At 55.9% G+C, this 49,336-nt stretch carries 42 protein-coding genes (1 of these 42 only partly in view); 18 read left to right on the top strand and 24 right to left on the bottom strand.

What is annotated here, in order from left to right; translation table 11 throughout:
- Window positions 1-1,411 precede the first annotated feature (1,411 nt).
- From NF676_RS00585 to NF676_RS00560, 6 genes are all read left to right on the top strand, one after another.
- Window positions 1,412-2,554: a DNA cytosine methyltransferase gene (locus NF676_RS00585; RefSeq protein ID WP_252886117.1), complete on the top strand. Its 1,143-nt coding sequence runs from the start codon at window positions 1,412-1,414 to the stop codon at window positions 2,552-2,554.
- Between the two features lie 245 nt (window positions 2,555-2,799).
- Complete coding sequence (locus tag NF676_RS00580) at window positions 2,800-3,003, top strand: hypothetical protein (RefSeq protein WP_252886116.1); 204 nt, start codon at window positions 2,800-2,802, stop codon at window positions 3,001-3,003.
- Between the two features lie 57 nt (window positions 3,004-3,060).
- Window positions 3,061-3,471: a hypothetical protein gene (locus NF676_RS00575; protein WP_252886115.1), complete on the top strand. Its 411-nt coding sequence runs from the start codon at window positions 3,061-3,063 to the stop codon at window positions 3,469-3,471.
- A complete protein-coding gene (locus NF676_RS00570; protein ID WP_252886114.1) occupies window positions 3,468-5,246 on the top strand; it encodes an SNF2-related protein in 1,779 nt (592 codons plus the stop codon). Before NF676_RS00575 ends, NF676_RS00570 begins: the two co-directional genes overlap by 4 nt.
- Window positions 5,247-5,660: 414 nt before the next feature.
- On the top strand, window positions 5,661-6,104 hold the full coding sequence (locus tag NF676_RS00565; protein ID WP_252886113.1) for a hypothetical protein: 444 nt from the start codon (window positions 5,661-5,663) through the stop codon (window positions 6,102-6,104).
- Window positions 6,094-6,858, top strand: coding sequence for a prepilin peptidase (locus tag NF676_RS00560; protein WP_252886112.1), 765 nt, complete (start codon window positions 6,094-6,096; stop codon window positions 6,856-6,858). Before NF676_RS00565 ends, NF676_RS00560 begins: the two co-directional genes overlap by 11 nt.
- Window positions 6,859-7,008: 150 nt before the next feature.
- On the opposite strand, the gene NF676_RS00555 is transcribed toward NF676_RS00560, so the two are convergent.
- From NF676_RS00555 to NF676_RS00525, 7 genes are read right to left on the bottom strand one after another with little or no spacing between them, the layout of a single operon-like run.
- Window positions 7,009-7,338 (bottom strand): hypothetical protein, encoded by a 330-nt coding sequence (locus NF676_RS00555; protein WP_252886111.1) that lies wholly within the window; start codon window positions 7,336-7,338, stop codon window positions 7,009-7,011.
- A 31-nt stretch (window positions 7,339-7,369) separates the two neighbouring features.
- On the bottom strand, window positions 7,370-8,752 hold the full coding sequence (locus NF676_RS00550) for an ATP-binding protein (protein WP_252886110.1): 1,383 nt from the start codon (window positions 8,750-8,752) through the stop codon (window positions 7,370-7,372).
- 11 nt (window positions 8,753-8,763) lie between these two features.
- Window positions 8,764-10,989, bottom strand: coding sequence for a TraG/TraD/VirD4 family protein (locus tag NF676_RS00545; protein WP_252886109.1), 2,226 nt, complete (start codon window positions 10,987-10,989; stop codon window positions 8,764-8,766).
- Window positions 10,990-10,999: 10 nt separating this feature from the next.
- Window positions 11,000-12,274: a DNA primase gene (gene dnaG, locus NF676_RS00540; RefSeq protein WP_252886108.1), complete on the bottom strand. Its 1,275-nt coding sequence runs from the start codon at window positions 12,272-12,274 to the stop codon at window positions 11,000-11,002.
- Between the two features lie 51 nt (window positions 12,275-12,325).
- Window positions 12,326-13,273 carry a DsbC family protein gene (locus NF676_RS00535; protein WP_252886107.1) on the bottom strand — a complete coding sequence of 316 codons (948 nt, stop codon included), beginning with the start codon at window positions 13,271-13,273 and terminating at the stop codon, window positions 12,326-12,328.
- A 4-nt stretch (window positions 13,274-13,277) separates the two neighbouring features.
- Window positions 13,278-14,396: a secretion/conjugation apparatus DotM-related subunit gene (locus NF676_RS00530; RefSeq protein ID WP_252886106.1), complete on the bottom strand. Its 1,119-nt coding sequence runs from the start codon at window positions 14,394-14,396 to the stop codon at window positions 13,278-13,280.
- Between the two features lie 10 nt (window positions 14,397-14,406).
- Window positions 14,407-14,805, bottom strand: a complete 399-nt coding sequence (locus NF676_RS00525) for a hypothetical protein (RefSeq protein ID WP_252886105.1) — start codon at window positions 14,803-14,805, stop codon at window positions 14,407-14,409.
- A gap of 141 nt (window positions 14,806-14,946) precedes the next feature.
- Here NF676_RS00525 and NF676_RS00520 point away from each other — a divergent pair, with 141 nt between their 5' ends.
- The 6 genes from NF676_RS00520 (at window position 14,947) to NF676_RS00495 (ending at window position 25,296) form a co-directional block, all read left to right on the top strand.
- On the top strand, window positions 14,947-17,469 hold the full coding sequence (locus tag NF676_RS00520) for a type IA DNA topoisomerase (RefSeq protein ID WP_252886104.1): 2,523 nt from the start codon (window positions 14,947-14,949) through the stop codon (window positions 17,467-17,469).
- A gap of 105 nt (window positions 17,470-17,574) precedes the next feature.
- The gene (locus tag NF676_RS00515; RefSeq protein ID WP_252886103.1) at window positions 17,575-17,964 is read left to right on the top strand and encodes a hypothetical protein; all 390 of its coding nucleotides are present in this window, start codon (window positions 17,575-17,577) and stop codon (window positions 17,962-17,964) included.
- 290 nt (window positions 17,965-18,254) lie between these two features.
- A complete protein-coding gene (locus tag NF676_RS00510; protein WP_252886102.1) occupies window positions 18,255-18,452 on the top strand; it encodes a hypothetical protein in 198 nt (65 codons plus the stop codon).
- Between the two features lie 224 nt (window positions 18,453-18,676).
- Window positions 18,677-18,982 (top strand): hypothetical protein, encoded by a 306-nt coding sequence (locus tag NF676_RS00505; protein ID WP_252886101.1) that lies wholly within the window; start codon window positions 18,677-18,679, stop codon window positions 18,980-18,982.
- A 134-nt stretch (window positions 18,983-19,116) separates the two neighbouring features.
- Entirely contained in the window at window positions 19,117-24,108 is a 4,992-nt protein-coding gene (locus NF676_RS00500) for a helicase-like domain-containing protein (protein ID WP_252886100.1), read from the top strand.
- Window positions 24,109-24,396: 288 nt separating this feature from the next.
- On the top strand, window positions 24,397-25,296 hold the full coding sequence (locus tag NF676_RS00495; RefSeq protein ID WP_252886099.1) for a SprT-like domain-containing protein: 900 nt from the start codon (window positions 24,397-24,399) through the stop codon (window positions 25,294-25,296).
- A 206-nt stretch (window positions 25,297-25,502) separates the two neighbouring features.
- On the opposite strand, the gene NF676_RS00490 is transcribed toward NF676_RS00495, so the two are convergent.
- Genes NF676_RS00490 through NF676_RS00480 form a run of 3 tightly spaced genes read right to left on the bottom strand, consistent with a single transcriptional unit; the run spans window position 25,503 to window position 27,413 of the window.
- A complete protein-coding gene (locus NF676_RS00490; protein ID WP_252886098.1) occupies window positions 25,503-26,480 on the bottom strand; it encodes a tyrosine-type recombinase/integrase in 978 nt (325 codons plus the stop codon).
- On the bottom strand, window positions 26,477-27,025 hold the full coding sequence (locus NF676_RS00485) for a GNAT family N-acetyltransferase (protein ID WP_252886097.1): 549 nt from the start codon (window positions 27,023-27,025) through the stop codon (window positions 26,477-26,479). The genes NF676_RS00490 and NF676_RS00485 overlap by 4 nt, the downstream gene beginning before the upstream one ends.
- 25 nt (window positions 27,026-27,050) lie before the next feature.
- Window positions 27,051-27,413 (bottom strand): hypothetical protein, encoded by a 363-nt coding sequence (locus tag NF676_RS00480; protein WP_252886096.1) that lies wholly within the window; start codon window positions 27,411-27,413, stop codon window positions 27,051-27,053.
- 130 nt (window positions 27,414-27,543) lie between these two features.
- Here NF676_RS00480 and NF676_RS00475 point away from each other — a divergent pair, with 130 nt between their 5' ends.
- Together NF676_RS00475 and NF676_RS00470 are read left to right on the top strand one after the other, a co-directional pair.
- A complete protein-coding gene (locus NF676_RS00475; protein ID WP_252886095.1) occupies window positions 27,544-27,960 on the top strand; it encodes a hypothetical protein in 417 nt (138 codons plus the stop codon).
- A gap of 122 nt (window positions 27,961-28,082) precedes the next feature.
- Window positions 28,083-30,041, top strand: coding sequence for a P-loop NTPase family protein (locus NF676_RS00470; RefSeq protein WP_252886094.1), 1,959 nt, complete (start codon window positions 28,083-28,085; stop codon window positions 30,039-30,041).
- A 1,806-nt stretch (window positions 30,042-31,847) separates the two neighbouring features.
- Here the strand turns inward: NF676_RS00470 and icmT are convergent.
- Genes icmT through NF676_RS00440 form a run of 6 tightly spaced genes read right to left on the bottom strand, consistent with a single transcriptional unit; the run spans window position 31,848 to window position 37,156 of the window.
- The gene (icmT, locus tag NF676_RS00465) at window positions 31,848-32,117 is read right to left on the bottom strand and encodes an IcmT/TraK family protein (RefSeq protein WP_252886093.1); all 270 of its coding nucleotides are present in this window, start codon (window positions 32,115-32,117) and stop codon (window positions 31,848-31,850) included.
- Window positions 32,114-33,295 carry a plasmid transfer ATPase TraJ gene (gene traJ / locus NF676_RS00460; protein ID WP_252886190.1) on the bottom strand — a complete coding sequence of 394 codons (1,182 nt, stop codon included), beginning with the start codon at window positions 33,293-33,295 and terminating at the stop codon, window positions 32,114-32,116. Before traJ ends, icmT begins: the two co-directional genes overlap by 4 nt.
- 28 nt (window positions 33,296-33,323) lie before the next feature.
- Window positions 33,324-33,890, bottom strand: coding sequence for a lysozyme family protein (locus NF676_RS00455; RefSeq protein WP_252886092.1), 567 nt, complete (start codon window positions 33,888-33,890; stop codon window positions 33,324-33,326).
- On the bottom strand, window positions 33,887-34,321 hold the full coding sequence (gene pilM / locus NF676_RS00450; RefSeq protein ID WP_252886091.1) for a type IV pilus biogenesis protein PilM: 435 nt from the start codon (window positions 34,319-34,321) through the stop codon (window positions 33,887-33,889). The genes NF676_RS00455 and pilM overlap by 4 nt, the downstream gene beginning before the upstream one ends.
- A 4-nt stretch (window positions 34,322-34,325) precedes the next feature.
- Complete coding sequence (locus NF676_RS00445; protein WP_252886090.1) at window positions 34,326-34,877, bottom strand: hypothetical protein; 552 nt, start codon at window positions 34,875-34,877, stop codon at window positions 34,326-34,328.
- A 29-nt stretch (window positions 34,878-34,906) separates the two neighbouring features.
- Window positions 34,907-37,156 (bottom strand): LPD7 domain-containing protein, encoded by a 2,250-nt coding sequence (locus tag NF676_RS00440; RefSeq protein ID WP_252886089.1) that lies wholly within the window; start codon window positions 37,154-37,156, stop codon window positions 34,907-34,909.
- Between the two features lie 260 nt (window positions 37,157-37,416).
- On the opposite strand from NF676_RS00440, the gene NF676_RS00435 reads away from it, so the two are divergent.
- The 4 genes from NF676_RS00435 to NF676_RS00420 all read left to right on the top strand — a co-directional run bounded on the left by NF676_RS00435 (window position 37,417) and on the right by NF676_RS00420 (window position 40,089).
- The gene (locus tag NF676_RS00435; protein ID WP_252886088.1) at window positions 37,417-37,947 is read left to right on the top strand and encodes a hypothetical protein; all 531 of its coding nucleotides are present in this window, start codon (window positions 37,417-37,419) and stop codon (window positions 37,945-37,947) included.
- Window positions 37,922-38,632 carry a hypothetical protein gene (locus tag NF676_RS00430; protein WP_252886087.1) on the top strand — a complete coding sequence of 237 codons (711 nt, stop codon included), beginning with the start codon at window positions 37,922-37,924 and terminating at the stop codon, window positions 38,630-38,632. Before NF676_RS00435 ends, NF676_RS00430 begins: the two co-directional genes overlap by 26 nt.
- Window positions 38,633-39,052: 420 nt before the next feature.
- The gene (locus NF676_RS00425; RefSeq protein WP_252886086.1) at window positions 39,053-39,469 is read left to right on the top strand and encodes a hypothetical protein; all 417 of its coding nucleotides are present in this window, start codon (window positions 39,053-39,055) and stop codon (window positions 39,467-39,469) included.
- A 374-nt stretch (window positions 39,470-39,843) separates the two neighbouring features.
- Window positions 39,844-40,089, top strand: a complete 246-nt coding sequence (locus NF676_RS00420) for a hypothetical protein (RefSeq protein WP_252886085.1) — start codon at window positions 39,844-39,846, stop codon at window positions 40,087-40,089.
- A 4-nt stretch (window positions 40,090-40,093) separates the two neighbouring features.
- Here NF676_RS00420 and NF676_RS00415 read toward each other — a convergent pair whose 3' ends face one another.
- The 8 genes from NF676_RS00415 to NF676_RS00380 all read right to left on the bottom strand — a co-directional run.
- Window positions 40,094-40,414: a hypothetical protein gene (locus NF676_RS00415; RefSeq protein WP_252886084.1), complete on the bottom strand. Its 321-nt coding sequence runs from the start codon at window positions 40,412-40,414 to the stop codon at window positions 40,094-40,096.
- Window positions 40,404-40,979 carry a hypothetical protein gene (locus NF676_RS00410; RefSeq protein WP_252886083.1) on the bottom strand — a complete coding sequence of 192 codons (576 nt, stop codon included), beginning with the start codon at window positions 40,977-40,979 and terminating at the stop codon, window positions 40,404-40,406. Before NF676_RS00410 ends, NF676_RS00415 begins: the two co-directional genes overlap by 11 nt.
- 314 nt (window positions 40,980-41,293) lie before the next feature.
- Window positions 41,294-42,046, bottom strand: a complete 753-nt coding sequence (locus tag NF676_RS00405; RefSeq protein WP_252886082.1) for a hypothetical protein — start codon at window positions 42,044-42,046, stop codon at window positions 41,294-41,296.
- A 32-nt stretch (window positions 42,047-42,078) separates the two neighbouring features.
- Window positions 42,079-42,582, bottom strand: a complete 504-nt coding sequence (locus tag NF676_RS00400) for a hypothetical protein (protein ID WP_252886081.1) — start codon at window positions 42,580-42,582, stop codon at window positions 42,079-42,081.
- A gap of 137 nt (window positions 42,583-42,719) precedes the next feature.
- The gene (locus NF676_RS00395) at window positions 42,720-44,900 is read right to left on the bottom strand and encodes a DotA/TraY family protein (RefSeq protein WP_252886080.1); all 2,181 of its coding nucleotides are present in this window, start codon (window positions 44,898-44,900) and stop codon (window positions 42,720-42,722) included.
- Entirely contained in the window at window positions 44,897-45,541 is a 645-nt protein-coding gene (locus tag NF676_RS00390) for a hypothetical protein (RefSeq protein WP_252886079.1), read from the bottom strand. The genes NF676_RS00395 and NF676_RS00390 overlap by 4 nt, the downstream gene beginning before the upstream one ends.
- A complete protein-coding gene (gene traW, locus NF676_RS00385; protein ID WP_252886078.1) occupies window positions 45,541-46,794 on the bottom strand; it encodes a conjugal transfer protein TraW in 1,254 nt (417 codons plus the stop codon). The genes NF676_RS00390 and traW overlap by 1 nt, the downstream gene beginning before the upstream one ends.
- Window positions 46,791-49,336, bottom strand: partial view of a putative type IV secretion/conjugal transfer ATPase gene (locus tag NF676_RS00380; protein WP_252886077.1) — the 3' portion only. Its footprint extends 529 nt past the window's final position; only the last 2,546 of its 3,075 coding nucleotides appear in the window; its start codon lies beyond the right edge, outside the window — the gene reads right to left on this strand; the stop codon is at window positions 46,791-46,793. Before NF676_RS00380 ends, traW begins: the two co-directional genes overlap by 4 nt.

Here is a 49,336-nt window from a genome sequence, read left to right as displayed (position 1 = left end):
TTAGCAGGCATGACAGTGTTCCGTCGCAGTAGCCTCACGTCCCCTAAGTACGCACCTTCCTTACCGAGAGTACGTGTTGATCACGCAGATCTGCCGTGCAAACCGGTAGCGGATCCGGTTTAGCCTCGGCGGCGCCGATCGGCGCCGGCCTCGAGCACGACCACCTGCAGCTCGTTACCGTCGCCGGCGGCGGCTGATCAGCTGCTGGATCTGCATCACCAGGTGCATGCGACAACGTCGAACTGGGCGGGAGGGCTTGACCGGCGCGCGGGCACCTTCGTTGCCGGCAATTCGCGCCGATCGCGCAGATCTGCCGTACACCCCGGGAGCGGATCGCAACCAGTCCCGGCCGCGCCTATCGGCGCCGGCCTCGAGCACCACCAGCAGCAGCTCGTCGACGTCGCCGGGGACGGCCGATCAGCTGCTGGATCTGCAGCACCAGGTGCATGCGGGAAGGTCGAGCTGGGCGGGGAGGGCCGGACCGCCGCGCGGGCACCTTCGTTGCCGGCAATTCGCGCCGGTCGAGCAGATCTGCGATACACCCCAGGAGCGGATCCCGACCAGTCCCGGCCGCGCCGATCGGCGCCGGCCTCGAGCACGACCAGCTGCAGCGCGTCGACGTCGTCGGCGACGGTTGAGCAGCTGCTGGATCTGCAGCACCAGGTGCATGCGGCGTCATCGAGCTGGGCGGGGAGGGCCGGACCGCCGTGCGCTCGCTACCGGCGCCGCCGGCGGAAACCCTGGCCCGCCGCGCGGGCACCATCGTTGCCGGCATTTCCTGCCGATCGCGCAGATCTGCCGTATACCCCGGGAGCGGATCTCAACCAGTCCCGGCCGCGCCGATCGGCGTCGGCCTTGAGCACGATCACCTGCAGATCGTTGACGTCGCCGGCGACGGTTGACCAGCTGCTGGATGTGCACCACCAGGTGCACGCGGCACCGTCGCGTTGACAGGGTAGGGCAGGACCATCAAGCGCTGGCCACCAGCACGCTCGACCAACGACCGAGCGGCTCGAAACTTCGTTTCGCTGAAGTCCACAGCGCCGCCGGCGGCGGCAACACCCATCCCCCCGCCCTTCCCTCCAGGAAGGGAGCGAGTCGGCCTCTGACCCCATCGGCCATGGGGGAGAAGCAACCCCATGACCGCCGGGGGAGCCTTATTCAGAAGCAATCTGGTAAAGGGACGCTGCGCTTCAGTCCTCACCCGTTCGGTGCTCACCTGCAAGCAGGCTCCGCTCCGCGTGCGGCTTCCGGGCTAACCCTTGACCAAAAACAGGGCGAATCAAAGAAAATAAATCACGCAAATACGTAATTACGTATGTACGTAACTACGTAAAATGGCTATAATACAAACAACAAGACGGCATTCATTATCGGCTTGGCCTCAAAAAAATCAGCATCGGAGAAGTCCATGTCAGCAGCCCTTTCTCAAGTTTTCAGCTACGCGCCCGAGCACGCCTCAATCGGAATTGACGATCGTGAACTTTCGGAAATTGTCGAGTGTTTCAATCAGGCCCAGCAGCAAATGAACTCCGAGGAAGAACGCGTTCATCACCTGTTCGACGCTCCAACGGGTACTGAGGTGGTACGTCTGAATGAAAAGGCAAGCGTGTATCAGAAAAACTACGGCTGGATGACTCCATCAGAAGCGCGTCAACGCATCGAAGGGTGGAGGGAGCACTGCGCGGCGCAGGGCTTGACCGGTGCCAATGCTGACAAGGTCGTTTTATCACTGTTCGACAAATCCGGTGCGTGGTCTCGCCCATGGGAAGAGGCTGGTTATCAGGTCTATCGCTTTGACATCCAAGACAATCCAGAAACAGGCGACGTCAACAAGTTCAGCGTCGACTTCTTCGGTGATTGGTTCGGTGATTTTGATGGGCTTGATATCTACGCCATTCTTGCAGCATGCCCTTGCACTGACTTTGCGGTATCCGGCGCTCGGCACTTTGCGGCAAAGGACTCGGACGGTCGCACTGTCGCTTCCGTCAAATTAGTCCACCAGACCCTGCGTGTAATCGAGTATTTCCGTCCTGTTATTTGGTCAATCGAGAACCCTGTGGGTCGTATCGAACGGCTGGGTGGTTTGCCACCGTGGCGTCTTTCGTTTGACCCTTTCCATCTGGGTGACAGCTACACCAAAAAAACACTGATCTGGGGTCGTTTCAACGCAGATCTTCCCGTTGCCCCGGTTGATCCGGTGGAGGGCTCCAAAATGCACCGCATGTACGGCGGCAGCAGCCTGGCGACAAAGAATGCACGCAGTGTCACCCCTGAAGGATTCGCCTACGCATACTTTATGGCGAACAACGCGATAGACCACCCGCTGATGGCAATCGCAGGCAAGTACGATCGCCTTTGCAAAAGACTGATCGGCGAGGCCGTTAAATACGGGCTGACGTCGTCTGACGTCGACGATCTTGTCGAAGATGCCTACTACATCGATCTGGACGACACCGCCGCAGAGCAGCATTTGCGAGATGATCTCAGCGCGCGCGGCGCGGTGCTGGATAGTTACGCCCAGACTGACGGCCAATTCGCTCTTTGGCTTTAAACCCGGTCAAAACAAGCCCCTGAATTTCAGGGGCTAAACCCCGTAGCACAGTTCTGGAGCTGTCGTGCATAGCTCCGGCGGTGTTTCAGTTGAACCACTTTCACTAGCGGACGTGACCTGCGATCCGGAATCCACGCAAACTATGTCCGTTTAATTTCGTATGATTGATATGATGCAAAAAAAATCGCACTTTGATCCCTCTTGGATCTTGCGACTGGCAACCAAACAATCATGGGGTGAACAGAATGACTGCAACAGGGACTGGCGTTTTTCTCGCATCAAAGAACGGCGACATTGCTGCTGCAAAACTGATTCGTGAGAGCACGAATGAATGGCGCATCAAAGTTGAAAAGCGCGAGCTGTGCGTTAGTAAATCCGATGACCGTGCACGTGTGTTCGGAAAAATTCCGAAGCCTTGCAGTGGTCCGGCGCAGATCCAGATCTCTTAGCGCATTTCAAGGATTACGAACTCAAGGAGCAGGCTCAGGGCTGCCGGGAATAGGTTCATGGAACAGCAAAAAATGTTCACCGAGGTTCACCAAGATATCCTCCAGCAAATGACAGAAGTACTTACGGCACTACGAACTGTGCGAATCAGCCGTGCTGGGCTGGAGGAGTTCGATATACATGATCTTCTCGTTTCAGCACTCGTTGATGCCCAGATCCCCCACATACGCGAGTATCGCTTTGCAGAGCGCTGCCGGGCGGATCTCTGGGTAAATGGCATCGTGATCGAGGTGAAGAAATCTCGTCCGCCGATGGCCTCACTGATGAACCAAGTTCAACGTTATGCCTCGCAGAGGAACGTTAGGGCAGTGATTGTGGTGTTGGAAAGGAGCGTTCATCTGCCGGCAATCATCAGCGGGAAACCTGTAAAAGTTTTGAGTTTGAATGCGCTGTGGGGGATAGCCGTATGACTTTGCCTTTGCCTCAGTATCTGGCAATGCCGACTGATAGCGCCCAAACCTTCGGCACTTTGCGCCGTGTCGACGAGCCACAGGGGAAGTTTTGGGTCATCGACGGGGACCCTCAAGTGGCCGTTATGGCTAAACGCCTTTTTCCCGGCTCGGAAGGCCGGGGCGCAGGAATCGCTAAGTTCAGCGCGAACCGACGAACCTTCGCTGAGCTCGTCTGGCTCATGCACAGATGGCCACTGAAAATTGAGAATCGCGCTGAGTTTGAGGCCTCCTACCGGGAAACCGTGGAGTATGTTCAACAGCGACAAGCTGCGAATAGCAGCCCAATCAACACAGTCCCCAATCTCGTCTTTAAAGGCGAACTGCGTCCATTCCAGGCTGAAGGACTCAGCTGGTGTTTGACCAATGGCCGTACGTTGATCGCCGACGAGATGGGACTTGGCAAAACAGTGCAGGGGATCGCATTCCTCGCAACAAGGCAGTCGTGGCCCGCTTTGGTAGTCGCACCGCCACACTTGACACTGCACTGGCGCGACAAGCTATCCGAATTCCTCGAGCTGCACAGCGATACCGCTGGGCCCTTGTTTGAGGACGCAAACGGACTGAAGGTCTGTGTGATCTCCTGCACTCCACGAGTCATGAAAGGGCCGCTCCCCAAAGCACACATCTACGTCATTCACTACCTGCTGCTGAAGCCTTGGCGAGAGAAGCTCAAGGAACTCAATATCCAGAGCATTGTGTTCGATGAGATCCAGGAGCTGCGGCACGATGGTACTGAGAAGTACGCCTCGGCCAGCGATCTAGCGACGATGGCCACCGACGTTATCGGGCTCTCAGGTACGCCGATTTACAACCGAGGTTCTGAGATCTGGAACGTGATGAACATTCTGGAGTACCACTGCCTCGGCGATAAAGATTCCTTCCGGCGCGAATGGTGTGTGCAAGGTGGTAGCAGTATGAGTGGTTCCGAGTCTGTGCGAGATCCAGCCCTACTGAATGCACATCTGCGGCGCGAAGGCCTCATGATCAGGCGTTTGAAGGCTGACGTTCTCAGAGAGCTTCCGGCGAAAAGACGTGTCGTCCAACTGGTTGATTCAGATGATCGCGTGTTCAATCAGCTGGTAGCGAACGCCGTGGCGCTGGCTAAAGAGTCCTCGCAGCTCACAGACGCACTGGCCCGAGGTCGGAGCGAGCTCGAGGCGATCAACGAGACCCGCAAAGCAACGGGGGTAGCAAAGGCGCCTGCGGCCGCTGCGTTCGTACGTAGCCTACTTGAGGCTGAGCAGCCAACCATCCTGTTTTCGCATCACCATGCAGTGCAGGACATCCTGTTGGATTTGCTCAAAGAGTTTAATCCGGTCTGTATCACCGGGCGCCAAACCCGTGAACAGAAGTGGCAAGCTATCGAAGAGTTCAAGTCTGGAAAAACGAACCTTGTGCTGATAGGCCTCAGAGCTGCGACCGGTATCGACGGTCTACAAGGACGCGTCAAAGCTGTAGTGATGGCTGAGTTGGACTGGTCGCCCGCGGTGCACAGCCAAGCGGAAGATCGCGGGCACCGCGATGGCCTTCTCGACTCACTGCTGTGTTACTACTTGGTCTCGGAGCAGGGCACTGACCCGGAAATGCAAGAAGCACTTGGCATCAAGGTGTCCCAATTCATTGGCTTGATGGGAGACATTCCGGAAACTGACGAAGACCAGGCTCTCGCCATGCAGGCGTCTACGCAGTACATGCAAAAAATCATCGCAAAACTACGTGCTCGAGCAGCCTGATCATGGCCACCGGATGGTGGCCTCTGACTGCTTCACCACCCGCCATGGACAATAAGGTGACTCGGACTCGCCTTGGATCAAGGACTTTCCGCCGATCGCACGTATCTGCTGGAGCTCCCGGTTGATGCCGTCCAGCACCGGCCGTGCCGATCGACACCAGCATCGAGCATGCCCACCTGCAGTTCACCGGCTTCGCCGGCAGCGGCTGATCAGTTGCGGCACAAGTGGCACGCGACATCGTCGTGCTGGAGCTGCAGACGGCCGCGCGTGAACATGCGCGCCAGTCGCTCAGATCTCCCATGCCGCTTGCTGCGAGCGGATCCTGACCATGACCATTAACCCAAAAAGGCGTATGCGTATTTCTGTAAAATAGATACTATACAAACAAAATAACTGTTCAGGTTTTTTGCACTGATGATCGAGAACTATCTGACTGCGCTTTTTCAAGCGGCATTTGCGAGCGTCCACTATCGATCATGCAAGCGTCTTTTTTCGGACGCAATTTATCCCGGCCCATCAATAATTTTTAGCGACGGCACTCTTGTTAAGCCAGAAGCGTCAACTTGGAGCGCGTCAACTGCTGAAGCTCGGCGTTTCCTGCAGTGCGCACTGCGCAATGAAGGTCTCGACCGTAATCTATCGATAAACACTCGACTCAGTAATTCCCCTTACCCTATTGTCGAGGGGGAATCCGATAGTGACATTAAACTTCGGCTGAATTATTTAAATGCACGTGATGATCTAATTGCGGCTCTTCGTCAGTTGAAGGACGTTTGTCTTGTCGAAGGACGCGATCCAACGAAATCCATTCTATTTCAGAGCATAGAGCTTAAGCGCGAGCTGGATCGTGTGGTTTGAATTGATCTTGACGGCAGATGGTGAAAAAATGAACTTTGGCGAGTCGGCTTTTATGTCTTTAATCTATGCGCTGCTGTTCGGCGGATTAGCGAGCTTGCTCGTAAAGATAACTGCAGCAAAACTCCCCGATCTTTTGATAGCGCAATGGCGAGCTGAAGCTAATTCTTTGCTTGAGATTAGCACGGAAGCTGAGTCGGAAGTGTGTTTGGAAAGATATTGCAAAGTCAGGTATCTATTTATTTTGCTATCGGCAGTGTTTTTAACGTTTTGTGCGGTTTATGTTTTTGGCTTTAGCGTGCAGGGAGTAGGTTATACGGTATTTGGATTGCTACTTTTGGTTCTGAGTGTAATTGATTTTGAAACTAGGTTGCTTCCTGACATTGTTGTTTTACCTGCTTTGTGGCTAGGTATTGCCGCTAACAGTTTTGGGTTATTCATTGACTGTTTTGATTCTGTCTGGGGGGCAATCGCTGGTTATCTCTTTCTCTGGTCGGTGCATCAGGCCTTCCAGTACGTAACTGGAAGGCAGGCGCTGGGGCGTGGTGACATGAAGCTGATGGCCGCTATTGGTGCCTTTGGTGGATGGGAAATAATCGGAAACACCGTTTTGTTCGCTTCCGTCACAGCTTTGTTAGCTACGGTCTTGCGAAATATTTTCTTACCGGCTGATGCCAAAGATCAAAACTTGGCCTTCGGGCCCTACTTAGCTATTGGAGGATGGATCTCCGCGCTGATACATTTTGCGCGATACTGATGGATGATGTGGCGATCGCCGGCGTGAGCCGTTACCGCGCAAGAAGGTTTGAGGACGGAGGTTGTTCATTCCCCACAGCCCCTCATCGGGGCTGTGTCGGTTAACCGTGATTTCAGTACCTTTAAACCTGCACGAATACCAGCTGCAGAATTACTGCTCACGAATCGGCGGAGTTACCACGCGAATTTGCCAGTCGTGAGCGCGCACTGGGTGATTGACGTTCAGATAAGCAGAGTGGATCTGGTACTTGATCCCAAGCACCCGCAGCATACTGCCGCTTCCAGCCCGCAAGCGGGCGCGCGATACTTCTTCGAACGGCGCGTCCCAGTAGAGCAACTCCCCATCAGCCTCCTGCGTGACCGCTGTGACCCCCACAGGCCACTCGGCAACCCGGTCTACTACCTCATCGAGCGAAAGCGCCTCACCGACGCCTGAGGGGTGGTAATTCAATGCCGGGAGTGCCCCTGTGAAGGAACTCATTCGCTGCTCGCTCCACTGTGTCCTTGATTCGTCATGCCCTGTTCTCGCGTTGGAAGCTGACTTGGCGGAACGCTGCAGCCTGGCCTTTTTCCAGCATTCGAACGGCACCGGTTTGTTGCGGCTTGAAGTATTTGAGGTCCTTCTCTTCGATGCGCAGCTTCGATGCCGCTTCCCGCCAGTCAGCGGTTGCAAGGTTGAGCAACAACAGGGTGCCGGAGTTTTTGATGAAGTCCTGGGAGAAGTGCGCCGGAGACTGCCCGGCGAGTAGGATGGCCAGCCCGAACTTGCGCATTTCGTTGACGATGACATTGATCGGGTTGCTGCCATCCTCGCTGTTGAACTTTTTCGACTCATCGAGCACGATCATCCGGCGCAGTCGGCCACCGGACTCTCCACGCTGCATCATTTCTCGGATGATTGCGCGCATGCGGAAGCGGACGAACATCTTCAGTTCATCTTCCGATTGTGCCAGTGGTTTGAGGATGTACCGGCGGATCCGCGCGTTGCCGAACGGCGGCGGGTTAGGGTTGAAGATTCCGGTAGCGTTCAGGTTCTCAAGTCGGGTGATCACACTCAGCAGTACGTCTTTACTGTTGTACTTGATCGCTTCCTCGAACTCGCGGCCGGTGTCCATGCTGTTGACGAATGTGGTGAAGGTTTCGATGGACTTGGCCCGCAAAGTCTCCATGCGCTTTTCGAGTTTTTCCAGGTCTTCGTCCTTGCTACCGCTGGACTTGTTCATTTTCATCCGGGTTTGATTAAGGCTGCTCTGGGCCTTGCAGTAGTCGTCGAATGCACCGAGTGCATTACGTCCGGACTCACGATCTTCAATGCCCATCCATAGTGCTTTGAGTTTCCGTCGGGCAAACTGAATCACGTCGTTCAGCGATGGGTAAACCTCACGCAGTCCCGCCCAGTTTTTCTGATCAAGCATCGCGCGAATCTCCGCCTCCGAGGCTTCCTGCTTGACCCAAGTGCTCGGGTTATTGGCGAAAATTCCTTTCTGCATGTAAGTATCGGTCAGCAGGTGGCGAAGCACACCCTCCTGGTTGCCTCCCAGTTGTCGCGAGGTACTGTTGATGGCCTCGACAACGTCATTCACCGCCCGGCGCACGCCGCCGTAATGCTTGTCGGTGTTCAGCACGAGTGGGTTATAGCCGTAGCGAGTCGATTCACTGAACATGACCGTTTGGGCACCCGGGATCTCGATGTCGCCGTGGTAGTCGAAAATATCGATTTCAACATCGTCCGGCATGCCGTTGACGAACTGCCGGATCCAGTGGGTCTTGCCCGAACCGGAGGTTCCCGCAACACCGACGTGGTGATTGGACACCTGGTCTTCCTGCCAGTAGATCGGCTCTCTTTTCCCATTGCGTTCCTGCCAGAAGTCGTTTCCGATCAGAATCTTGGCCATTACGTTTTTCCTTACTCGTCAGTGTCGTATGCGGAATCGGGGATGTCTTCTTCATCCTCGTCATCCGGGATAATTTCGTATGGGTCATCGTGCCGCGGCTCGTGCATGTAGCCTGTCAAGCCGGCAGCTTCCGCTGCCTTCAACCCACGGCGCGCGGCTTCAAAAAGCACGATGCCGCGCTCGTTCGGAGGAACCTCGAACCGCCGAATGCTGTTCATGTGGTCAGCAGCGCTTTTAACCTCATCAAGAATCGGGTCGACCAAGGTTGGGTAGTACGGCTTCTCTGATCGACGAAGCTGGGCAAAGATGTAATCCGCAGATGCCATATCGTGGTCCTGCAGTTTCTTGGCCGAACGCGGTAGTCGATCGAACGAGGGCCGCTCGATCTGCAAAAACCGATTGATGTGCGCCGCAAGCTTGGCGGTTTTTTTCTCGTTGTCTGGGATGTAAAACGAAGCTGCTGGAACAACAGCGTCCTTGAAGATGACAAGCCCTTGACCGGAATCGAGCCCTTTCAGCTCACGCAGGGTGATTCGGTCCCGCTTCTCGATTGTCGCCGTGCGGTTACTGTCATACGCCGACGCGAACGTCCCTTGGGACGACTCGTGCCCGGTCAACACGCTGTAGTACGCGTCACCGCCGGCTTTCTTGATCAGTTCGAAGGTGTCATCCGGGTCTTCAAGGGCAAGCGTCCATTTGACCTTGGTGTTGGCGATCATCGACGCAGATTCCTCTGCGGCTTCACCACGTTTCAGGCCTTGAACGTCTTGCACTGCAGCAACCATCATGAAACCGAGCGATCGAGCCTGAGCAAACATCACCGCGATGCCGGCGGCGAAGTAATAGGCCAACTCGTCGCTGATAATCACGTAAGGGTTGGGTGCGTTGGTCGCCCGCGCGTCCAGGATCTCGGACTTGGTGCCTTCCAGTCGATAGCCGAGGTTTTGGGCCATCATCAATCGGATCGACGAGATGTACAGCTTGCCGAGCGCGGCGGCTTCCGACGCGGACTTTTCAAGCGACGGGATCATCACGACAAGAATGCGGTTGTTCAACAGCACATCCAGCATGTCGATTTCTGGATACTTGTCTTCGAAGATGAACCCGTAGGTGTCCATCATCATGCCGAGGGTGCGTGCGAACTGCCCGGTGAGGTAACCGTGCTGGTTGAAAACCTCCGGATCCCACTTGCTTGGGTCGTGCACCAGGCTCGGATTGAACCCCGGCAAACCGGTCTCGAAATAAGCTTTCAGCGGCAGGAAGGCCAGCTCGGGGAGTTTCCCCTCCAGCCCCTCGATGTAGAGCTTGACCATGTTCTGCAGGGCCAAGTAGTGGCGAATGAGGCCGATGGAGATGTCGACCTCGCCTTTCGCGCGCTTGTAGCAAAGCGTGCGAAGCTCGGAATCGATCATGTTCAAAGCTTTCTGCTGCCACTGTGCTCCATCACCGCTTGCCTGGGGCTGCAAAGAAGCCATGAGCTGCAGTAGAAAGTCCGCAGAGCCGTCGAAGAACGGATTCATCGAGTTCGATTGCGGCAATACCGCCTTGCCGCTGAATCGCCCTTCCTCTCGATCCACCATGGCCTTGAACGGGTCCATCCCCCCGGTCAGATAGTTGAGGATGAGGAAATCATCTTCGCGGCCCCGGCGTCGGCTTAGGGACCAAAGACAGAACGCCAGGTTAGCATCGGCCTTCCCGTCCCCGAAACAAAACCCAGAGGACCAGCAGAGGGCGTTGTACCCAATTCCCATGAGGGTTTCACTCTTCCCCGAGCCTGTGGTCCCCCCTAAAAATAGGTGCGTTCTTGCATCGGAATTATTGAGCCATAGCTCCCGCCCTTGCTCCTCTATGTCAGGCGTTCGCAGGTAACCGAGATAGAGAATTCCACCGGCAGCGAGGTAGCGCCGTACGGTCTTCGATTTACGAATGAATCCCCAGAGCGAGTTTTTTTCAATGAGCTCTTCGTAGAAATCGGTAACGTCGCTGCCGCCTACGTCTTTCGGCAGGCGCAGAGGCATGGCGAACTTCTGATCTTGAAAGGACATCAGCATGATCAGGAGTGTGAGAACCCAGATCGGCCATAGCGCGGGCAGGTACAGCTGAACGCCGGCAAACACGACCAAAAAAAGCCGGAAGTTGGCCGGGCGAAACAGCCAATGCATCCACCGGTCCCAGACCGTTCGGGTGTCGCGCGTGAGCTTCGAAGGATCCAGTTCGTGACTGTGATTAATCGCCATTTCTAAAACCTCAGCTCAACGGGACGCCAATCAGATCCTCGAACAGCAGTCGAAGAGCGTGACGGTAAATGAGTGCTTTGCTGACCTTGGCCAAAACAGCCTTTGCCTTGTTTGCGGCCACCACTTGCCGCTCCGGAATCGTACGGTCCAATCGATGGGTCACGTAGTCGGACAGGAACGCACTCAGCGTGCGCGCTCCTTTCAGTGCTTCCTCCCACGCCGCGATGCCTTGATCACGAATGAACGTGTCCGGATCTTCCCCTTCTGGCAGAAACAGGAACTGGGCGGTCTGGCCGTCTTTGAGCTCACCCAGTAAAACTGCAGCGGCAGCTAGCGCCGCGCGCCGGCCGGCTCGATCGCCATCGAAAGCGAAAACCAGGTGATCGGTTTGAACGAGCAGGCGTTTGACCTGGTGCTCAGTAATGGCTGTTCCCATAGGCGCGACCACGCGTTTGTCGCCTTCCTGGTGGGCCCTGAGCACGTCGAGGTAACCCTCGACGACCACAGCCAGTCTCGCTTTCCGGATGGCCATCTTCGCTTTGCTGAGCCCGTACAGCTCTTTGCCCTTGTGGAAGATTTCCGTCTCGGCGGTGTTCAAGTATTTGGGAGTCTTCCCATTGCTCGGGAGCATGGTTCGACCGGCAAAACCGACGATACTTCCGCTCTCGTTCTCGATCGGGAAGATGATGCGATCGCGAAAGCGATCGTAGAGACCGCGCTCGCCTTGAACAGCCAAGCCGGCCGCAATCAAAAGGTCGTCGCCTGATCGGGCCAGCAAACGAATGATGCCCGACGTCACAGCGCCGAGCCCGAACTCAGCGATCGTAGCGTCCGACAGGCCACGCTCCCCGACCAGGTATGCTCGAGCAGCGACATTCCTTTCAAGCCCGCTATGGTAGATACGAGCTGCATCCTTGAGCACGTTGTAGAGCTTCGCCAAACGCCGGCGTCTTTCTTGATCATCGGGCGAGTCACTTTCCGGCGGGGGCAACTCGATTCGGTTCTCTTCGGCGAGTCTAACGACAGCCTCGGGAAACTTGAGGTGGTGACGTTGCATCATCCAGCTGATGACATCTCCACTGGCCGGGCAGCCGTAGCACTTGTAAGTGTTGGTTTCAGGTTTCACGCGGAATGACGGTGAATTTTCCTTGTGAAAAGGACACAACGCCACAAAGTTGCGTCCGGCCCGCTTGAGTTTGATTTCCCGCGAAACCAGCTCAGCCAGGTCAACATCCTCACGGATACGACTCAGAAACGCCTCGTCGAAGCGATAGAACTTAGCCATGGCTAACACCGCTCGCGAACGACGATAGCGTCAAACGTCCCGGCGACCTCATCAGCGTGAAGCTCCCTGAAGCCATTGAGTGATGTTTTCCGCAGTTGCCCTCGTGCTGGATGGAAATTGCTGCCCCAGGACGTTCACGATCGCCGGCGTGCCGTCGAATTGCATGGCGCGGAAAAACTCGTTATTCGCTGTGAGGATCTCAGTGGACTCCGCGCAGCCGGTAGCGGAACGGTCAATGTTGCCGCCGGTGGCCTTCTTCCAGCGCTCGGCACGCGCCGCAGGCGCAGTACCACACAGAACAGGACCTAGCTGGGCTGTCGAGTCTTCTCCGCCAATGACGGAAACCGGAAAGATGTGGATCGTGTAGTCGGCAGCGAGTTTTTCAAGCTGTCCTTCCAGCCGCTGGCAGTAAGGGCAGAGCGGATCAGAAAAAACGAAAAGAGTCCCCTTGTCACCTGCCGACAACTGGACGCTGTACTTATCTGACGCCACACCGTCTTGTAGGGCCTTGGCCAACAGCTTGCTGTCTGGACTGAGCTTGGTCACCGGCTCCGCCTGGCTAGGGCTCTGCCCTTGGGTCTGCGCCGCAGCCAAGGTTGCCGAAGGTTTCACCGATGCGACTGACGGCTCAATCTGAGCGTTACCGACGGCTGTGAAGGCGGCAAGGATGAAGACAAACAGCAGCAGGGGGCCGAGGACCCAGCGCAACGCTCCCTTGTACCAGCCAATCAGCAGCCGGCGACGTGCGTAGCGTGTGTGCTCGTTTTTCAGATAGCCGAACGCGGCCGAGGCCAAATTTTCTGAACCGAATGTCTCCAACCGACGTTCAGCACCCAACCCATGACTCGTAACCGTGATTGCCTTGCTGGCCTTGTCCAGCGAGAAGGTGATGCCGTCGGTATCCAGCTTCAACGAAGTACTGGCCTGGCTCTCGCCGGTGCTGCCGAAATGGATGAGCATCGAATGCCCATATACGCGCACGCTGTCGTTGCTTTTCACAGGTTCATCCCTCGGAAGCTGAAGGGGCCAAAAGGCCGATTTTGATCAAGTATTTTTCGATGCCGACTATTGCGTCATCGACGAAGGGCTCGGTCAGGCAGTAGCCGATGTCGAAGACATATTTCTCCCACAGCGCCTGCGTGAAGACGCCGCAGGATTCAAGGAACGGGCCCTTGCGCCCCGTGGTGTTAAGTGGGTACCACAGGCCTCGGTCCATGCCCTTCAGCCAAATGAAGTGCGAGGAGGGGAGCTTGCCGGTGAGAGTGGCTTGCTGATGCATCACATGCAGCAGGGTGCGCGGGTAAGGGTGCTTTTTCAGCCAATCGGCGGCTTCGGGATGGGCCGCGTATTTTTTAAAAGCCTTATCGGCCAGGGACAGATCCGGGTAACCCTTCTTGCCGTTGAAGGTGTGGGTGTGACACGAACGGTTCAGCGCGTCGAGCAGATCCTGCGCCTTGTCCAAGTCTTTGCCGTTTGAGAGAAGGCGTGCGCCGAAAACCGCGAACAACGCTTTTTCATGCGGTTTCAGTTGGTCGAGCGAGTCAATGGGATCCCCGAGATGTTCGATCAGCATCCTTCTGATGTCGTCCCTAGCCAGGGTTCCGTTCACCAGCAGACCGTGCTTCTCAACCCATACTTCAGGGTTCATTGAGGATCGGTGCTCTTCTGGGTCGGTGTTGAGAAGATCACCGTAGTAGAGCGTGGGAATCACGCCTGGAGAGTGATTTGACATGATCCATGGCAAGGTCTCGACCGTGACCTTACGGCGTGTCTTGTTAGCCGGATGCTTGGTCGCGATCTTGATTCCACGCAAGGTCATGAGCAGCGGAATCCAGACAAAAAAGTAGCCGGCCTTGTTCAGGACGGACAGGAGGTATTCGAACGAAACCTGCTGCGGTCGACTCGCCCAGAAAGCCGCTTCCTGTCTCCACCGGCCGATCGTCTCAGGCATGAACGGCCAGTCAAATACGCCCAGTTGCAGCCAAGCCCATTTGAGACCCTGATATACAAGGTTCTCGCGATCGACGTACCAAATCGCAACCATGACACCCACGAAAATGGCGACCAGGGCAAAGTTGAGCAAGCCGGAATCGTCCCGGCGAAGATCACTTGAACCGCTCATTTTATGGCCCTCAGAAACTCAATTTACGGTCTACAGATCGATCGTCGTAACGAACTTTCAGCACCGGCATGGAGGGGAACGGGTGAGGGTTTTTACCCAAGTTCTGAACAGCTTCAGGCGAGTGGTCGAAGCGCAAAATGTAGGCCGTTGCTCGAGCGCCCCAGCATTGATCGCCTGCCAGGGTGCCGGGCGCAATGCCGAACTGAGACTCGATCTGTTGAGCCCAATGCAGTTCGATGGGGTAAGCAGCGCGAATGCTGTTTTCATGATTGCTCGCTGCCTGTCTCTGAACTGGTTCGCTTACCGGTACACGTCGGGCGAGCAGTACTCTTAAAGGAACGGAGTAGTCCCGAGCCGCCTGTATTTCACAGGCCGCTACCAGCGGTAACGTCGGGGGCAATTCAACCATCACTGTTCCTCTCTGCATCGGCCATTGGGGTGCTTGTTTATTTTGTATGGTATATATACTACGGAATATCCGCAAGTAACGCGCCTCCATACGCATGCACCCACGGGGCAACAGTGCCCATGTATTACGCGAGAGAAAGTCATGGCAGAAAACCAAAAAATTCTTGTAATCGGCGAAAAGTTTTCGCTGGTTGAGGCAGTACTCAATGTTCTGCCCGGGCGCAATGACGAGGAACAAAAGACCCATGTCATCCGTGGCAACTACTACTGCGTGTGGATGACTGGGCACGCCTATGAACAGGCCAAGCCTGATCATTACCTTCCGGATGATCTGCCACGCACTGGGAGTGGTAACAAAGTCTGGCGAGCTGAAGACTTGCCAATTGTTCCTCGCGAATGGGTCCTGGAGCCCAAAGACGGCGCGCGCGGACGGCTGGCGAAGCTCAAGGAATTTTTAAAGATTTGCGACGTGATCTATCACGTCGGTGACCCGGACTCCGAAGGGCAGTTGCTGGTTGACGAGGCCCTCGAGGCGCATGGTGTTGACGTGTTTCGCACCACGAACCCGATCAAACGGGTCCTCATCAACGACTACAACCGCAAGAAAGTCGAACAGGCGCTCGCAAGCGTTCGAGACAACCATGAACCCATGTTTCAGGGCTGGCACCTGTGGGCTTTGGCCAGGGGTCGCTATGACTGGCTGCTCGGACTGAACGCGACGCGTGCAATGACCCTCCGTGGCCGGGCGCTCGGCTTCGATGGCGTTCTCCCGGTCGGGAGTGTGCAAACACCGCTGCAGTTCATCATGCGTGAGCAAGAACGAGCGATCGAAAACTTTGTGCCGCAGACGTTCTACAAACTCAAGGCGCAGTTCAAACATCAGGCCGGCGAATTTTCGGCACGTTGGAAGCCTTCTGAGACCCAAGACGGTATGCGGGACGGACGGTTGATCGATCAGGACAAGGCCAGCGCTATCGCTGAGCTTGTAAAAGGGAAGACCAGCCTCGTCACTTCTTACGAAGTCGAGCCGAAAGAAGAACAGCCACCGCTACCACTGGCGATGGATGAACTGCAGATGGAGGCGTTTTCTCAGTTCGGCTATACCGGCCAGCAAGTGATGGAGGCTGCTCAGCGCCTCTACGAGACGTATAAAGTCGCGACCTACCCGCGCACCGACATTCGTTACCTTTCCGAAGCACAGCATGAAGCAGCCCCCGAAATTCTGGAAAGCGTATTCAGCATCAGACCGGACCTGGAATCGCTACGCGGGAAGATCGATTCTCAGCGACGTTCTGGAGCCTTTGACGACAAAAAGATGCTCACCAGCAAGGGTGAGCCGACACCCCACCACGGTATCGTACCGACAATTCCTGAAACCTCGGTATCCGCGTCGACCTGGTCAGAGACCGAGCGCAATGTCTACGACCTGATCGTCCGATCGTACCTTGCGCAGTTCGCCGGTCCCTTTGAGTTCCTGAAAACCACCATCACAGTTGTGGTCGAAAGCGAGACATTTTTAGCCGACGGCAGTACACCGACGGCGGATGGCTGGAAGGCCGTCTATGCCGTTGCCAAGGATACTGAGGCCCAGGATGAAGCAGACGACGAACAGGACGAAGGCCAAGCGCTGCCGGCGATGACCAAGGGTGATGCAGCTCAGTGTCTAGGTTGCGATGTGAAATCAGCAAAAACCTCTCCACCGGCGTACTTCGATGACAAGATGCTCATCGCCGCCATGAAGAACATTCACAAATACGTGACGGACCCGGTTGCCAAGGCTCGCCTCAAGGAAGGCGATGGGATTGGCACGACGTCGACGCGCTCCAAGATGATCCAGGAGATGAAGGATCGAGAAGTCATCATCCCCCTCAAGCCGGGAAGCCGCAAACTTCGAACTTCTGATCAAACGCGCGCGGTGATCGACGCGCTGCCGCTGGAAGTCAAGGACCCGGCCCAAGCGGGTGTCTTTAAAACGATGCTTGACCAGATCGCCGAAGGCGACATGAGTTTGGATCGGTTCATGGACAACACGGTCGGCTACGTCCGCTCTATTGTTGATCTCGCAGCAACAGCGGAAATGAAGCTCCCGGTAAAGCCCAAGAGCTCAGCAGCGCCTTGCCCAAAGTGCGGCGCGAAGCTGGAGGAAGATCGCCGTACCGTGTACTGCAAAAGCTGCGATTTCAAGCTCTGGCTTGAAGTGTCGGGGCGGGCGCTCAAACCCGCTGAAGTCGACGCGTTGCTTCGCGGCAAAGAGACCGCGTTACTAACCGGCTTCACCACGTCGAAGCCACCGAAGCGCAAGTTTTCCGCAAAGCTCAAGCTCAACATTCCCGCCGGCAAGGTCGACTTCATTTTCGAAGAGCGTCCGGCGCCATCTGACGATGGTCCGATCACCCCGTTGGCGGAGCCGTGCCCGAAGTGCAAGGGCACGTTTGAAAGCAAACCCGGTATGTACGCATGCGCTACGCCGGAGTGCGGCCTCAAGTTCTATAAAGAAATCTCGAGCAGGAAATTATCCAGCGCCGAGGCAGAGGCACTATTGTCCGCCGGCAAGACACAACTGCTGAGCGGTTTCATCAGTACCAAGAAGCGCCCGTTTTCCGCTTACCTGGTGCTCGATACGGCAGCGGGTAAAGTGAATTTCGAATTCGAGCCCCGCAAGTGATTTAGAGAACGCTGCAGCCCGCGTACTGGCGAACACCAGCCAGCGGGCTGACAGCATGGCCAACTTGGCGTTCAGCGCCATCGATACATCCAGGGACCCCTGACGATGCAATTTCCACAACTGAGCGCGGTACCAGCTTTCTACGCCACGACCACCGACGGTCGTACCGTGCCTTTCATCATCGCTGTGCTTCTTTACGACGCGGAGAATCAACCGAGAATTACACCGGCGGTAGAAGCATCTATCAACCGCACGATCGAGATCACCGCGCGCGAGGGGCTGGCGATGGCAACCATCTATGAAAGCGACAACCTCTACGACACGGCCTCAAAGTATCTGGAGCGCGCAATGAACCTCGTGGGGGCTATCGTTCTGTTTCGATGCGAGACCCCCGAGCTCTGCGAGCGGTTGATGGGTCATCTGAATACGCATTACGAACTTTCCTTGATTCAAGAGCCCGAACCCCGGAGTGAAGAGGACGACAGCAAACCATGAGCTTTACATGTTGCCCATTTAGGGCCACTATGCACTTTATGGGCAATTAGGAGCGCTATGAAAAACTTTCAGTGCAGAGCAGCGCGAGCACTTTTGGGATGGAGTCAGTCCCATTTGGCTCAAGAGAGCTGCACCGCCTTGCGAACGATCAAAAATTTCGAGGCCGGGCGGTGTGAGCCGCGACGCCTGACTGTCCAGGCTCTGGTTGCGGTCTTTGAGCGTCACGGACTGGTCTTGCTTGAAAGCGGCGGGGTCGACTTCTCCGCTCTAAAACCCGAGGAGGTCGCGAAGTGAAAAAAAATATTGGCCTGGTCCTGCTCGCGATCGTCGCTTTCGCCTTGGCAGTCTTTTTCTTCGTGGCGTTTTGCAAGTCGCCGGAGCACGAATCAAGTGCTGCCTGGCTGCGTTACGGCTTCATCAATGCTGGATTTTTCGTTGTTCTAGCATGGCAATTGTACTTCCTCGGAGTTTTTAGGCGGCCGATCTGACCGAGCGTTTACGGGCACTTCATGCCTGGGTGATAGACTGCGTGGAAGTATTTTGTATACTGCCTACAATACAAACAATGTAGGCAGGTAGGCTGTGGCACGTCGACGAGAACCCGTAGAGAACATTGACCAGTTCTCTTTTGATTTCACCTTTAACAAAACACTGGAAACCATCGCGACTCTCGAAGCCGAGATGGACATCGATGACGACTTAGGAGTTACCCATGCTGATCGGACAACAACAACCACTGGTACTGGCTTCGAAGGTGCTCAAGCAGGCGACCATTCAGGCCATCCGGAGCTCGCCGTCGTACAACCTGCAGGGATGGAACATTCTGGACCGTTGGGCCTTCAACAGTCCGAGCCAGTTGGTAGCCCTGGAAGCGGAGGGGGAGGTGATCCTCTTGGGGCGGTTACTGGAGCAGCAGTCGACGGAGCAGAACGTCCTCAATCGCTCGATCGAGCAGATTCGCGCGGGCAGCACTCCGCACGAGATTCTGGCTCAGAACGAGGTCAATACCGAGCTGTAGAAGCCCCCCGCAACTACAGCATCAGTGAAGATGACAATCTTGGTGATGGCGGTGCAAAAGCCAAGTTCAGGGATAACCTCGCAGCGATCGAGCTGCTGAAACAGCTTGAGTCGAAAGGGCAGAAAGCGACCCCCTTGGATCAGGCCACGTTAGTCCGCTACGTGGGATGGGGCGGCCTTCCGCAAGCCTTCGACCACCAGAATGCCGATTGGCAAGCGGAGTATCAGCAACTCTCCAACGCGCTGACCCAGGATGAATTCGAGCGAGCTCGACGTTCGACGCAAGACGCGCACTACACGTCCGAAGTCATTATTCGCGGGATCTACCAAGGACTGCAGAAGCTGGGGTTCGAAGGCGGGAAAATTTTCGAACCTGCCGCCGGCACAGGGCACTTCATTGGCATGATCCCCAAGGATCTGCAAGCGACCACTCAGTTCACTGCCGTCGAGCTGGACCCGATCACCGCCGCGATCGGCAAGCAACTTTATCCGGAGGCCACCTACATCAACAAAGGCCTGCAGGATGTGGTTATCCCCGCCGGCTACTTCGATGCTGTGATTGGTAACCCGCCATTCGGCTCCCAGTCACTTTACGATCCGCATCACCGCGACATCAGTAACTTTTCCATTCACAACTATTTCCTCGCGAAATCGCTGGACAAGCTCCGGGACGGCGGTGTGATGGCCCAGGTCGTCAGCCGCTATTTTCTCGATGCCGGCAACACTAATGCTCGCTCGTATATCGCCGACAGAGCCCACTTCCTCGGCGCGATCCGGTTGCCCAACAATGCGTTCAAGCGCAATGCGCTGACCGAAGTAACCACGGACATCGTGTTCTTCCGCAAGGCTGCGCCCGGCGAAGAAACTGACCGGTCTTGGGTGAATGTCGGCGAAATACGAGACCGCGAAACCGGGGCACCGATAACGCTCAACAGCTACTTCATCGCGCATCCTGAGCAAATGGCCGGATCGATGGTGTTGTCGCGCAACCTCCACCGGGAAGCGCCGGAGCTCATCGCTCCGCCCGGGCAGAATCTCGCCGAAGCAATCACTCAGCGGTTGGCTGTTCTGCCGTCTCGAGGGTTCACACCACTACGCGGTGCGGCCTCGGCCGAGGACGTTGAGACAAACGACAAACCGACGCTCGTTCTGCCGGCGTCTCTGAAAGTTGGCTCCTATTTCGTAACACCAGGTGGCCAGCTTGCTCGGCGCCTTCCAGATCTGCTTGCGGATCACGATTACATCGCTATTACCCCCAAGAACGAACGCACCGGAGAGCGTATCAGGGGCATGATCGGCATTCGTGATGCCCTGGGCGACCTGATGCAGCGCGAGCAATCCGAAACAGCGACTGATTCTGACTTGGCAACGTTGCGGAAAGGATTGAACACGGTCTACGACCAGTTCGTTCGCAAGTACGGGCATTTGAGTGCCCAGGCCAACCGGTTGGCCATGGCCGAGGATCCGCAGTACCCGCTGCTGCATGCGCTTGAGAGCGACTACGACAAAGGTATCTCTGCCGACACCGCCAAAAGGCACGGCGTAGACTCGCGCGCACCTACGGCGAAAAAAGCAGCGATCTTCTCCAAGCGGGTTATGGGGCCGCGCAAAGAAGTCACCAAGGTAGAAACGTCCAAGGATGCTCTGGTCGTTTCGATGAACCAGGTCGGCCGCATCGATCTGTCCCGAATGATGCGTCTCTCCGGCAAGCCTGAGGCAGAGCTGATCTCCGACCTGCGCGGACTGATCTACAAAAACCCACAACTGCAGCGTTGGGAGACTGCTGATCAGTATCTCTCCGGCAACGTCAAACAAAAACTGCGTGAAGCACTGTCCGCCGCGGAGAAGAACCATGAATTCACCGCCAACGTTGACGCACTGCGCGCTGTGCAGCCTGCTGACATCGATCCCGTGGACATCAAAGTCCAGCTTGGCTCGACGTGGGTTCCGGATCTGGACGTGGAGGAATTTGTAAGGCACATCCTGGGGAGCGTTCCTTGCCGTGTGACATACCAACCGTCACTCGGTAAGTACCTCGCAAAAATCGGCGCCGCCGATCGGACCACCGGTAATGTGACTTGGGGGACGGAGCGTTACCCAGCCCATCACCTGATCGAAGCAGTTCTGCTCGGACATGCCATTCAAGTTCGGGACGAGGTCGGCAAGGACGATCGAGGCAACAAGATTTTCAAGATCAACGACGTCCAGACTGCTGCTGCAAACCAGAAGGCCGATGAAATACGCCAGGCTTTCGTCGATTGGATCTGGGAAGACAAAGACCGCCGGCAGCGGCTGTCGCGGATTTACAACGATCGATTCAACACCAACGTCGCAGCGCACTACGACGGTTCGCATCTGGAACTGCCGGGCGCCTCGTTGGACATCACTCTGCGGCCTCACCAAAAGAACGCCATCTGGCGTGGTATCCAGGATGGCACCGCGCTGCTGGACCACGTCGTCGGCGCCGGCAAGACTCTGATCGCAGTTGGCACAGTGATGGAAAGCAAGCGCATGGGGTTGATGGACAAGCCCATGCTCGTCGTACCGAACCATCTGCTCCTGCAATGGAAGGACGCCTTCTACTCGCTGTATCCTGACGCCAATATTCTGGTGGCAGAGAAGGCCGACTTCAAAAAGGAGAATCGCGAGAAGCTTTTCGGGCGGATTGCAACGGGCGACTGGGACGCCGTAATCGTGGCGCACAGTTCGTTCAAACGCATCGGCATGCCCGAGGACACGCTCACGCGCATCCTGAACGAGCAGATCCAGGATCTCACAAACGCAATTCGCCAGTTGAAAGAGGAAAGCGGCGATCGGCTCACCATCAAGGAAATGGAAAAAGCCCGCGAACGCATGAAGGAGCGTCTGGAGCGCAAGGCAGACACAGGTTCAAAAGACCAGTCGATCAGCTTCGCCGATCTCGGCGTCGACGCACTCATTGTCGATGAGGCGCACGAGTTCAAGAACCTGTACATCACCACATCGTTGAGCCGGATTTCCGGACTGGGCAACTTGGCAGGCTCTGAAAAAGCGTTCGACCTATTCGTCAAATGTCGCTATTTGCAGCAACGCAATGAGGGTCGCGGGGTCTTTTTTGCAACGGGCACCCCGATCAGCAACACCATCGCCGAGCTGTACACGATGCAGCGCTACCTGCAGTACGACGAGCTCAAGGCGCGCGGGATCGTCCACTTCGACGCGTGGGCCAGCACCTTTGGCCAAGTCGTGTCTGGCTGGGAGCTGGACGCTACTGGTGTCAATTACCGCCTGAACAGTCGGTTCTCTAAATTCCAGAATGTGCCCGAGCTCATGGCTCAATACCGGGTATTTGCCGACGTGATCACCACCGCGGATCTGGAGCGTCAAGCTGCCGAACGTGGCACACGCTTCCCGGTACCGAGAGTGAAAGGGGGACGCCCGCAAAACATTGTGGTCGACCGTTCCGATGACCAGGCCACTTTCATGGGGATCCAGAGTGTCGTTCGGGATCTGCGCGGCGAGCCTATTTATCGGGCTGATGGCACCGTGACCAAAGAGTGGAACAAGGGCTCGATCATCCATCGCATGGAGAATTTGCCCAAGGATCCGCGTATCGATAACCCGCTGAAAATCACGAATGAGGCCCGCAAGGCCGGTCTGGACTTCCGCCTGATCAATCCCCTGGCGGACGACCATCCAGGCAGCAAAATCAACGTCGCAGTCGAGAACATCTATCGCATCTGGGCCGAATGGAAAGATCGCAAAGGCACTCAACTGGTTTTCTGCGACCTCTCAACCCCGAAGCTGAAAAAGAGCAGCGCGCCGGCCGTTGCCAACGACGATGACATTGATGTCGACGACGATCTTCCAGCGGTGTCCATGGATGAGCTCCTCGCTCAAGGATCCGCGTTCAGTGTTTATGACGACATCAAGTCGAAGCTCATCGCCAAAGGCATTCCGGAGAACGAGATACGATTCATCCACGAAGTGAACACGGACCTTCAAAAATCGAAGCTCTTCGACGAGATGAACCGTGGCGACATCCGTATCACGTTGGGCTCTACGGCCAAAATGGGCGCAGGCACGAACGTACAGCGGCGGCTGGTGGCGGAGCACCACCTCGACGCACCGTGGCGACCAAGCGACCTCGAGCAGCGGGAGGGGCGCATTATTCGCCAGGGCAACCTGTTTTACGAACAGGATCCGGACAACTTCGAAGTGGAGATATGCCGCTACGCCACAAAACAGACCTATGACAGCCGCATGTGGCAAACAATCGAGTACAAGGCGTCTGGCATCGAGCAGTTCCGTAGAGGCGACTCCCTACAGCGAGAGATTGAAGACGTGGCCAGCGAAGCTGCTAACGCCGCCGAGATGAAAGCGGCAGCGACCGGCAACCCGCTGATCTTTCTCCAGGTCAAACTCAGTGCTGACCTCAAGAAGCTTGAAGCTGTCTACTCGAACTACAAGCGTGCCCAGCACAGCCTTGAAAGCCGCGTTGATTGGCTGAACGGCGCAGATGCGCGAGCAGACAGAACCGTGGCTCGATGCGATGCCGAAATCAAGCTCCGTGACGGTAAAACGACCAGCGAGTTTGAGTTCCGAATCAACGATCGCGTCTATCGCGAAAAGGAACGAGAACAAGCGCTCGCTCAGATCATGTACAGCATGAAAAAGGCGATCGAGTCGCGGGGGCAATCGCTGGCAGACTCGCCAGGGCAGATAAAGGTCGGTTCGTACCGTGGCTTCGAGATCGAGGTGTACGCTCGCAGGGAAACTATTCAGTTCTCCATCACCGGTACCGACAGTTATGAACCTGACAACCTGCGTTATTCCGCGGACGACAAGTTCAGCCTGGCCGGCTTCACCAGCAGGCTCGACAACTTTTTAGGAAAGTTTGAAACCTGGCGGGACGAAGCGGAAACGCACCGCTCGAAGGAGCTACTTGAGCTGACTCGGGCGATGTCTGAGCGGACAAAGTCGTTCCCCCAACAGGAGAAGCTCGAGGCGCTGAGACAAGACGTCCGCGACGTCATGACTGAGCTCAAACTGATTCAAGCCGACGACAACTACGTGTCGACTTGGAAGCCACAATCACACGCGGAGGAGTCGAAGCCTCAACAGGAAAAAATCCGGCTTCGCATGTAAACCAAAAGGGTCGGCAATTGCCGACCCTTTTTCGTTGCCATGCTTTGCGAGACCGGCACCGCCGATGCCTTCTGATTGCAAGTATCAGAGGCCCTCATAGCTTGATTAAACTCCATACAATAGCTATTGTACGGAAAATTAAAGCCTGTTGGACGGCACTTCCGCTTCGGTACAGCGTAGCGCCAACGGTTGCTTAATCACCCCGAAGTGTGAAGCAAAGGCCCTGTAAGGGCTATTTTTTGCGCACTACAATTGTATTGTGCAATACAAATTGAAGCGGATTGCATTATGAGTGGTTACCTTCGCCCAACTGAAGAAGCGTATGCGGAACTTCAGCGTGCGTACGATTACTACAACGATCACCTGTTTGCGTCCCAAGAGCGACTGCCGGCGTGCATGATCACCTACCAGCGCGAAAAGCGGACGATGGGATATTTCTCGAAAGGCCGCTTCATTCGTTTGGATGGGACGAAGGCCGACGAAATCGCCATGAATCCCGACTATTTCGCGGTTATACCTCTTGTGGAAATTCTACAAACCTTGGTCCATGAGATGGTTCATCAATGGCAGGACCATTTCGGTAAGCCCAGCAGGGCCTGTTATCACAACTGGGAATGGGCTAGAAAAATGGAGGCTTTGGGCCTGATGCCGTCTTCGACAGGGCAACCTGGTGGCAAAAAAACTGGCCAGTCGATGAACGACTACGTCATTCCCGGCGGGCGTTTCGATAAAGCCACTCGCCGCTTGCTCAGCACTGGCTTTGCCATTTCATGGATGGATCGATTTCCAATTAGTGTACGGCCTCTCGCAGCGTTGGCACCCAGTCCACAGTATTCCTCAGACCCGGATGCCGGGAGTGTGCGGCTTGCCGCCCTGGCGAACGATGTGGTCCGAATCGCGGCAGACCTCGACACCGCTGGGTATGTCGCCGGAAGTTCAGGCCTAGCGCAACAGGAACAAGACCAGACTCCGCAACAGGTACTAGTCGAAGCGGGCTATCGGGCGCCGGCTGCTGCCGGGCTCGATATTGGCGTGAGGGAGGACGTTGACCGAAGCAACCGCGACAAATATTCCTGTCCAGCGCCTTCCTGCAATACGAACGTGTGGGGTAGACCTGGCCTACTGATCATCTGCGAACCTTGCGGCTTGAGGTTGGAGGCAAACCATGCAAAGCCGAAACCTTCGTAGGCTGCTTCCGAGGCCTAGGGCAAACCTGCTACCGCGCCCGGGGGCTTGGTGGCTGCTGTCAACCAGGGCGACAAGTCACCCTGGTTAACAGCAGCTCCACAAAAACCTGCAGTACCGGGCCTTTGCCATGTTCATTAACAATCCTGTTGTCTGTTCGCTGTGTGCTTTGTGCTGTGTGCCCAACGTAACCATCAGGGCGGGGATTCTCAATATCTTACCTTGAAGGTTGGTGAGTCCTCCGGACGCTGCCCACGCCGATCATAGAGGCGCGTCGTACTGATATTGGCGTGCCCCAGCCAAACTTGGACCTTCGCGATATCGGCGTCATGTTCCAAGGCATTGGTCGCGGCCGTCGCGCGAAGTCCGTGCACCCCCAGCCCTTTCACCTTGATCCCCGCAGCGTGCGCCCATTGCGCGACTACCTTATAGATCCCATTGCCCGTCACGGCGGCACCGGTGCTGCGACCACGGATAGAGCGAAACAGCGGCCCGTTGCCGGGTTCACGCTGACTGTCCCGCTCGAGGTATTCATAGATCCTGTCAGCCGCCACTGGGTGCAGCGGCAAGTAGCGGGTTTTCCCCCCTTTTCCTCTCACCTGCAGGTGCTTGATGCCACGGCGATCCTGCAGATCGTTGGTCATCAGCTGCGCAGCTTCCTCGCGTCGAAGGCCGTGGTACAGCAACACCGCCAAAATGGCCCGGTCGCGAATGCCCTTCAACGTCCAGCCGTCCGGCGCCGTCAGCAGTGATTTAGCCTGATCATCACCGAGGGCCGGGGTCTTGCCTTCATTGGATTCCACCCTGGGCCGTTTGACGCCGTGTACGGGATTGCCGCCGGCGACGGCGTTGTTTTCCAGCAAGTGATCAAAGAGGCTGGCCAGTGCCGCGAGTTTGCGCCGGATTGTGGCTCCCGCCAGGCCCCGGGTTTCCAGATCGGCGCGCCAGGCCAGCACGTGCGCGCGGGTGACGGCGCGAAATTCATCGGCGCCGGTGAGGCCGACAAACCCGCAAAAGTCATCAAGGTCGATTTGATAGGCGCGTCGGGTGCGTGGGTTGTCGATATTGGCGAACCATTCGACGGCGGCCGGCACGCTGGCCAGCTGCTGGAACGCCAGTGCGCTCAATCGGCGTTCCCCGGCAGGCATCAGCTCGGCAGTGGACTGCGGTGGAATCAGATCTTTCATCGTATGCCCGGCCCAGCCGGGCGCCCAGCAGCATGTTCAGCGGCGACCCATTCCCAGTATTTACGGATCGATCGTTCTGCTTCGGACTCCGGCACCAGGTGCGCCCAACTCGCCTTTATTTCATCATGCTCACCGGTGCGAATGTCGCGCTGCAGGTGAACGCCGGCGGCCGCAAAGCGCCGCTCTATCTTCGACCAGAAACCGAGGGATGTGCCGACCTCATGCATGGTGGCCAACGCCAGGCCGTGCTGCCGGTAAAGGCACCATAGCGCGGCTTGGCCCAGGCCCTGCCGGCGATGGCTGTCGAGAATCTTGTAATCGCTGATGTACAGCCGGTCCTTTAGAGGACTCAGGCCGTACTCGATGTAACCGACCCGCTGGCCGTCGCGAACGACGTCGACGTTTATCGACAACCCAGGAAAAATGAAGTTGCCGCGCACTGATTCGCTGCGCACGGTCACCAGTTGCAGGTCACTGGACAACGCATCAAGGCGGACGATCTGGCGGCGCTGGAAGAAATCGCGCAGCGGGTCGAACAGGGGCATGGGGCGATCCTCACGGGGGCGGGTGTCAGATGCGATTGATGTACTGGTCAGCCGGAACCGTTCCAGGGCCGTAACCTTCTACAACCAGTTTCCAGTGCGTGGCCTGTTGTTTGCCGGTGGGGGCATGGGAGCCATGGACCACACCCGAGCCCAGGTGCGAATTGCCTTTGTCCCACACGATATGGTCACCCTTGCGGATGGTGTTCGCGGGGTGACGCTCAACGGTCAGCGTGAGCCCGGAGCTGTCGGTCATGTCAATATCAAGCAGATGATGACACTGAGTGCAGGTCCAGGTCTGCCTATCAACATTGGTAGCGCCGTTACTGCCGTTATGACCATTTGGGCAGAAGTAGTGCGAATCGTAGGACGGAGCGATGTAAAACGTCATGGTGAGCCTTCCAGGGCAATTGGGTCGATAACGTATTTTATCAACACTTAACCCTAAACCGACACATCGGTTTGAACTCGCTTCGTATTGTATCTATCATGCGAAATACAGACATCACGAGGGTAGTCGCATGCGAGTTGAGGATCAGACCGTACGAGAAGCAATAATCTGTGCGGGATTTGGCGACAAACAACTAGTCGATAGAGGTGACCTCTATATTGCTCTGAGTGAAATCATGCAACTTGATTCCGCTAAGTACAGTGACTTTGTTGAAAAGCTCCGAGGATTGCTCGAACACGCCGATAAATTCGATAAAGCAGAAGTCATGAAAACACTTGCAGCTGTTCATCCTAAAATCAAAAGTTGTCCATGTGGCCGAAAACCAGCAATACACGGTATTGAACCAGGCACTGACCCTCAAGTCGTTTGTTTACATGAAGATGAGGCAATTGTGATCGACGGTGAAACACTTGCTGATGCAGTTGCCAATTGGAACTGCGACGATTGGACGCTGAGCGTTGTCAGAGCGACCTTCGCGTTAGAGTAAGATTCGGTAAGCAGCTTGGGTAAAAATACAAATACGTATTTACGCAATTACGTAGTAAATGTAACATGTCGCTTTCTAGGTGGTCACCCGAATCAGTGCAGTCATCAGGACGAAGGGCAGAAATGAATTCGACAACACGTTTTTCTCCAGCTGCGGAGCTCTTTCTGCCACTTGCAGACGTATCTGCGAACGACCTCGCAAAAGGGGAATTCACGGATAGATTTTTCGCTAGCGCTTCGCCACCGGAATTAGCATGCGTATTGCTAATTCAGAACTTAGAAAATCTCGTGCGTCAGAATGTATCGCTGACACGAATCGAAGTCATGCTTGAAGGTGCCATCCGAGTAGGCTTCGATCAGTCAATGGACTCCACCAGCGTTTTTGCGGAGCAAGTGAAAAGCCGCTTCAACCAACGAAACTTTGCTACCGGCTTGCGACTGTTGCCAAAAATTGGTGCAAGGCTGCTAGAGCAGGATGATGTTCAAGCATGCGATTACTTAAGTGGCGGACGAAACTGGGACTTCAAGTTTAGCCAGCGTCACTCAGCAAAAATCAACCCACTAAAGCACGAGCTGCACCTGCCTTCCGGAAACTTATTGAAGCTCACTATTCAGCAACGCCGCCTGTTCGATGAGTTCAATGCTGGCCGTGACGAATCTTTCCATATTCAAGGCTATGCAGGAATCGGGAAAACATTCCTCATCGCACAATTCTTCGAGTATCTGGACTCCGACACGACGTTGTTGATGGCTTACATGCCTAGCCAAGTAAACGCTTTGAAGGCTAGAGTCATTGCTGCAGGTGTAAAAGCAGAACTAAACGCACACACTTTCGGCCACATCACAAATTTAGTGTTGAATAGAGACAAAACGTCCAGGGCTTGGAGAGTGTCGGATCGGCAACGAACACTGCCGAATTATCTCGTAACCGACCAACAGATTGCGACCTGGCTTCGCCTACAATCGGTCGGCAAGCTCAGTCCGCGCGAAGTAGCAAATGTTTGTCGCCGGGCGCTATTCAGTTTTTGCTTGTCCCCGAGCACAGATATTCTTCCTAAACACCTACCCGCCGTAGGTTGCATTTTAGATGATGTAGAAATATCAGTACTCGTTGAGTATTCCTGGCTTATTTGGAACGAAATGATCAGGCCCTCGGCGCCAGAGATCAGGCTTCCAATCAGGAACGTACACCGAATCAAGTACCTCGCTTTGACCTCTGAAGTATTACCCGAGGAATACAAGCACGTCATTATTGATGAAAGTCACGAACTGACAGCGCCGATGTTGCAGATCCTTGACCGCAGCCCACAAGCTGTTCTCACGCTTGGCGATGAATTCCAACAGCTAGCAGGCATAACACCGCGCCATGCTCCAGTCGTCCGCCAACGGTTTGTTACGCAATCACTCCGCTCCGGGCCGGCGATGGGCGACATTTTGAATCCACTGATTCAACGCCACCCAAGTGCGATAAAAGAGAATTATGAAGGTCGATCAGCAGAGCCGCTGCATCTATCGCCTTACGATTCAATGCCGATCCCTCAAAAGCCAACGACTATTATCGTTGAGAATGAGTGGGGTCTCTTAGGATGGTTCAAACGTTTAACCGAGTCTGATGCTCGGTTTCAAATGACAGAGTCGGCTACTAATGAACTCCGTACTTTCGTCACTGATTTGATATTGTTGTTCAATGAAGGCATCCGGCCACGTCATCGTATGATTTTTCGCTATTCATCTTGGGACTCCCTCGGCAATGCAATGGGCGGTAATCATTCATTCAAAGCCGCACACGAGCTTTTGGATAAAGGATTCAACCACGACGACTTCTCCAATTTGCTTGCAAGGTATTGCAGTGATGCCGATGCAATAATAAAGCTTTCAAGAATTGACGATGTGAAGAACCAAGAGTATGACCGGGTGCTTCTGTCCCGAGATCTACTGAGGCCTCCTCGGGAGGGCAGTCACCATACCTTGGCGACTGCCTGCTCGTTGCTGTACACAGCAAGCTCAAGAGCAAAGCATGAACTCATACTGCCCGGAAATATGATCCAGTGGGTATCAAGCATCTCAGCCAATAGCAACTGAACCTTTGCAGGTTGATGCTCACGTACTAAGTAAGCTCATACCTGGACCGGTATTCCCGTATCCGAATCAGCAGCCGGCTGCGCAGATCGTCGACCACCTGCAGCTTGTCGACGTCGCCGGCGACGGTTGATCAGCTGCTGGAATCTGCAGCACCAGGTGCATGCGGGAAGGTCGAGCTGGACGGGAGGGCCTGACCGCCGCGCGCTGGCCACCGGCGCCGCCGGCTATTCGCCCCGATCGCACAGATCTGCCGTATACCCCGGGAGCAGATCCCGACCAGTCCCCCGGCCGCGCCGATCGGCGCCGGCCTCGAGCACGACCAGCTGCAGCTCGTCATCGTCGCCGGCGGCGGCTGATCAGCTGCTGGATCTACAGCACCAGGTGCATGCGGCATCGTCGAGCTGGGCGGGGAGGGCCTGACCGCCGTGCGCTGGCCACCGACTCCGCCGGCGGAAAGCCTGGCCCGCCTTGCAGGCACCATCGTTGCCGGCCATACGCGCCGATCAAGCAGATATGCCCTACACCCCGGGAGCGGATCCGGACCAACCCCGGCCGCGCCGATCGGCGCCGGCCTCGAGCACAACCAGCTGCAGCACGTCGACCTCGCCGGCAACGGCTGATCAGCTGCTGGATCTGCAGCAACAGGTGCATGCGGGAAGGTTGAGCTGGACGGGAGGGCCTGACCGCCGCGCGCTGGCCACCAGCGCCGCCGGCTATTCGCCCCGATCGCGCAGATCTGCCGTATACCCCGGGAGCAGATCCCGACCAGCCCCCCGGCCGCGCCGATCGGCGCCGGCCTCGAGCACGACCAGCTGCAGTTCGTTACCGTCGCCGGCGGCGGCTGATCAGCTGCTGGATCTACAGCACCAGGTGCATGCGGCATCGTCGAGCTGGGCGGGGAGGGCCTGACCGCCGTGCGCTGGCCACCGACTCCGCCGCCGGAAAGCCTGGCCCGCCTTGCAGGCACCATCGTTGCCGGCCATACGCGCCGATCAAGCAGATCTGCCGTACACCCCGGGAGCGGATCCGGACCAACCCCGGCCGCGCCGATCGGCGCCGGCCTCGAGCACGGCCAGCTGCAGCACGTCGACCTCGCCGGCGACGGCTGATCAGCTGCTGGATCTGCAGCACCAGGTGCATGCGGGAAGGTCGAGCTGGGCGGGGAGGGCCTGACCGTCATGCGCTGGCCACCGGCGCCGCCGGCGGAACCCCTGGCCCCGCCCGGGCACCATCGTTGCCGGCCATTCGCGCCGATCGAGCAGATCTGCCGTACACCCCGGGAGCGGATCCGGACCAACCCCGGCCGCGCCGATCGGCGCCGGCCTCGAGCACGGCCAGCTGCAGCACGTCGACCTGCCGGCGACGGCTGATCAGCTGCTGGATCTGTAGCACCAAGTGCACGCGGTATCGTTGAACTGGGCGGGAAAGGCTGGACCTTCATGCGCTGGCCACCGACACCGCCGGCGGAAACCCTGGTCTCACCCGGGCACCATCGTAGCCGCCAATTCGCGCTGATCAGCGCCAGGGTCAAGCGTGAGCAGGGAAGGGCATGAGCGCCTTGCGATCGGCCATCGGCGATGGCAACACCCATCCCCCCGCCCTTCCCTCCAGGAAGGGAGCGAGTCGGCCTCTGACCCCATCGGCCATGGGGAAGAAGCAACCCCATGACCGCCGGGGGAGCCTTATTCAGAAGCAATCTGGTAAAGGGACGCTGCGCTTCAGTCCTCACCCGTTCGGTGCTCGCCTGCAAGCAGGCTACGCTCCGCGTGCGGCTTCCGGGCTGCCCCCTGACCAGGGGGCACTACGTCAGTCTAGGTCGCTGAATCTATTGCGATACCACCATGGCCTGGCAAAGATTCGAGAACCACGCATGAAATGCAGGATTTTCCCCCAAAGCACTTTGAATGTGAGCCCGAAGTATGCAAGGACCGCGAAAAACAAGATCACCACCACTGCCAGAATAAAAGTCCACAGCCGTATATGGGCCAGCCAGATAAAAATCGGCATGTACGCCATGCATGGGATACCGATTATTTTTGGAGATCGCCCTGCATGCTGCCAAATAGATGCGCTCATGCGGCGGCTCCTGATCTACGCCGAAAGTCCTTCTGACCAGCAAGCTCAATGAACTCACTTTCATCTATGCGGCCTGCCAAATACAAGGCCCAAGCCTTGTCATCGAGCGTTGACTCTGCTTTTTCCAGCATGTTTCGCAATTTCACTGCCCACTGTTCGAAAGGCACGCCTTGGATATCGTTTCGAAGATCCCGGTCAAAAACGACGAATTCACGGATAGCCTGTCGTTTTCCGTCGGTCGTTTTCAGCAGTCGTTGCACAACCACGACACGAAGGCACCCCATCAGTCTGGAAGCCACAGCGGATTGTTGAGCGGGAGGGTAGACCTGGATAATACGGTTGATTGTCTCGGCGACGGACTCAGTGTGGACTGTCGCGTAGCACAAGTGTCCACTCAAGCCAGCTTCGATCATCGCATCCATGGTCTCGAGGTCTCGTGCTTCACCGATACCGATGATACTTGGCTTGCGGCGCATGGCGTTCTTCAAACCGAGTGCGAAAGAACCAATATCTCGACCGATTTGCGATTGAGAGGGTTGTGGGCCTTTCCAGTGATCACCACCAAGTACGAACTCAATCGGGTCTTCGTAAGTTACAACTTTCCTATCAGGCATCGCTACCCCTGCATGTCCGTAGACTGCCGCTTGCAGGGTTGTTTTACCCGAACCTGTAGGCCCGCAAACCAAAACAAGTCCCTGGCTTGGGTATAGAGCTTCGAAAAGTTCCTTTTCGATACCCATTTTGAAAATGTCAGGCAGCATTGATGGGATGATACGCATCGTGATTGAGTACACTTCATCAAGTTTCGCCACACGTGCCTGCACAAAGTTGCACCGAAACCGAATGAATTCACCGCGCTCAATGCCTAGTTCTTCTCCATGCAGCTCAAGAGGCCGGTCGGCCCCTATGCCTGAGCGGATACTGTTCTCAACTTCCGCTTGCCAGACGGACGAAATAAGAACCGGCAGGTGTCCCTGCTTTATCGTGTGTTTTGAAACCGGGCACTGCCTTCCGTGAATTTCCGCCCAAATATAATCGCCGCCTTGGATCGTCAAATCCGAAACGCCATTGTCTGCGCAGTACTTCAGAAACGCTTTGAAATTGTGAGGGCTAAGTTCCCCGTAAAACTCAAAAGGCTCAATAAGAGGCAGAGTTTTCGGTGGAGGTGTTAGTCGCATTTCTTCAGTAAGCAAAACTGGCCCTGCTTCATTTTGCGACGACATACGGGGGCCTCTGTACGGGGTTAACGGTGATTTTTTTCAAACGACGTTGTATCTCTTTCATGTACTTTTTTGCCGGCTCACCACCAGCTGGTCTGTGATACCTACCTGCCGCCTCAAGCCAATCGCCAGTTGCTTGGTAGTGCGTCCTAAGCAACGTGGCTGCAACTTCCAGGTTCCGGCGAGGCATCAGGGAGTCACATGGTGACCTGAAGTACTTGTGACCGTTGTAACCCCAATTTAGTTGGCCAATGCCAATATCAACCGACTTTCCGCCATGTTTTGACACGGCCAAGCTCGCTTCATTGCACGCCTCTTGGTAAGTCGCGAATCGTTTTGATTCTCCAGCGACGTTCAATGTCCAAGGCCAGGGATAAAATCCGATCGTAAGTTCGGTGTTACTCTCAGTCTGCGCAACAGCGTAAAGATATTGCACCGGAACGCCTTCTTGCGCGGCAATCTGGAAGTACGTTGGAGGCGGCGTCTCTGAGTGCGCCTGAAGCGAATGCAGGGCCGAGAGGATAAGGGCGAGAATTAGACCGTGAATTTTCATTGCATCAGCACCACGGATGTTGTCGGAATTTGAGCTGGAATCTGAATACCGGTATTCCCTGAACGCGGATGAATCAAGATCCCATTATTATTTATTCCAACTCCCATTGTTTCAGTATCTCGGAGGATAACGGAAGCGAGTTCAGGTCTTGCTTCGTAATACACGTAGACTTTACCTGCGCTGACATAGTTTGCCACCCCTGGGCGCCTAGTGAACCAACTAGGCAGGGTAAGCGACGAATCAGGGATGCTGCCGTTCGCCGACGGGTTCAGCTCGATGTAACGGACAAGCGCATTTTTGTAGACTTGCATGTTACCGGCGATTGTCTCGTTCTCCGACTCTGCTGACAAAACTTCCGATGACTTTTCATTTTCGCTTTGCATGTAACCACCAAACAGAAGTGCTACCAGCAGAATCCATATAAGAGGCATAGGACTACTTCCAAATATTATTCAAGAAGTTGCTTCCTGCGGAGTCCGTCGTGCCGGTGTCTTGAGGTGCGTTGATTAACTGAGTCGCGTTATTCTGTGGAGCAGAGATTGCGTTGTAGTTTGAAATTACACCGCTAGTAGATGGCACCGAGCCGGAGCCAACAGTGGTTAGCACATGTTGAGCGTTTTCGTAGTTGGAATAAATATTCTGCAACGCTGAACCCATCCTGGATTCCGCCGCCCCATCAACAGTATCGTTGATTTTATCTCTCGCGATGCTACAGACCTGTTTGAAGATTTTGTCTGCCCAGTCACCGAATGTCTCCGACGGCCCGTAAGTTGGGCCAGCCTTGATACCTGTCACTCCACCGACACACTTACCCAGAATGTCGGAGAATGACAGGTCGTTTTCTACAGTAGCTTCAGCCGCTTTCTTGTCCTCTTCGTATCCACTTTGACTTCCACGCACAGCAGCTTCACCACTTCTGCAAGTTACCGCGTAAACGTTCGCAGACAAGCAAACTGAAAGAATGAAGATGCTGATTGCAAGTTTCATCGTGAATCCTTTGATAGACGGCTGCGGAGTTAAGCGCGAGCAGCTCGAGGCTTACGCTTTGTTGATGCGTCGCTTGCTGGCTGGGCGCTGGCCGCGGCCGGTGCTGCCTGATCCACCGCCGGTGCTGCCTGCGCATTCATCTTTGAGTCTTCATTGGCCTGGCTGGCTTTTGCGGATTTTTCCGGGCGAGGTACGCGCTCCTGGACAAAACCCAGTCGCCGATGCATCTCGGAGTCAACGTCTTTGGCAACCCTGGCCCCAACCGTCTTGCCACCGACGTTGAACAGCACTTCATCGAAGTAGACGGTTTTGCTGTCGGTGCGTTTGTTCAGAGCGTTACCGAAGCCGACTTCTTCCCACTTGGCGTTTTCACCCTCGCCGACCGACTTCGAGAGTTTGATGAAGTTGGGCTTTATCTCGCCTGTCTCTGGATTGGGCTTGCGCTCGTTGAGGTGGGCGATCACCTGGTGTTTGACGCCGTCAGCAACAACAAAACCCTGCAGGTAGTCGCCTTTGCCTTTGAACAAGAGCACGGTTGTGTCGTAGTCATCGCTGTCGCCGCGTTTTTGTACGCCCCGTAATACGGGTTTATTGCTTTCTGAGCCTTCGGGTTTATCGGACATGTGAAGCTCCTTTTTCGTGGTGTGTGTATCTTGTCTGCTGGAATTCTTCGCGAATAATTGCAAGGCAGCGACTTCATCGTCGGGCGTGGGAACTTGATTTCCTTTGCTATCGAACCAGAAGTAATCATCGGCCGAAGGCTCCGGTCCCAGTTCGGTAGTTAACCGTTCGCGCTCTTTTTCGTCGTCGCTCCATATATCGATTACTTCTCGTTGAACAACCCACCAGTCGTGCGCGGCGATAGGTGTCAGCTCGTATCGATTTTGGTGATCGGCGTCGTTCTCGGATCCAGAGTCTTGCACTGATTCGAGACTTACAGATTCATCAGCGAGTTCCGGGGAAGTTACAACCCATTCGTTGCGGTGAGTGTCAATCGACTTTTTACCGATGACCGATCCATGCTCATCTCTGATGAGTTGCTCAACAGTGACAGCCTTTTTGCCATTGTTTACAAGCTCAACACTTTGACCAACTACAACGCCTGACTCGGTCATCGCGTCCGCCAGACCCACCCCCCAAGTTGTGGAGTGCCGGCCGTCAGCATTTTCCAGCGTGACGAAGTAGCTCTCGCTATTCTTCGGCTCGTGATCGTAGGGTGCGGCGCCGTGGTCTATTAATTTGCCGGCCAATCGATTAACTGGCTCCGGAAGTTTTCGCTGTGCGACCGGTAGAGTCACCACATCAGCAGACTTCGCCTTTCCCTGTTCGTTTTGACTTGGCGGTGCCTGGGTCAAGTCTTGAGTACTGTCACCGCTTGCACCAAATGTTTGCTGGCCCTTTGGTGGCTGCGTACTCAGGAATGGTGGAAGTTTGTAATCTGGGTAGTTCACCGCGAGCTCCCGCAGGATGATCTCCTGTGCCGGGCTCTTGAGACGAACTTCAACATTGTTCTTGAGCATCACCTCAAGCGCTTTGCGCTTGAATGCATCCGAACCGGTGAGCGAAAACGCTCCGCCGTATTTCTCCTTAGCCAGCAGTATCGCGCCAAGAATGGCTTCCTCGTCATCCAGGGCCTTGTCTTCCACAATAATGTGACGACCATAGTCCACGAACGCCGGCCGCTCATTCACCATATAAAGGACGCTGCCGTCCGAGCGCGATTTGTGGGTGATGCTTTCAAGCACTTTGCTAGCCGTGAGTTTCTCCGGCGCATCGTCGGGCCGTTGCTCTCCACCGGAGAAGCCGTTCAGCGCCGAGGTGTCTTTCGGCAGTTTGGCTTGAGCATCTGTGTCGCGCAGCCTGGCTACCAGGTCGGCAGCGGTAACGCGGTCTTGCTCCGCACCACGGCGTAGGTTCTCTTTCCTCAGCTCATCGATCTTCAACGCCACATCCGAAGCGAGAAGCTGCATCTCGTCTCGGTAAGCTCGATAGTTCTGAAAGTTTGCGGAAATGTTGTCCGCCGCGATTTCTTCGTCGATTGAAGCAAGCACGCGGAAACTGGCGATGTCACCGTCTACCCAGTGCCGGAGCAATTCCTCCGGGATTTCGGGAACTCCGTTGGACTCAAGCTCCATCGTTTCCTGCCATCTGGCAAATTTGATCGACCGAGCTTCGATCGCGCCTAGTGGCGTTTGGCCAAAAATCTCATGGGCTGTGTCGTTTTGGCTGTAGACAGCATCCCTGAATTGTTGCAAATGTGCGTCCGACTCTGCGCTCATGGGGATCTCCCTATGCTTGATGGAATGTGGTGCCTGCTTACAACTCGTCTCGGTCGTCCTGAACTACTGTCGAAACGGGGGGTCATAGCAGGTGCCGTCTGCGTGCTGCTCGTCTTTTGTATTGTGTATACTATGCAAAATAGCAGCTATTGGGAAGGTCTGTAAATATCCACCGCGGGGAACGAATATTCCGACGCGGATGACATAAAATTCCTACTGAGTGATGCTTCTTTGCTACCATCTGAGAAAAGAGAGTGGACATGACCAAACGGCACCTTCAGCAAATCTGTGGAACCGATCTTGAACGGTGGCGCCTCGAAAACGGGCTATCGAAGGTCGCGGCTGCAGACGCGTTTGGATTGCAGAAGGCAAAGTGGGAAAAACTGACCAGCCCGGCGCTTTCGACCGTGCCAATCAGTGACCCGGCTGTGGCTCTGTGCCTCTATGCATATAACAACTTTCCGGAATGCTCTCCGGTCGAACACCCACCAGCCATCAAGGAGTTTTTTACATTCCTCGGTTTGGTGGATGACGACCCGCAGGATCTGGAGCTGTTTGCTACGTTGACCGGACGGTCAGCGCCGTCGGCATACCGGCTGATCAAACACGACGGTAAGCCTGGACGACCCGTAATACGATGGATCGAAGCTGTGCGCAGATTGAAAATGACCCCGAAGCAGAGTCAAAAATTCATGCGCGACGCGGTGAGCACTGTTGCTGACCATCAAGGCGTTGAGAAAGTTCTGATTCAAGGTTGGACGGAAAATGGTGAAAGTAGCGAACACGAATGAAAGTGAAAAGAATGAACATATCATCGAGCTTTCTACTATTTATTTCTTTCAGGGTAATGCACCTCGTTCAATCGCCCTGAAAGATTGCGGATTGAAAACTGCCAGCCCCATAGACGGGGCTATTTCCGCTTTGTACGGATATCAAAGCAAGCAAGAAGCATTCATGGCCGCGCGCAGTCATGCAAATAAACATCGCCTAGACTTTACAGTAATAGATTTTCTCGTAAAGCTAGATGAAAAGCAAAATCCGTTGATGATGAAACCCGAAGATATGGCAAGTCATGACTTCATAACGTTTCAACGGTTATCAAAGAGCTCTATCGAAGATATTCAAGGTACCCTTAGACAACTTTTGGTTGCCGAGGGTACAGACCCTGATAGTCTAGGCATTTTCAAACCACATATAGTGCTAATGCAAAGACCAGACCTCGTCGCTAAACTTATGAATCAGCAGAGTTGGCAGCACTTTAAAGTTATTGCGCATCCCGCCGATCTAGAATTTAGTGCAAGGCCTCTTAATGTCGGTACAGTTCCATTTCGGCATTGGGATTCTATTCAGGAAGCAACGTGTCGTCTTAATCCGAATATTCGAATTACACTCGACCCACCACCGCAGCAAGCAAAAGCTACTGACACTTTGGTTACCCCACAACTTAGCGCTAAAACGACCCAGCGAATGCGTTAGGCATTTGTTACTAAAAGCCGGCTTAATGCCGGCTTTTCTACGCCGAAAATTAAGTGTTGTTGTTCTGTTTCCTACAAAAGGGCGGACGCTGCTACCTGCCGCGCCGATTGGCGATGACCTCGATCACGACCACCTGCAGCTCGTTGACGTCGCCGGCGACGGCTGATCAGCTGCTGGATCTGCAGCACCAGGTGCATGCGGCATCGTCGAGCTGGGCGGGAGGGGGCTGACCGCCGTCCGCTTGCCACCGGCGCCCCCGGCGGGAAACCTTGGCCCGGGCACCCTCGTTGCCGGCTATTCGCGCCGGTCGCGCAGATGCGCGGGACACCCGGGAGCGGATCCGGATCAGCACCGGCCGCGCCGAACAGCGTCGGCCTCCAGCACGACCAGGTGCAGCACGTCGACCTCCAGCACGACCAGGTGCAGCACGTCGACCTCGCCAGCGACGGCTATTCAGCTGCTGGATCTGCAGCACCAAGTGCATGCGGCATCGTCGAGCTGGGCGGGGAGGGCCTGACCGCCGCGCGCTGGCCACCGACGCCGCAGGCGGAAAGCCTGGCCCCGCCCGGGCACCCTCGTTGCCGGCCATTCATGCCGATCGCGCAGATCCGCCGTACACCCCGGGAGCAGATCCGGATCAGCACCGGCCGCGCCGAACAGCGTCGGCCTCGAGCATCAGCAACTGGATCTGCAGCGCCAAGTGCACGCGGCATCGTCGAGCTGGGCGGGAAGGACCGTCATGCGCTGGCCACCGGCGCCGCCGGCGGAAACCCTGGTCTCGCGCGGGCACCATCGTTGCCGACAATTCGCGCCGATCAGCGCCAGGGTCAAGCGTGAGTAGGGAAGGGCATGAGCGCCTTGCGATCGGCCATCGGCGATGGCAACACCCATCCCCCCGCCCTTCCCTCCAGGAAGGGAGCGAGTCGGCCTCTGACCCCATCGGCCATGGGGGAGAAGCAACCCCATGACCGCCGGGGGAGCCTTATTCAGAAGCAATCTGGTAAAGGGACGCTGCGCTTCAGTCCTCACCCGTTCGGTGCTCACCTGCAAGCAGGCTGCGCTCCGCGTGCGGCTTCCGGGCCGACCCTTGACCAACTCCGTGGAAAAAAATGTCAACACCAATCACTACGTATGTACGTAATTACGTATGCGTGTATAATTGTTGCTGCCGGCGGCTACCGGCTGATTAAACCAATCGTCTAGGAGTCAAAATGTTTATCACCCCGCCTGAAAATAAGACTGAAATGATTTGTAAATTGGCTTTTGGCCAAAGTGCACTGATCCCTTGCAACGAAAAAACCGTCAAGTCGACGCAGAGTAACATTCAAGGAATTTTTTCGAAGAAAGGCCTGAACTCGCAGGAGTTCACGCTGAAGAAGGCCCTGTTGGTGTTCGATCAATACACGCTTCCAGTTGCGGTGGTTGTGGTAACACGGTCAGCAGCATCTACCGTCTAACCGCTTATTTCCAATCCAACGCAATTAACCCTGTGAAGGCAAGATCCTGAACGCTTACGTGCGGGATCGGCTTACCCAAAAGCCTCGCTGCTTCAACAATGATGAAGCACTCGCGGGGCATCACCCTTATCACTTCCTGTGAGCTATGAAGCCGATCGCGCGCCTGATCGGCCTTCATCATGTTCTCATCAACGTCGCCATTCTTGAAGCAACCGATTAGCTCACTCGCGGAACGTGCCTGGGCTTGCAACGCAGTCAAAGCTGTTTTGAGGCGCTCTGGAGTCGAGGACACCATGTTGGGGGGTACTGAGTTGTTATTCAGCACTGCCAGCAGCCTTGCGCGAAGCAGATACGCCTTTTGTACCTGCCGTAACAGCATGAGTCGGAGGAACTGGCACCGCTGACAATTCGCTGAACTCGCATTCAAGCCAGCATTCATCCAGATCCGTGACAGGAACACCCTGATTTTTTTTCAAGACGGCCCGAACGATCCAATTCGTCCACGGATCGCACGCCTGCATCGCCTGCTGAGCGAGCCTTAAACTTTCTTTCCCGGCATTAGGCCCCGTCATTGATAACTCCACAGCCGCGGCCTGGTCTTTAAGTGCCTGCAGCGCCTTGTATGCATCAGGCATCAAACTGGGGAAGCTTGGCAGCGACTGTATCGTCGCAAACCCAGCCGATGGAACAACCCGCAGGCCCAGCTCGCTGAGCGGACCGACATACTGCTCATCTGTCTCGAAAACACCGGTTACAGCCCAGTCCTCGAATAGCCCGTCCTTGCGGATTGGGTGCGCGGTATGGATCTGGATCCGAAGGCGCTGCGCCGTTGCCAGGTGCTCTGCAATCAGAACCTCGTCACGAATCGTTGCGATGGATGGCTCGGTCATTCTGATCCTCGTCTTCAGGTAACATATATTTCGTTTTGGTATGAAAACCGCGCACAACCAATCGATTTAACATAAGAATGTTTCAACGAACTGTAACCTCTTGATTACAAAGCCTATTTTTCGGTTTTTTTGACGGCTTTGAACCATTCGAATAGCCGATGCGACGCCAGCGTCAGCCGCACGGTTTATTACGGGATTCCCGTACGGGCTCATCCGTTGCGTACTCAGTCCAAGTCTAAATAACTTCCGTATATGAATTTTGGACGTGCAGAAACCGCCACCTTTTGTAGGTGGCTATTGATTCACTGCACTATTTAAAGATCGAACGTGCTCAGTACTTTACCGGTGTTCGACTCGACGATATCGATAGTTGCATGTACCGGCGTGGCTTTAACTGTATTGCTATCTACAGCGTGGACGAACAGATATGCCGTACCTCGCAAATTGATCAAGCCTTGGGCTCTTGCAGATTCGATTCGCCGAGCGTTGTGTTCGTCAACGGTCAGTACACAGGACGGCCCTGCCCCAGGTTCGATTTTCAGATAAACGTTCTGCTGGTTGCGCATTGAGGTTGACCAGCACGACTGGGTGTAACCACGCAGCGGAAAACCGCCGACGTTAAAATCGTACTCACCCAACGAAACGTTCCTCAACGCCAAAGGCTCCTGGGCCAGCGATCCAATCGGGATGCTGTAGTAGTCCTGCGAGCCGTAGAAACGCAGCCGATCTTCCACCTTCGGAAGTTCGGCCTGGCCAATATCACGCTTCTTGAAACTATCGAGCTGCTGCCCGTATGTCGGCGATAGACGAGTCAGCAACTGATCATCAGTGAGATTCTGCGCGCTGCGACTGCTGTGCACGAAGCTCAAAACCAATCCGGCCGGTTGGCTGTTCAGGTCAGCGTAACGTTCGAGGGGAAATGACTCGTCCGCCGCCGGCACTGCACGATGCGTCACTTCCGTAACGGCTGACGCTGCGCCATGCACTGCAGTCTGCGGCGTGTTGCCATCGCCGCAGGCTGTCAACGCCACGCAAACTGCGAATGCCAGTCCATGCTTGATCTTCATCTCACCACCTTTTCTACCGTCGCAATAAAATTTCAGCCGAACGAAGCTGTCAGCTTGGCCATTAGCTCGTTTGAATACCGCCGATCGAACGGCACACCGATCAGAGGGAGCTCAGCAACCGAGGTCATCAGGTTCAGAAGCGCGGGTTTGCCCGGAACGGTTTCGACGTGCCAGGCGTTAACGTCCGGAAAATCCAGCACAGCCCTGGTGCCGTCACTGATGTCGACGTACACCAGTTTCTTTGCACTGCGGTCGAAACCCACGTAGCGGTTGAGCAGCGAGGAAGTCGCTTCGAAATCGCAGCGCATGCCAGGAGCTGCCTCGTTGACGATTCGATGAAGTCGAGTTTTAAACGCTCGTGGGATGACCGAAAAAATCAGCACTGCCAATGCCGCCAGCACCAAGCCAACGATTGACACTACGAGTGTGATCTCCGGGTCTTTGCTGGCATTTGCCATGACCACTACGAACAGCAACGCCGCGGGGATCAGAGCGACAGCGTACAGCGGGCGAATCAGATACCAGAAAAGGTTCATGGTGTGGCCTCGTACAGGTTTTGTCTTTTGTATCATAGTTATTATACAGACTCTAGAGCTGATATTAGCATGCGATCATGACAGCGCAAAGGATGCAGGACAAAGGGCCGGCGTGGATCGCGCCGGCCCTGAACCTGCTAGGCCTTCATACCATTACCCTCTTTTTCAGTTTTCCCGGTATTGCGACCGCTGTTCCCGCTCTTCATGTTCTGCTCGAGCTTCGCCCCGAATACGTTGAGGGCATTACGCATCTTGTCGTTGTCATCACGACCCAGGCTGCCTGACGCATGGCCACCTACCCAGTTGATAACCTGGTCCGGCACGATGAAGATCAGGTTGAAACTGCTGTGCACGAGATTCAGGCACATCGAACAGTACATGGTCAGGTAGAAGATGATGCTGACCAACCCCGTCATGGAATCAAATTGTGCGTTCGCCAGTGCAATGCCGAACATTTGGTTCAGTAATGTGCCGCCGGCAACGACACCCGCACCGCCGAGGAAAAAACCGATTACCATCAGGATCGGCCGCACCGATACGTTGAGCAGAAAGATCCAACCGTGTGCCGACTTGTGTCCCATCCCATCCCCTTCGCCGCCGAGGTGAGCGAGAGCCCATAGCGGAGCCGCAATGATGGCCTCCCCAACAACGACCAGCCAGTTCACTGCCGCGCCGAACCAGACGATGAAAGGCACCATCGGTAGATAGGTCGATAGCATTCCGCCAAGGACAAACAACGCCAGGATCGCCATCACCATAAACGGCGATGCCGCCTTCAGCACCCCACCCAGCACGTCCCCCATTGAAGTCACAGCGTTTACTGCTTTCGCAGCCAGACCTGCAGCCGAGAGTCCGTCTTTGACCTCCATTAGAACGGACGCCGCCACGTATGCGGCCAGCGCTGTTTCTCCGGCGACCATGGTGTAGTCGCCGAGGTTTTTCATCTTGATCAGTGGATTGACTTGACCCCGGCCCTCCCCGCCGGCATTCAGGTCGATCAAATAGTTGACCAGGCGCTGCCCGGGCGCTGCGAAAATCGAACCGATAACCTGGCTCGAATCTGTGCCGGTAGCACCTTTCGAGTAATCACCGGCGCCGCTGGTACCCAACGTCGGGTTATAGGACGAGCTCGATTGCTGAGCCCTGAACGCATTACTTGTTGTGCGCAGTACCGAAAGCATCGCCGGATCGCCATCAGCCGACATTCCGTAAACTGAAGCCTTGGCCGCCACCGCGTCCGACAGTTTGGTGTTGGCCTGGCCGAAAGTCTGGTACCAAGCGCCCAACGTGAGCCAGCCGCCTTCTTTGATCGCATTGCTCAACTTCGAGGCCAGTTCTGCAATGTTACCCTGCTTGGTCGCGGCGATCGCACTGATGGTGTTTTCGTATTGCAGGGAAGCCGACTGGATGGACATCTCGGCATCGGGAACAGAACCTGCTCCAGCCTGCCTTTGAAGCACACCAGTCACAAAGCCTTGCGCGGCGCTGTTGAGCGTTGCTTGCATCTGCTGCAGCGCCGTCAGATGCGCCCTGCGAATGTCGCTCGCGTCGATGGTTCCGCTGAACCAGTTGGTCGACTGCGATTGAGGTTCCAGAGCGGAGTTGATATCAGCACCGCCGCACACAAAGCTGGTGTTCTTCAGAGCAAAACCGCTGCTGGTCGGACTTTGTTGCACGTACCCATCTTGGGTGATGAGCGCCCCGCTCGCTTCGGCCTGGGCCAGCGCCGCGTTGATCGAATGCATGCACAGGTTCATCTCGAATACGCTGCGCGCAAGCGAAACAGTGCTGGGCATTACAGGCTGTACAACCATCGACTTACCGTCGTTGAAAGCCGCTACGGATGCGTCAGTACCGAGGTTAGCAATCCCCACCCCCATTAGCGATGCGGCCCAGAGCATAAGCAACTGCGAGAGCGCCCATCCGTTTGCGGTGGGCACCAGGGCCGAGATGCCCCAGACCAATCGGACAGGATCCCAGAGCGTATTGCGCTGTTTGTCGAACACAGCGCCGTCATGCGCGGTCTGGCTGATCTTCCGAAACAGCATATAGGCCGCGAACATCCCGCCGATCACGAGCAAAGCGGCGTTGGTTACTTGAAAAACGCTCGCGAGAATCGTGTCGCCGCCACCTGCTCCACCCGTGGCCAGCGGATTGTTCACCACGTTGCCGTAAATCGATACCAACGCCTCGCGCGATTTATCACCCGAACGTCTGGCAGCATCAGCGATACCACTCAACGTGGTTGCATCGGCCAGCGCCTGCAACGAAAACCCCAGCGTAGCGATCCCCAGTAGCACTCTGTTCAAGGTTTTCATCGTTCTTCCCTCTCGGCCGAACTGGCAGTCGAAGCCGGCTTAGCCGCGCTTCGACGCCACAATCGGCCCAAGCTGATTTCCGGGCTCAGAACCTGGCTCAGCCAATCCGGATATTCCGAAATGAAGTCTTTCAACCCCCCTTTTTCAGCCGTCGACAGCCTTTGCGTACGCAGCTGCCACAGGCGCAGCTGCGCGCCGAGTGCAGCTAAGAAGAACAACGGTTGGCTCACAGTCAGCGACGCGATACAGAGAGCGACTGTCCTGCCGCTACCCGCAACCACACCGCCAATTCCCGCAAATCCCGCCACGAACGCAAATAAAACTGCGGAAACCAGCGCCCAACGTTTCTTGAGCAGAAACGATCGTTGCAAGCTGTCCAGCGGCAACGCATCGTCCGAACGATTGGCCATCGCATCCGCAAACGACTGATCAACCTTGGCCGACTTCGCCGCCCCCTCAAGCAGCGCCTTCTTGGCCTCCGCACTCAGCTCCTTCAGGTAGAGGACGTTTTCTTTATTTCGCTCTACCTCCCGCTTGGCCAGTGCTCCAGTACGCTTGATCGCGGAGAACGGCAGGATGATGTTCCAAACCGTCCAAGCAGCGCCCTTCTTTCCAACCCGGGTTGCGTCTCTCAAGTCCATCACTGACCTCCCATGCGGCCGGAAACCGACTTGTAGAGCGAACCGAAAATCGGAGTGAACTCGACCCTGGCCGCGCTGGCCAGTAGCTGTCCGTTGATGATGTTGGCTTTCTGCAGTTCTTCTTTAACGCCAAACATGAGCCAGTTGTTCAACGATGCGATCCGGATCTGCTCACGCTGGAGGTTCTCGCCGCTCAGCGCCTGCAGGTCGGCCTGATACTCGGTGTTCGCATAACGCCGACCAACCTCAAAGGCCTCGAATTCGCGAGCCGACATCACACCGTTGCTCTTGGCCATCTTCGAGGCTGTCTGCTGAAAGTACGCGGCTGCCGCCGGCGAGATCAACGCTTCTTTCAACAGGTCCTTGGTCGCCGGGCTCGGTTGGCTGCTGGCGATCCTTTGCTCCTGAGGATCTGCTGCGGCAGACACGATAGCGTTGTACTGGTTCATCAACCCCACGTACTGACTGCCGGCAACCGTGTCGGCTTCGCCCTTTTTGAGCTGTGGTGCGATGGAGCGCCGGGTGCTGTTCTGGACGTACATCCGCGCAACGTCGATTTGCTCCTGCGAGAACGTGAGGTCGGGTGTTTTACCCTCCTCGCCGGCACCGGAAAGGACGCTGTCGACGCGCTTGTCAGCGCCGGGCATGGTCGACGAGACACCAGGACAGGCCTGGGAGCCGCCGTAGGCTGCATAGTCATCAGCATCGCAGAACTGAGCGTGGACCTTCGCGGCTCGGGATGAATCGATTTCCGGCGCCGCTGGAGGTGTATTGAGGACTTGAGCAATCGACCTGTTGCCGACTTTGGCACCACCACCAGGTCGCATTCCACCCTTTGCGGCCTGCGCGGATCCAGCCACCTCATGAGCACCGCCGGAGGCAGACTCACTGCAGATGTTCGAGCCCACGAAGTACCGCTGCCGTGCCTCCTCGAGCTTGCGGTTCTTTTCCTGCCCCGCGCTGAACTCACGCTGTGTCTTGCCGTCAGCCTCGATCGTGCTGGCAATCTTCTGTCCATTTTCGTTCACGGAAGTGCCGATTTTCTGGAGCAACTGAGAAACGCTACTGTTCATGCCCTCAACCGCCGAGGTTGTGCCGTTGATCGCTCCAGTAACGGCCGTATTCATCAAGTTCACTGTCTGCTGCAGCACCAGGTCGAACACTGGAACGACAGATGCGTTTGCACTGAAGCTCACCGTTGCGCATGCCACGAATACAGCCAGTACCTTCAGCCTTCCGATTCGTGGGCTCATGCGGTGACCTCCATTTCTTTGGCAATCTTGTACAGGTATTCGTCGGCGAGCTTTTTCACAAGCGTGTTGACCACGGACTCGCCGTCGTCATTGCCAGTCGTTTCATTTTTCATGTGCTCGAGCAGCGCTTGCGCGCTACCGGTTGGAAACTTCTCAGCCAGTAGTTTGCGGGCTGCATATTCACCCAGACGCAGGTACAGCCGATCACGCAATGCCACGTCCTCCAGCGTAGTGGAAAACGCCCAGAGCTCGATCGGACCGACCGTGTTCGTGAGCAATTGAACGATGTAACCAACCTTGGTTTTGAATAGCGCGAGGAAATTACCGCCAAGACGAGGGTCAGGGCCTGTCGCTTCACGCTGCAGTCGCCGAATGGCCTCTTCGGAAACGTTGAACGTGTTGCGAAGCACGTCTTCATCGGCGTTATTGCCACCTCGCATCACGTATACAGCCGTAGCCGCATTGAGCAGTGCAGCAGGGAAGTCTGGCAGGTACTGGGAAACAGCAACCACTCGAATACCCCATTTCCGCCCTTCCCGCGCGTCCTTGATACAGGTCTGAACGAAAGCTTCCTGGCCATTGGTGTTGTGGAATTCGTCGTATGCGATGACCTTTTTCTCGTCCTGCACGTCCGCAATACGTTTGCGGTGGTAGTCGTAGTACAGAGGGGGGACTACCGGAATCACGACTTCTTCCCTGAGGAAGTAGTTCTTGGCCGCCATCTGCCGAGCGAACATGTACATGATCGCGGTCTTGAGCGATCCCTCTGGGGTTTGCGACCCGATAACGTCGTTGAGGTCGATTGAGATCACGCGAGTTTCGCTGCTCAGTTCGAAGCGCGTGCGCCCGCTGAAAAGCGCGTATTTGGATACCGCAACGCTGAAGCACCGATTCATGTACTTCAGGATTGGCTCGCCGTCCCGGGTCACGGCCATCTCGTAAAGCTGACGGACTGACTCATTGGAAAGGTAAGCACTGAAATCTGTAAAAACCGGAACAGCCTGACGCTGAGCTATCGAGGCTTCGCGCACGAAGCCGGCAGCGAACAGCATGTCGGTGACTTCCCACCACGTCGCTGCGCTCCACCACTTCGCGTCATGTTTTTCCGCCAGACCAGAATGCCGCAGAGCTTCATCAACAATCGGCTCCACGTGCTCTTCGTAGGCCATGGCGCTCGTCCCGGCCCGTTGGTCGTAGGCGATTTCGATCAGTTTGTCGATCACGCCCGCGCAAGCTGCAGGCGCCGCCCGAGCGGTGGGGTCCGAGCAGAACAGTGTGAGGAAGTCCGAGATGAACTCTTTTTCCCGCGATGTTGGTTTACGGGCGCCCAACTGCGTGTCGAAAGGGTTGACTGCAAACTCAGTTGAGTTGCGCAGACGCAGATACATCACTTCGTTTTTGCGATTCTCCGGAAGGGAGTCACGCAAGAGTTTGATCAACCCAGCAGACGATGGTCCCACGTCGATGATCGTCATCAGCGGCAAGCGCACATTGCCTGCGCGATGGATCGTCGCGTTGTTCATGGTGTTTAGCCATACCGACTTACCGGATCCGGGCGGAGCGGTTACGAGCTCGATCCAGGTGTCCTGAAGGGAACTGCCCAGTTGAACGACATAGATCTTGCCATCTGGTGTTCTGAGAACGAGCGAGCCGCCTTCTCCCCAAGGCGTAGCCGGACGTTGGAACGGCATCATCCTCAGCGCGTCCGGTAATGGCGGTACCATACGGTTGGCCGTGTTTTTCGTGGTAAATCCCGGGATGGTCGATGCCCACGCCGCGATCGGATCACCATGCACCGAGGTCACGTTACAGATGCCCCACGCTTGAATGGCTTTTTCCAAAGCAGCCATTCGCCGTTTCGTTTCACGCTCACTGCGCGACCAGGTGGAGGCAGTAATTTTCATCGAGCAGATCGCGTCGATTTCGCTGCGCTTCTCCAGATCGAGGAAGGACTGGCGAATCTGTTTGTTTGAGCCAATCATCCCGACAAAGCCAGCAATCATCTGTCGGCCGCGCGTCTCTGAAAGCCCGCCAGGCGCGAGATCGATCCGCATCCGCCACGGAACTTCGCGGGATACCGTGTTGAACAGGTAGGAAAACAGCTGTGGATTTTGTGGGCCAAGCTCCATGGCGACATTGCCATGCCATAGCTCATCCGTCTGAATGAGCGAGCGCTTGGTCTCGACGTCGTTGGTCACAACCTGAAAGTTCACCAGCGGCGCAGTCAGGTCAGAATAGTCATTCTTGTCTTCCCGCCCGTGGGGAATAAATCGATCGCCAGGAAGGACCGGCCGGTATTTCTGCGACGTGCGTTCGCGGTTGATCATGATGCGCACCCGTTTGGTGGCCTCATGAGCACTCAACTGCTTCAACAAGATGCCGGGACGCCCTTCGGAGCCGCAGCCGTCAAAGTCTTTTTGGACACGCTCAATCATCGTGTCATGGCGATATTTCAGCGACATGAGGATCTGGACAGGGCTCTGACCAAGTGACACAGGAGGCATGCCATGCTTCAGAATGTCCTGAGTCAGCTCTTGCTGTT

Source organism: Pseudomonas siliginis, from assembly GCF_024072275.1.
GTDB classification, from domain to species: Bacteria; Pseudomonadota; Gammaproteobacteria; order Pseudomonadales; family Pseudomonadaceae; genus Aquipseudomonas; species Aquipseudomonas siliginis.
The sequence above is the reverse complement of the archived record's forward strand: the minus strand, read 5'-3'. Positions and strand labels throughout refer to the sequence as shown.

Excerpts from the sequence above, each read along its gene's own strand:
- NF676_RS00490 (WP_252886098.1), bottom strand. The coding sequence starts at position 26,480 with ATGAAAGATCTGATTCCACCGCAGTCCACTGCCGAGCTGATGCCTGCC.
- NF676_RS00475 (WP_252886095.1), top strand. The coding sequence starts at position 27,544 with ATGCGAGTTGAGGATCAGACCGTACGAGAAGCAATAATCTGTGCGGGA.
- NF676_RS00485 (WP_252886097.1), bottom strand. The coding sequence starts at position 27,025 with ATGCCCCTGTTCGACCCGCTGCGCGATTTCTTCCAGCGCCGCCAGATC.
- NF676_RS00505 (WP_252886101.1), top strand. The coding sequence starts at position 18,677 with ATGCTGATCGGACAACAACAACCACTGGTACTGGCTTCGAAGGTGCTC.
- NF676_RS00585 (WP_252886117.1), top strand. The coding sequence starts at position 1,412 with ATGTCAGCAGCCCTTTCTCAAGTTTTCAGCTACGCGCCCGAGCACGCC.
- NF676_RS00470 (WP_252886094.1), top strand. The coding sequence starts at position 28,083 with ATGAATTCGACAACACGTTTTTCTCCAGCTGCGGAGCTCTTTCTGCCA.
- NF676_RS00565 (WP_252886113.1), top strand. The coding sequence starts at position 5,661 with ATGATCGAGAACTATCTGACTGCGCTTTTTCAAGCGGCATTTGCGAGC.
- NF676_RS00455 (WP_252886092.1), bottom strand. The coding sequence starts at position 33,890 with ATGAAAATTCACGGTCTAATTCTCGCCCTTATCCTCTCGGCCCTGCAT.
- traW (WP_252886078.1), bottom strand. The coding sequence starts at position 46,794 with ATGAGCCCACGAATCGGAAGGCTGAAGGTACTGGCTGTATTCGTGGCA.
- NF676_RS00400 (WP_252886081.1), bottom strand. The coding sequence starts at position 42,582 with ATGAACCTTTTCTGGTATCTGATTCGCCCGCTGTACGCTGTCGCTCTG.
- NF676_RS00410 (WP_252886083.1), bottom strand. The coding sequence starts at position 40,979 with ATGACCGAGCCATCCATCGCAACGATTCGTGACGAGGTTCTGATTGCA.
- NF676_RS00570 (WP_252886114.1), top strand. The coding sequence starts at position 3,468 with ATGACTTTGCCTTTGCCTCAGTATCTGGCAATGCCGACTGATAGCGCC.
- traJ (WP_252886190.1), bottom strand. The coding sequence starts at position 33,295 with ATGCGACTAACACCTCCACCGAAAACTCTGCCTCTTATTGAGCCTTTT.
- NF676_RS00420 (WP_252886085.1), top strand. The coding sequence starts at position 39,844 with ATGTTTATCACCCCGCCTGAAAATAAGACTGAAATGATTTGTAAATTG.
- NF676_RS00555 (WP_252886111.1), bottom strand. The coding sequence starts at position 7,338 with ATGAGTTCCTTCACAGGGGCACTCCCGGCATTGAATTACCACCCCTCA.
- NF676_RS00390 (WP_252886079.1), bottom strand. The coding sequence starts at position 45,541 with ATGGACTTGAGAGACGCAACCCGGGTTGGAAAGAAGGGCGCTGCTTGG.
- icmT (WP_252886093.1), bottom strand. The coding sequence starts at position 32,117 with ATGAGCGCATCTATTTGGCAGCATGCAGGGCGATCTCCAAAAATAATC.
- pilM (WP_252886091.1), bottom strand. The coding sequence starts at position 34,321 with ATGCCTCTTATATGGATTCTGCTGGTAGCACTTCTGTTTGGTGGTTAC.
- NF676_RS00530 (WP_252886106.1), bottom strand. The coding sequence starts at position 14,396 with ATGAGCGGTTCAAGTGATCTTCGCCGGGACGATTCCGGCTTGCTCAAC.
- NF676_RS00435 (WP_252886088.1), top strand. The coding sequence starts at position 37,417 with ATGACCAAACGGCACCTTCAGCAAATCTGTGGAACCGATCTTGAACGG.
- NF676_RS00520 (WP_252886104.1), top strand. The coding sequence starts at position 14,947 with ATGGCAGAAAACCAAAAAATTCTTGTAATCGGCGAAAAGTTTTCGCTG.
- NF676_RS00445 (WP_252886090.1), bottom strand. The coding sequence starts at position 34,877 with ATGAAACTTGCAATCAGCATCTTCATTCTTTCAGTTTGCTTGTCTGCG.
- NF676_RS00515 (WP_252886103.1), top strand. The coding sequence starts at position 17,575 with ATGCAATTTCCACAACTGAGCGCGGTACCAGCTTTCTACGCCACGACC.
- NF676_RS00550 (WP_252886110.1), bottom strand. The coding sequence starts at position 8,752 with ATGGCCAAGATTCTGATCGGAAACGACTTCTGGCAGGAACGCAATGGG.
- NF676_RS00395 (WP_252886080.1), bottom strand. The coding sequence starts at position 44,900 with ATGAAAACCTTGAACAGAGTGCTACTGGGGATCGCTACGCTGGGGTTT.
- dnaG (WP_252886108.1), bottom strand. The coding sequence starts at position 12,274 with ATGGCTAAGTTCTATCGCTTCGACGAGGCGTTTCTGAGTCGTATCCGT.
- NF676_RS00405 (WP_252886082.1), bottom strand. The coding sequence starts at position 42,046 with ATGAAGATCAAGCATGGACTGGCATTCGCAGTTTGCGTGGCGTTGACA.
- NF676_RS00525 (WP_252886105.1), bottom strand. The coding sequence starts at position 14,805 with ATGGTTGAATTGCCCCCGACGTTACCGCTGGTAGCGGCCTGTGAAATA.
- NF676_RS00545 (WP_252886109.1), bottom strand. The coding sequence starts at position 10,989 with ATGGCGATTAATCACAGTCACGAACTGGATCCTTCGAAGCTCACGCGC.
- NF676_RS00495 (WP_252886099.1), top strand. The coding sequence starts at position 24,397 with ATGAGTGGTTACCTTCGCCCAACTGAAGAAGCGTATGCGGAACTTCAG.
- NF676_RS00480 (WP_252886096.1), bottom strand. The coding sequence starts at position 27,413 with ATGACGTTTTACATCGCTCCGTCCTACGATTCGCACTACTTCTGCCCA.
- NF676_RS00580 (WP_252886116.1), top strand. The coding sequence starts at position 2,800 with ATGACTGCAACAGGGACTGGCGTTTTTCTCGCATCAAAGAACGGCGAC.
- NF676_RS00430 (WP_252886087.1), top strand. The coding sequence starts at position 37,922 with ATGGTGAAAGTAGCGAACACGAATGAAAGTGAAAAGAATGAACATATC.
- NF676_RS00440 (WP_252886089.1), bottom strand. The coding sequence starts at position 37,156 with ATGAGCGCAGAGTCGGACGCACATTTGCAACAATTCAGGGATGCTGTC.
- NF676_RS00575 (WP_252886115.1), top strand. The coding sequence starts at position 3,061 with ATGGAACAGCAAAAAATGTTCACCGAGGTTCACCAAGATATCCTCCAG.